The sequence below is a fragment of the Shinella sp. GW821-FHT11G07 genome (assembly GCF_058808115.1).
Genome location: NZ_JBXARJ010000010.1, coordinates 1 through 53,400, shown reverse-complemented (window position 1 = coordinate 53,400; position 53,400 = coordinate 1). Strand labels below are relative to the sequence as shown.

At 62.0% G+C, this 53,400-nt stretch carries 65 protein-coding genes (1 of these 65 only partly in view); 19 read left to right on the top strand and 46 right to left on the bottom strand.

Going from position 1 to position 53,400, the window contains the following annotated elements; all coding sequences use genetic code 11:
* Positions 1–521, bottom strand: the beginning of a protein-coding gene (gene recA, locus AC1RT2_RS19835) for a recombinase RecA (protein ID WP_069058983.1). Its footprint begins 562 nt before the window's first position; only the first 521 of its 1,083 coding nucleotides appear in the window; the start codon lies at positions 519–521; its stop codon lies beyond the left edge, outside the window.
* 230 nt (positions 522–751) lie between these two features.
* Between recA and AC1RT2_RS19830 the strand changes: the two genes are divergently transcribed.
* Both AC1RT2_RS19830 and AC1RT2_RS19825 read left to right on the top strand, forming a co-directional pair.
* Positions 752–1,699, top strand: coding sequence for a carbohydrate kinase family protein (locus AC1RT2_RS19830; protein WP_493104958.1), 948 nt, complete (start codon positions 752–754; stop codon positions 1,697–1,699).
* A gap of 46 nt (positions 1,700–1,745) precedes the next feature.
* Complete coding sequence (locus AC1RT2_RS19825) at positions 1,746–2,672, top strand: pseudouridine-5'-phosphate glycosidase (protein ID WP_069058984.1); 927 nt, start codon at positions 1,746–1,748, stop codon at positions 2,670–2,672.
* A gap of 45 nt (positions 2,673–2,717) precedes the next feature.
* On the opposite strand, the gene AC1RT2_RS19820 is transcribed toward AC1RT2_RS19825, so the two are convergent.
* From AC1RT2_RS19820 to AC1RT2_RS19795, 6 genes are all read right to left on the bottom strand, one after another.
* Positions 2,718–3,479, bottom strand: a complete 762-nt coding sequence (locus AC1RT2_RS19820) for an ABC transporter permease (RefSeq protein WP_069058985.1) — start codon at positions 3,477–3,479, stop codon at positions 2,718–2,720.
* Positions 3,476–4,402, bottom strand: a complete 927-nt coding sequence (locus AC1RT2_RS19815) for an ABC transporter ATP-binding protein (RefSeq protein WP_493104664.1) — start codon at positions 4,400–4,402, stop codon at positions 3,476–3,478. The genes AC1RT2_RS19820 and AC1RT2_RS19815 overlap by 4 nt, the downstream gene beginning before the upstream one ends.
* 93 nt (positions 4,403–4,495) lie before the next feature.
* Entirely contained in the window at positions 4,496–5,317 is an 822-nt protein-coding gene (locus AC1RT2_RS19810; RefSeq protein ID WP_493104662.1) for a sulfite exporter TauE/SafE family protein, read from the bottom strand.
* Positions 5,318–5,689: 372 nt separating this feature from the next.
* The gene (locus AC1RT2_RS19805) at positions 5,690–6,343 is read right to left on the bottom strand and encodes a glutathione S-transferase family protein (protein ID WP_493104660.1); all 654 of its coding nucleotides are present in this window, start codon (positions 6,341–6,343) and stop codon (positions 5,690–5,692) included.
* A gap of 114 nt (positions 6,344–6,457) precedes the next feature.
* Positions 6,458–7,696, bottom strand: a complete 1,239-nt coding sequence (locus tag AC1RT2_RS19800; RefSeq protein ID WP_493104658.1) for an extensin-like domain-containing protein — start codon at positions 7,694–7,696, stop codon at positions 6,458–6,460.
* Positions 7,697–7,966: 270 nt separating this feature from the next.
* Entirely contained in the window at positions 7,967–9,787 is a 1,821-nt protein-coding gene (locus tag AC1RT2_RS19795) for a methyl-accepting chemotaxis protein (protein WP_493104657.1), read from the bottom strand.
* 203 nt (positions 9,788–9,990) lie between these two features.
* Here AC1RT2_RS19795 and AC1RT2_RS19790 point away from each other — a divergent pair, with 203 nt between their 5' ends.
* Both AC1RT2_RS19790 and AC1RT2_RS19785 read left to right on the top strand, forming a co-directional pair.
* Positions 9,991–10,371 (top strand): acyl-CoA thioesterase, encoded by a 381-nt coding sequence (locus tag AC1RT2_RS19790; RefSeq protein ID WP_069058990.1) that lies wholly within the window; start codon positions 9,991–9,993, stop codon positions 10,369–10,371.
* An 18-nt stretch (positions 10,372–10,389) separates the two neighbouring features.
* A complete protein-coding gene (locus tag AC1RT2_RS19785; RefSeq protein ID WP_493104654.1) occupies positions 10,390–10,980 on the top strand; it encodes a hypothetical protein in 591 nt (196 codons plus the stop codon).
* A 1-nt stretch (position 10,981) separates the two neighbouring features.
* On the opposite strand, the gene AC1RT2_RS19780 is transcribed toward AC1RT2_RS19785, so the two are convergent.
* The 3 genes from AC1RT2_RS19780 to AC1RT2_RS19770 all read right to left on the bottom strand — a co-directional run bounded on the left by AC1RT2_RS19780 (position 10,982) and on the right by AC1RT2_RS19770 (position 14,052).
* Positions 10,982–12,154 (bottom strand): DUF1501 domain-containing protein, encoded by a 1,173-nt coding sequence (locus tag AC1RT2_RS19780; protein ID WP_493104652.1) that lies wholly within the window; start codon positions 12,152–12,154, stop codon positions 10,982–10,984.
* Between the two features lie 10 nt (positions 12,155–12,164).
* Positions 12,165–13,631 carry a DUF1800 domain-containing protein gene (locus AC1RT2_RS19775; protein ID WP_493104650.1) on the bottom strand — a complete coding sequence of 489 codons (1,467 nt, stop codon included), beginning with the start codon at positions 13,629–13,631 and terminating at the stop codon, positions 12,165–12,167.
* 67 nt (positions 13,632–13,698) lie between these two features.
* The gene (locus tag AC1RT2_RS19770) at positions 13,699–14,052 is read right to left on the bottom strand and encodes a DMT family protein (RefSeq protein ID WP_069058993.1); all 354 of its coding nucleotides are present in this window, start codon (positions 14,050–14,052) and stop codon (positions 13,699–13,701) included.
* Between the two features lie 171 nt (positions 14,053–14,223).
* On the opposite strand from AC1RT2_RS19770, the gene AC1RT2_RS19765 reads away from it, so the two are divergent.
* On the top strand, positions 14,224–16,221 hold the full coding sequence (locus tag AC1RT2_RS19765) for a putative bifunctional diguanylate cyclase/phosphodiesterase (protein ID WP_493104647.1): 1,998 nt from the start codon (positions 14,224–14,226) through the stop codon (positions 16,219–16,221).
* On the opposite strand, the gene AC1RT2_RS19760 is transcribed toward AC1RT2_RS19765, so the two are convergent.
* The gene (locus AC1RT2_RS19760; protein WP_493104645.1) at positions 16,222–16,641 is read right to left on the bottom strand and encodes a DUF6220 domain-containing protein; all 420 of its coding nucleotides are present in this window, start codon (positions 16,639–16,641) and stop codon (positions 16,222–16,224) included.
* Between the two features lie 3 nt (positions 16,642–16,644).
* Entirely contained in the window at positions 16,645–17,232 is a 588-nt protein-coding gene (locus AC1RT2_RS19755; RefSeq protein WP_493104643.1) for an NAD(P)H-dependent oxidoreductase, read from the bottom strand.
* Positions 17,233–17,320: 88 nt separating this feature from the next.
* Between AC1RT2_RS19755 and AC1RT2_RS19750 the strand changes: the two genes are divergently transcribed.
* The 4 genes from AC1RT2_RS19750 to AC1RT2_RS19735 all read left to right on the top strand — a co-directional run bounded on the left by AC1RT2_RS19750 (position 17,321) and on the right by AC1RT2_RS19735 (position 21,455).
* Positions 17,321–18,229, top strand: coding sequence for a LysR family transcriptional regulator (locus tag AC1RT2_RS19750; protein ID WP_493104641.1), 909 nt, complete (start codon positions 17,321–17,323; stop codon positions 18,227–18,229).
* A gap of 199 nt (positions 18,230–18,428) precedes the next feature.
* Complete coding sequence (locus AC1RT2_RS19745) at positions 18,429–18,725, top strand: hypothetical protein (protein WP_069058996.1); 297 nt, start codon at positions 18,429–18,431, stop codon at positions 18,723–18,725.
* Between the two features lie 14 nt (positions 18,726–18,739).
* The gene (locus AC1RT2_RS19740; protein WP_493104639.1) at positions 18,740–21,184 is read left to right on the top strand and encodes a hypothetical protein; all 2,445 of its coding nucleotides are present in this window, start codon (positions 18,740–18,742) and stop codon (positions 21,182–21,184) included.
* 22 nt (positions 21,185–21,206) lie between these two features.
* A complete protein-coding gene (locus AC1RT2_RS19735; RefSeq protein WP_493104637.1) occupies positions 21,207–21,455 on the top strand; it encodes a hypothetical protein in 249 nt (82 codons plus the stop codon).
* Between the two features lie 50 nt (positions 21,456–21,505).
* Here AC1RT2_RS19735 and AC1RT2_RS19730 read toward each other — a convergent pair whose 3' ends face one another.
* The gene (locus AC1RT2_RS19730) at positions 21,506–22,453 is read right to left on the bottom strand and encodes a DUF3137 domain-containing protein (protein WP_493104634.1); all 948 of its coding nucleotides are present in this window, start codon (positions 22,451–22,453) and stop codon (positions 21,506–21,508) included.
* Between the two features lie 113 nt (positions 22,454–22,566).
* Here AC1RT2_RS19730 and uvrB point away from each other — a divergent pair, with 113 nt between their 5' ends.
* Positions 22,567–25,638: an excinuclease ABC subunit UvrB gene (uvrB, locus tag AC1RT2_RS19725; RefSeq protein ID WP_493104632.1), complete on the top strand. Its 3,072-nt coding sequence runs from the start codon at positions 22,567–22,569 to the stop codon at positions 25,636–25,638.
* Positions 25,639–25,664: 26 nt separating this feature from the next.
* Here uvrB and AC1RT2_RS19720 read toward each other — a convergent pair whose 3' ends face one another.
* A complete protein-coding gene (locus AC1RT2_RS19720) occupies positions 25,665–26,795 on the bottom strand; it encodes a beta family protein (protein WP_493104629.1) in 1,131 nt (376 codons plus the stop codon).
* A 2-nt stretch (positions 26,796–26,797) separates the two neighbouring features.
* The gene (locus AC1RT2_RS19715) at positions 26,798–28,093 is read right to left on the bottom strand and encodes an ImmA/IrrE family metallo-endopeptidase (protein ID WP_493104627.1); all 1,296 of its coding nucleotides are present in this window, start codon (positions 28,091–28,093) and stop codon (positions 26,798–26,800) included.
* Between the two features lie 677 nt (positions 28,094–28,770).
* On the opposite strand from AC1RT2_RS19715, the gene AC1RT2_RS19710 reads away from it, so the two are divergent.
* The 5 genes from AC1RT2_RS19710 (at position 28,771) to AC1RT2_RS19690 (ending at position 31,451) form a co-directional block, all read left to right on the top strand.
* The gene (locus AC1RT2_RS19710) at positions 28,771–29,184 is read left to right on the top strand and encodes a hypothetical protein (protein WP_493104625.1); all 414 of its coding nucleotides are present in this window, start codon (positions 28,771–28,773) and stop codon (positions 29,182–29,184) included.
* Positions 29,185–29,291: 107 nt separating this feature from the next.
* Entirely contained in the window at positions 29,292–30,284 is a 993-nt protein-coding gene (locus AC1RT2_RS19705) for an endonuclease/exonuclease/phosphatase family protein (RefSeq protein WP_493104623.1), read from the top strand.
* A 64-nt stretch (positions 30,285–30,348) separates the two neighbouring features.
* A complete protein-coding gene (locus tag AC1RT2_RS19700) occupies positions 30,349–30,519 on the top strand; it encodes a hypothetical protein (RefSeq protein WP_171902393.1) in 171 nt (56 codons plus the stop codon).
* Positions 30,520–30,540: 21 nt separating this feature from the next.
* The gene (locus AC1RT2_RS19695; RefSeq protein ID WP_493104621.1) at positions 30,541–31,176 is read left to right on the top strand and encodes an alpha/beta hydrolase family protein; all 636 of its coding nucleotides are present in this window, start codon (positions 30,541–30,543) and stop codon (positions 31,174–31,176) included.
* 98 nt (positions 31,177–31,274) lie between these two features.
* The gene (locus tag AC1RT2_RS19690) at positions 31,275–31,451 is read left to right on the top strand and encodes a hypothetical protein (protein ID WP_160859753.1); all 177 of its coding nucleotides are present in this window, start codon (positions 31,275–31,277) and stop codon (positions 31,449–31,451) included.
* Between the two features lie 106 nt (positions 31,452–31,557).
* Here the strand turns inward: AC1RT2_RS19690 and AC1RT2_RS19685 are convergent, their stop codons facing one another.
* Entirely contained in the window at positions 31,558–32,499 is a 942-nt protein-coding gene (locus AC1RT2_RS19685; protein ID WP_493104618.1) for an alpha/beta fold hydrolase, read from the bottom strand.
* A 264-nt stretch (positions 32,500–32,763) separates the two neighbouring features.
* Here AC1RT2_RS19685 and AC1RT2_RS19680 point away from each other — a divergent pair, with 264 nt between their 5' ends.
* Entirely contained in the window at positions 32,764–33,078 is a 315-nt protein-coding gene (locus tag AC1RT2_RS19680; RefSeq protein ID WP_493104616.1) for a DUF1883 domain-containing protein, read from the top strand.
* A gap of 33 nt (positions 33,079–33,111) precedes the next feature.
* Positions 33,112–33,405: a hypothetical protein gene (locus AC1RT2_RS19675; RefSeq protein WP_493104614.1), complete on the top strand. Its 294-nt coding sequence runs from the start codon at positions 33,112–33,114 to the stop codon at positions 33,403–33,405.
* 40 nt (positions 33,406–33,445) lie between these two features.
* Here AC1RT2_RS19675 and AC1RT2_RS19670 read toward each other — a convergent pair whose 3' ends face one another.
* The gene (locus AC1RT2_RS19670) at positions 33,446–34,753 is read right to left on the bottom strand and encodes a replication-associated recombination protein A (protein WP_444801761.1); all 1,308 of its coding nucleotides are present in this window, start codon (positions 34,751–34,753) and stop codon (positions 33,446–33,448) included.
* Positions 34,750–36,153, bottom strand: coding sequence for a DegQ family serine endoprotease (locus tag AC1RT2_RS19665; protein WP_493104612.1), 1,404 nt, complete (start codon positions 36,151–36,153; stop codon positions 34,750–34,752). The genes AC1RT2_RS19670 and AC1RT2_RS19665 overlap by 4 nt, the downstream gene beginning before the upstream one ends.
* Before the next feature lie 201 nt (positions 36,154–36,354).
* Here AC1RT2_RS19665 and msrP point away from each other — a divergent pair, with 201 nt between their 5' ends.
* Positions 36,355–37,296 carry a protein-methionine-sulfoxide reductase catalytic subunit MsrP gene (gene msrP, locus AC1RT2_RS19660; protein WP_493104610.1) on the top strand — a complete coding sequence of 314 codons (942 nt, stop codon included), beginning with the start codon at positions 36,355–36,357 and terminating at the stop codon, positions 37,294–37,296.
* Entirely contained in the window at positions 37,296–37,940 is a 645-nt protein-coding gene (gene msrQ / locus AC1RT2_RS19655) for a protein-methionine-sulfoxide reductase heme-binding subunit MsrQ (RefSeq protein WP_069059011.1), read from the top strand. The genes msrP and msrQ overlap by 1 nt, the downstream gene beginning before the upstream one ends.
* Before the next feature lie 54 nt (positions 37,941–37,994).
* Here msrQ and rplQ read toward each other — a convergent pair whose 3' ends face one another.
* The 28 genes from rplQ to AC1RT2_RS19515 form a co-directional block, all read right to left on the bottom strand.
* Positions 37,995–38,417: a 50S ribosomal protein L17 gene (rplQ, locus tag AC1RT2_RS19650; RefSeq protein WP_069059012.1), complete on the bottom strand. Its 423-nt coding sequence runs from the start codon at positions 38,415–38,417 to the stop codon at positions 37,995–37,997.
* 140 nt (positions 38,418–38,557) lie between these two features.
* Complete coding sequence (locus AC1RT2_RS19645) at positions 38,558–39,568, bottom strand: DNA-directed RNA polymerase subunit alpha (protein ID WP_069059013.1); 1,011 nt, start codon at positions 39,566–39,568, stop codon at positions 38,558–38,560.
* 100 nt (positions 39,569–39,668) lie between these two features.
* Complete coding sequence (gene rpsK, locus AC1RT2_RS19640) at positions 39,669–40,058, bottom strand: 30S ribosomal protein S11 (RefSeq protein ID WP_069059014.1); 390 nt, start codon at positions 40,056–40,058, stop codon at positions 39,669–39,671.
* Between the two features lie 244 nt (positions 40,059–40,302).
* Complete coding sequence (gene rpsM / locus AC1RT2_RS19635) at positions 40,303–40,671, bottom strand: 30S ribosomal protein S13 (protein ID WP_069059015.1); 369 nt, start codon at positions 40,669–40,671, stop codon at positions 40,303–40,305.
* Positions 40,672–40,935: 264 nt separating this feature from the next.
* Positions 40,936–41,520, bottom strand: a complete 585-nt coding sequence (locus AC1RT2_RS19630) for an adenylate kinase (protein ID WP_444801767.1) — start codon at positions 41,518–41,520, stop codon at positions 40,936–40,938.
* The gene (gene secY, locus AC1RT2_RS19625) at positions 41,517–42,857 is read right to left on the bottom strand and encodes a preprotein translocase subunit SecY (RefSeq protein WP_069059017.1); all 1,341 of its coding nucleotides are present in this window, start codon (positions 42,855–42,857) and stop codon (positions 41,517–41,519) included. Before secY ends, AC1RT2_RS19630 begins: the two co-directional genes overlap by 4 nt.
* 413 nt (positions 42,858–43,270) lie before the next feature.
* Positions 43,271–43,750 (bottom strand): 50S ribosomal protein L15, encoded by a 480-nt coding sequence (gene rplO, locus AC1RT2_RS19620; protein WP_069059018.1) that lies wholly within the window; start codon positions 43,748–43,750, stop codon positions 43,271–43,273.
* Positions 43,751–43,761: 11 nt separating this feature from the next.
* Positions 43,762–43,965 (bottom strand): 50S ribosomal protein L30, encoded by a 204-nt coding sequence (gene rpmD / locus AC1RT2_RS19615; protein ID WP_069059019.1) that lies wholly within the window; start codon positions 43,963–43,965, stop codon positions 43,762–43,764.
* 13 nt (positions 43,966–43,978) lie between these two features.
* Positions 43,979–44,545, bottom strand: coding sequence for a 30S ribosomal protein S5 (gene rpsE / locus AC1RT2_RS19610; protein WP_069059020.1), 567 nt, complete (start codon positions 44,543–44,545; stop codon positions 43,979–43,981).
* A 124-nt stretch (positions 44,546–44,669) separates the two neighbouring features.
* Positions 44,670–45,032: a 50S ribosomal protein L18 gene (gene rplR / locus AC1RT2_RS19605; RefSeq protein ID WP_069059021.1), complete on the bottom strand. Its 363-nt coding sequence runs from the start codon at positions 45,030–45,032 to the stop codon at positions 44,670–44,672.
* A 12-nt stretch (positions 45,033–45,044) separates the two neighbouring features.
* Positions 45,045–45,578: a 50S ribosomal protein L6 gene (gene rplF / locus AC1RT2_RS19600; protein ID WP_069059022.1), complete on the bottom strand. Its 534-nt coding sequence runs from the start codon at positions 45,576–45,578 to the stop codon at positions 45,045–45,047.
* 42 nt (positions 45,579–45,620) lie between these two features.
* A complete protein-coding gene (gene rpsH / locus AC1RT2_RS19595; protein ID WP_069059023.1) occupies positions 45,621–46,019 on the bottom strand; it encodes a 30S ribosomal protein S8 in 399 nt (132 codons plus the stop codon).
* A gap of 12 nt (positions 46,020–46,031) precedes the next feature.
* A complete protein-coding gene (gene rpsN, locus AC1RT2_RS19590) occupies positions 46,032–46,337 on the bottom strand; it encodes a 30S ribosomal protein S14 (RefSeq protein WP_069059024.1) in 306 nt (101 codons plus the stop codon).
* 34 nt (positions 46,338–46,371) lie between these two features.
* Positions 46,372–46,929 carry a 50S ribosomal protein L5 gene (gene rplE, locus AC1RT2_RS19585; RefSeq protein ID WP_069059025.1) on the bottom strand — a complete coding sequence of 186 codons (558 nt, stop codon included), beginning with the start codon at positions 46,927–46,929 and terminating at the stop codon, positions 46,372–46,374.
* Positions 46,922–47,233, bottom strand: coding sequence for a 50S ribosomal protein L24 (rplX, locus tag AC1RT2_RS19580; RefSeq protein WP_069059026.1), 312 nt, complete (start codon positions 47,231–47,233; stop codon positions 46,922–46,924). Before rplX ends, rplE begins: the two co-directional genes overlap by 8 nt.
* 12 nt (positions 47,234–47,245) lie before the next feature.
* On the bottom strand, positions 47,246–47,614 hold the full coding sequence (gene rplN / locus AC1RT2_RS19575; protein WP_003495199.1) for a 50S ribosomal protein L14: 369 nt from the start codon (positions 47,612–47,614) through the stop codon (positions 47,246–47,248).
* 236 nt (positions 47,615–47,850) lie between these two features.
* Positions 47,851–48,087: a 30S ribosomal protein S17 gene (gene rpsQ / locus AC1RT2_RS19570; RefSeq protein ID WP_069059027.1), complete on the bottom strand. Its 237-nt coding sequence runs from the start codon at positions 48,085–48,087 to the stop codon at positions 47,851–47,853.
* Between the two features lie 13 nt (positions 48,088–48,100).
* Entirely contained in the window at positions 48,101–48,301 is a 201-nt protein-coding gene (rpmC, locus tag AC1RT2_RS19565; protein WP_069059028.1) for a 50S ribosomal protein L29, read from the bottom strand.
* Between the two features lie 12 nt (positions 48,302–48,313).
* Positions 48,314–48,727, bottom strand: a complete 414-nt coding sequence (rplP, locus tag AC1RT2_RS19560; RefSeq protein WP_069059029.1) for a 50S ribosomal protein L16 — start codon at positions 48,725–48,727, stop codon at positions 48,314–48,316.
* A gap of 38 nt (positions 48,728–48,765) precedes the next feature.
* Complete coding sequence (rpsC, locus tag AC1RT2_RS19555) at positions 48,766–49,500, bottom strand: 30S ribosomal protein S3 (RefSeq protein WP_069059030.1); 735 nt, start codon at positions 49,498–49,500, stop codon at positions 48,766–48,768.
* A complete protein-coding gene (rplV, locus tag AC1RT2_RS19550) occupies positions 49,500–49,889 on the bottom strand; it encodes a 50S ribosomal protein L22 (protein ID WP_069059031.1) in 390 nt (129 codons plus the stop codon). The genes rpsC and rplV overlap by 1 nt, the downstream gene beginning before the upstream one ends.
* 2 nt (positions 49,890–49,891) lie before the next feature.
* Positions 49,892–50,170 carry a 30S ribosomal protein S19 gene (gene rpsS / locus AC1RT2_RS19545; RefSeq protein WP_023517272.1) on the bottom strand — a complete coding sequence of 93 codons (279 nt, stop codon included), beginning with the start codon at positions 50,168–50,170 and terminating at the stop codon, positions 49,892–49,894.
* Between the two features lie 15 nt (positions 50,171–50,185).
* Positions 50,186–51,022 carry a 50S ribosomal protein L2 gene (gene rplB, locus AC1RT2_RS19540; RefSeq protein ID WP_493104600.1) on the bottom strand — a complete coding sequence of 279 codons (837 nt, stop codon included), beginning with the start codon at positions 51,020–51,022 and terminating at the stop codon, positions 50,186–50,188.
* Positions 51,023–51,051: 29 nt separating this feature from the next.
* Entirely contained in the window at positions 51,052–51,345 is a 294-nt protein-coding gene (locus AC1RT2_RS19535) for a 50S ribosomal protein L23 (RefSeq protein ID WP_069059033.1), read from the bottom strand.
* Positions 51,342–51,962 carry a 50S ribosomal protein L4 gene (gene rplD / locus AC1RT2_RS19530; RefSeq protein WP_069059034.1) on the bottom strand — a complete coding sequence of 207 codons (621 nt, stop codon included), beginning with the start codon at positions 51,960–51,962 and terminating at the stop codon, positions 51,342–51,344. Before rplD ends, AC1RT2_RS19535 begins: the two co-directional genes overlap by 4 nt.
* Positions 51,963–51,974: 12 nt before the next feature.
* The gene (rplC, locus tag AC1RT2_RS19525; RefSeq protein ID WP_069059035.1) at positions 51,975–52,658 is read right to left on the bottom strand and encodes a 50S ribosomal protein L3; all 684 of its coding nucleotides are present in this window, start codon (positions 52,656–52,658) and stop codon (positions 51,975–51,977) included.
* Between the two features lie 168 nt (positions 52,659–52,826).
* Entirely contained in the window at positions 52,827–53,135 is a 309-nt protein-coding gene (gene rpsJ / locus AC1RT2_RS19520; RefSeq protein ID WP_003507767.1) for a 30S ribosomal protein S10, read from the bottom strand.
* 188 nt (positions 53,136–53,323) lie between these two features.
* On the bottom strand, positions 53,324–53,400 hold a 77-nt coding region (locus AC1RT2_RS19515; protein ID WP_130520932.1), incomplete at its 5' end, for an EF-Tu C-terminal domain-related protein.

Sequence of the window (53,400 nt, the reverse complement as noted above, 5' to 3'; positions counted from 1 at the left end):
AGGCTCTCGCCCATCTCGCCCTCGATTTCGGCGCGCGGCGTCAGCGCTGCAACCGAGTCGATGACGAGCACGTCGATTGCGCCGGAGCGCACCAGCGTGTCGGTGATTTCCAGCGCCTGCTCGCCGGTGTCGGGCTGCGAGATCAGCAGGTTTTCGAGATCGACGCCCAGCTTGCGGGCATAGACCGGGTCGAGAGCATGTTCGGCATCAACGAAGGCGCAGATGCCGCCCTTCTTCTGGGATTCCGCAATGGTCTGCAGCGCGAGCGTCGTCTTACCCGAGCTTTCCGGGCCGTAGATTTCAATGATACGGCCCTTCGGCAGGCCGCCGATGCCGAGCGCAACGTCGAGCCCGAGCGATCCCGTCGAGACGGTTTCGGTCTCGATAATGCTGTCCTTGCCACCGAGCTTCATGATGGAGCCCTTGCCGAAGGAGCGCTCGATCTGGGAGAGTGCCGCTTCGAGTGCCTTGCTTTTATCCACTGATTTTTCCTCTACGAGCCGCAAAGTGTTCTGTGCCATTTGGTCCACCTTTAGGTTATTGAAGCAAGACAGGCAATGAAGCCGCCGATGAATGCTATGTACACATTTTGTTCTCGTTTTGCAAGCTACGTTCAACGATTTGAATATATTTGCAAATCTCCGGTGTGTTCTTTTTTTGTTTTCGGTGGATACGCGCCAAGCAGGACGATGGACGACCCCACCGGGACAAGCGGCCGCGAGTGCCGAATCGGCGGGCGAAAAGGAAGATGATGACAGGCAAGACGATACTGGTGATGGGCGGGGCCCATGTGGACAGACGCGGACGCATCGCCGGTGAAACGGCGCCGGGGGCGAGCAATCCGGGCGCCTGGTTCGTCGAGGCGGGCGGCGGCGCGTTCAACGCGGCGCGCAACCTGTCGCGGTTGGGCCACCGGGTGCGGCTGATTTCGCCACGCGGCGGCGATGCGGACGGCGATATCGTCGCGGCTGCGGCGGAAGCCGCGGGCGTCGAGGATACGCCCTTCATCTTTCTCGACCGGGCGACGCCGAGCTATACGGCGATCATCGAGCGGGACGGCAATCTCGTCATCGCGCTGGCGGACATGGAACTCTACCGGCTGTTTTCACCACGCCGCCTGCAGCAACGGGCGGTGCGCGAGGCGATGGCGGATACCGGGCTCATCCTCACCGATGCGAACCTGCCGGCCGAAACGCTGGCAGCCATGACGGGCACCGCGGCGGCAGCCGGCGTACCGATCGCCGGCATCGCGATTTCGCCGGCCAAGGTGGTGCGGTTCCGCGAGAGCCTTGCCGCCCTCGCCTTCCTGTTCATGAACGAGGCGGAAGCACGCACGCTGACGGGTGCAACACCCGAAAACCCCGCCGACTGGCCGAAGGCGTTGCGCGCGGTGGGCCTTTCCGCCGGCGTGGTGACGCGCGGCGGCAAAGGCGTCATCGCGTTTGACGACACACAGGCAGCCCTCGTCGTGCCGCCGGAAATACCGGCACTCGGCGACGTCACGGGTGCCGGCGATTCGCTCGCCTCCGGTTTTCTCAGCTCCTGGCTTGCCGGCTCGCCCATCGGCGAAGCGTTGCGCCGCGGGGTGGCAGCAGCGGCAATCACCGTGCGCTCGCCCCTCGCCGCCGCTGAAGAATTGTCGCAGGCAGCCCTTGCGGATGCACTTTCTCTTGTACCCGACGCCGAAGGAATGGCATGAGACTCTTTTGCCTGAATTCCCGCCCAAAGAACTGCAAGGACACAGCATGACCCGACCCGTATCCCCCCTCCTGCCGGTGCAGTTTTCGACCGAAGTCGCCGCCGCCAGGGACCGTGGTGCGCCGCTCGTCGCGCTCGAATCGACGATCATCACGCACGGCATGCCCTATCCGGGCAATCTCAATATGGCGCGCAGCGTCGAGCGCATCATCCGTGAGGAAGGCGCCGTGCCGGCGACCATCGCCGTCATCGACGGCGTGCTGCATATCGGCCTCGAGGATGCAGAACTGGAGACGCTCGCGCAGACCCAGGGCGCGATGAAGCTTTCGCGCGCCGACCTGGCCTTCGCGATCGCCGAGCGTCGCACCGGCGCCACGACGGTGGCCGCAACGATGATCGGCGCGGCACGCGCCGGCATCAAGGTCTTTGCGACGGGCGGCATCGGCGGCGTGCACCGCAAGGCGGAAGAGACGTTCGACATTTCCGCCGATCTCGACGAACTGTCGCGCACCGGCGTCATCGTCGTCTGCGCCGGCGCCAAGGCGATCCTTGACATTCCGAAGACGCTGGAAGTGCTGGAAACGCGCGGCGTGCCGGTGGTGACCTATGACAGCCCGATCTTTCCGGCCTTCTGGTCGCGCGATTCGGGCATCAAGAGCCCGCTGACGCTGAACAGCCCGGCGGCGATCGCCAATTTCCAGACGGTACGCGACCAGCTCGGCATCGACGGCGGCATGCTGATTGCCAACCCGGTGCCGGAGGCCGACGAGATCGAGCGCGAGGAGATGGAGATCTACATCGCTCGTGCGCTCGACAATGCCGAGCGCGACGAGATCGCCGGCAAGGCCGTCACGCCCTACCTGCTCGACAGCCTGTTCCACCTGACGGATGGCCGCAGCCTGAAGACGAACATCGCGCTCGTGGAAAACAACGCGCGTCTGGCGGCGGAAATCGCCGTCGCGCTCGTGAACTGAATTTGCGCAAGCGGCCGGTTTGCACCGGCCGCATCCTCTCCGTCTTCAGTTCTTCAGCTTGTACCCTGTCTTGAAGATCCACGCCGTGATCGACAGGCACACCACCAGGAAGCCCAGCACCGTTACCAGGCTGACGATGGGGTTCACGTCGGCGATCTCGTAGAAACTCCATCGGAAACCCGAGACCAGGTAGAGCACCGGGTTGAAGTGGCTGACGGTCTGCCAGAAGGGTGGCAGCATGTCGATCGAGTAGAAGCTGCCGCCGAGGAAGACCAAAGGCGGCACGATGAGCATGGGGAAGAGGTTCAGCTGCTCGAAATCTTTCGCCCAGATGCCGATCATGAAGCCGAACAGGCTGAAGGTCACCGCCGTCAGCACGAAGAACAGCACCATCATGAACGGATGCTTGATCGATATGTCGACGAAGAACGAGGCGGTGATGAGGATGATCGTGCCGACGATCAGTCCCTTCGTCGCCGCCGCCCCGACATAGCCGATGATGATCTCCGTCATCGAGATCGGCGATGACAGGATTTCGTAGATCGTGCCCATGAATTTCGGGAAATAGATGCCGAAGGAGCCGTTGCTGATACACTGGTTGAGCAGGGTCAGCATGATGAGGCCGGGCGCGATGAAGGCGCCGTAGGATACGCCCTCCACCTCCTGCATGCGCGAGCCGATCGCCGCGCCGAAGACGATGAAGTAGAGCGACGTGGTGATGACCGGCGAGACGACGCTCTGCAGCAGCGTGCGGCGCGTGCGCGCCATCTCGAACGCGTAAATGGACTTGATCGCCTCGACGTTCATTTGCCCTCTCCCACCAATTCCACGAAAATGTCTTCCAGCGAACTCTGCTCGGTGGAGATGTCCTTGACCCTGAGGCCCGCCTGCGACAGCGCGGCGAGCAGCGACGAAATGCCGGTGCGCTCGCCGGATGCATTGAATTCATAGACGAGGCGCGCGCCCTCCTCCGATAACGTCAGCCCGAAGGGCGACAGCGTGTCGGGGATCGCCGCCAGCGGCTCGGCAAGTTCCACGGTCATCTGCTTGCGGCCGAGCTTGGCCATCAGCGCCTTCTTCTCTTCCACCAGCAGGATTTGACCGTGGTTGATGACGCCGATGCGATCGGCGATCTCCTCCGCTTCCTCGATATAGTGGGTCGTCAGGATGATGGTGACGCCGTTGGCGCGCAGCCGCTCGACAAGTTGCCACATGTCCTTGCGCAGGTTGACGTCGACGCCCGCCGTCGGCTCGTCGAGGAACAGCACCTTCGGTTCGTAGGACAGCGCCTTGGCGATCAGCACGCGCCGGCGCATGCCGCCCGACAGGTGGCGCAGTATCGTGTCCTTCTTGTCGTAGAGCGAGAGCTCCCTGAGGACACGCTCGATCAGCGCCGGGTTGGGCTTGCAACCATGCAGGCCACGCGAAAAGGAGACCGTGTTCCACACCGTTTCGAAGGCGTCGAGCGTCAGTTCCTGTGGCACGAGGCCGATGATGGAGCGCGTCTGGCGGAAGTCGTGCAGGATGTCATGCCCGCCGACCGTCACCGTGCCGCTGGTCGGCGTGACAATACCGCAGATGATCGAGATCATCGTCGTCTTGCCGGCGCCGTTCGGCCCGAGCAGCGCGAGGATTTCGCCCTCCTCGATATCGAGATCGACGCCCTTCAGCGCCTTGAACCCGGTTGCGTAGCTCTTGGTGAGATTGCGAATGGAGACGATGGGCGCCATGGGATGGTCCGAAATGAGGAAATTTCATGCGGAAGGACACCCTATATGGCGTGTCCCTTGTCAATTTTCACCCGGGTGAGAGAAAAAATTCGCTCATCCGTAGATGCTGTAAAGAAAGCGCAGCGAAACGAGGATCAGGAAGACGCCGAAGCCCAGCTCGAGCTGTCGTTTGCTCATCGAATGGGCGAGCCGCACGCCCCAGGGGGTGACGACAAGCGCGATCGGCACGATGAGCGCGACGGCGATCCAGTTGATGAAACCGGTGGAGCCGAGCGGCAAACCCGGCTCGCCCCAACCGGCCCAGATATAGCCGAAGATGCCGGGAATGGAGATGAGGACGCCGACACCGGAGGAGGTTGCCACCGCCTGATGGATCGGACGGCCGAACGAGGTCATGTAGGTGTTGTTGAGCACGCCGCCGCCAATGCCCATCAGGCCGGAAAGCGTGCCGATGACGACGCCGGCGAGCTGGTTGCCGATGCCTTTCGGCAGTTCGGTGCCGATCCGCCAGGTATCGCGGTTGAACAGCATGCGCAACGCGACCAGCAGCGCGATGCCGACGAAGACGAGGCGCAGCCCGACGCTGGAAATGAAGGCCGCGATCACCGAGGCGAGGATCGCGCCGAGCGGCAGGGCGACGATCCAGCTTTTCAGCAGGTCCGTATCCACCGCGCTGCGCTGGCGGTGCGCGGTAAAGGAGCGGATCGACGTCGGCACGATGATGGCAATCGAGGTGCCGATGGACAGGTGCATGCGCACCGCCTCCGGCACATCGAGAGAACCGAACACCTGATAGAACACCGGCACGAGGATCGCCCCGCCGCCAATGCCGAAGATGCCGGCGAGCAGGCCCGACACCACGCCGGCGGCAACGAGCGCGAGCGCAAACAGAAACAGGTCGGTGATGGGCGGCATGGGGGCTTCCGGACAGGGCCATCAGGGGCGGCGGCGACTCGCGAAAATTTCGCGGCGGCGAGACGCCAGATGTCATCAAACCGTGACCCATTTCAACCAGTCTCTGCGCGAGGCCGACGGGAACGGTTTGCACCCCGCACCACCCATCGCTCCCCCTGCGCTCCGCAGCGGCCTTGCTCCCGAACCCTGAGGGAGCCACCGGCGGCCCCATCCGCCCGCTTCCCCCGCGGAAGCCCGCATGCATCTTCGCCGGTCCGCGCCGGCGCGGGTGACGGAATGTGACGTTCCAGGCAGCAACCACCCCTATGTGCGCTGCCACCCCTTTCGACCGGCTCCCCGCCGGTCTTTTTTTGCCTACCGTTCGGGATCGCATTATCCGCCAGCCGTTGCCGCGGTGAAAACCGCCAGCTGATCGGCGAAGGCGCGCTTGTAGGCAGGCCGCGCCTCGCCGCGGGCGATATAAGCGGCGAGCTTCGCGTAGTCCTCCAGCAGGCCCGACGATTCCAGCCGGCGCAGCACATGCACCATCATCAGGTCCCCGGCGCTGAAAGCGTCGTCGAGCCATTCTGCATCGCCAAGATGGTGGGAAAGCCGGTCCAGTTGCACGCGAACGCGGCCATCGAGCATCGGCAGCCGCTCGGCATACCAGGGCTTGTCGCGCTCCATCAGATACGCGGCCGAACGCTCGACGATCGGCGGCTCCACCGTGCCGATTGCGGCAAACATCCACATGATCGCCCGCGCCCTGGCATTCGTATCGTTTGGCAGCAGGCCGGCATGGTTTTCCGCGATATGGAGCACGATCGCCCCGGACTCGAACAGCGTGAGGTCGCTCTCTTCATAGGTCGGAATCTGCGCGAAAGGATGGAGTGCCCGATGCGCGGGCTGCCTCATCGCCTTGAAGGACAGAAGACGCACCGCGTAGGGCTGGCCGACCTCTTCGAGCGCCCAGCGAACACGCATGTCACGCGCCAGCCCCCTGCCGCGATCAGGCGATTGTGCAAATCCGGTAATCGTAGCCGTCATCGTCTTTCTCCCTGGCTTGCCTCTCTGGAAGACGGTTGGCCGGGCGAAGTTCCGACACGGTGCCGGAGATAATTCCCGCACGGACACCAGGCCGAAAAAGGCAATCCAACACGGTTACAGGCTGCAATGGCGGTAGCCGGAGTTGCGGGCACGCAGATCGAAGTGAAAATGGTCCTTGTGGTAGCGGTCGCTGCCGGGGCCAAGCACGGTGGAAAAATACTTGCAGCTGTCGCTGCGCACCGATTTCAGCAGGCCCTTTTCGCGGAAGGCGAAGAAACCCTTCTTCTCGATGGCGATCGCCTTGCCGCTCTTCAGCACGATCTTGCCGACATCGATGGCATTGCCCTTGGCATGTTCCGACATGGAGGCACCGCGCTGCGAATTCATGGTGCGGCAGGAATAGGACGACATCTGGTGGATGGCCGAGACGCCGGAGAGGTAGCGCGTGCGCGTCGAAGGCACGAGTTCCTGCTTCACCCAGCGGGCGAAGGCCTCGGTAATCTGGCAATTGACCTGTGCGGCCGGCTTGATCTGGATGCCGCCGGAAAGCCCGGACAGTTCGACCGGCCACGCGATGCCGCAGGAACGCCCCTTGGAGATGCGCGGCATATCGCGGAATTTCACACCCAGCTTCTGGAGCCGCTGCCGGCAGGCCTTTTCCGAGGCCGGCATGCCGCCCATAGTTTCCGGGATCTGCATCGGGTTGTTGAGCCGCGGCAGGAAGGCGACCTGTTCTTCCTCGACAACCTTGTGACGACGGGTCGTGGCCTTGTCCGGCACCCGCAGATAGTCGTCGCCGTCAGCCGCCGTGCCAAGTTCCGTGCCGGCCTCCGTCATCGGGATCGTCTCCGGCTGGCCGATCTGCTGCGGCGTATCGGTGCCGATGCCATCGACGACGACCTGCGTGGCATTGCCTTCGGCGATCTCGTTGGCCTGCGATTCCGCGAGCCCTTCGACCCGCTCGACGCCGAGCCCCTCATCCATGTTCACGCCGCCCTCCGGCACCGTGAGCACGCCGGAAGACGCTTGCACGGGCTGTGAAATGCCCATAGCCTCATCGCTGTCGATCATCGGCAGGCGTTTGTTTTCCGTGACGGGCGTCATCATGGCCGTGTCCGCCGTCGCCACCCGCCCGGCGGGTTCCTCGACGGGATAGGCGGTGAGATCGCCGCCCGTATCACCCATGTCGTCGGTCTGCCGTCGCGAAACATCTGCCGCCGGCCGGATGGCGCCGACGCCGGCACCGTCGATGTCGTCCGGCGGGGTCAGACCACCGGAACAGGCGGCGAGCAGCACCGGGATCAGAAACAGCCCCAACGGCCTGCGGAGACGAGAAACGAACGCAATACTCATTGCCACTTCCGCCTGGCATCCGCCTCGCACCATCGCGAAGTCCCGGTTGCACACACCTTTGTCCGGTGATGGTGCAGGCCGCTTTTGTCCGCATTCGGACGGCGAAAGCCTGAAACCGGACTTGCAGGGCGACGTGCCTGCATTTCCAGAAGATTTTCTCGCAACAGGGTAAAGGAAACGTTCCCGCCGACCCCACCAATTCAGAGGTCAACGAAAAACCCCGGCGCTTGTCGAGCGCCGGGGCAAGGAAGTCCGGAGATCGTCTTCTGGTTATGCGGCGCGGCGCCGGGGGGCGGCCGCTCCGGCTGGGTTCAGCCGGAAGTTCCCGAGCAGCGTCTTCAGCTGCTCGCTTTCCTGGGTCAGCGTCTGGCCGGCGGCGTTGGTTTCTTCCACCATCGCGGCATTCTGCTGGGTCATCTGGTCCATCTGGTTGACCGCCGTGTTGACCTCGGCAAGGCCGGTGGCCTGCTCGCGGGCGGAGGTGGCAATCGACGTCACCTGGTCATTCACCTTGTTGACCAGCAATTCGATCTCGGTCAGCGCATCGCCCGTCGAGCGCACCAGCGTCACGCCGGTGCCGACTTCGGTGGCCGAGTTGCTGATGAGGCCCTTGATCTCCTTCGCCGCATTGGCGGAGCGCTGGGCAAGTTCGCGCACTTCCTGCGCCACGACCGCAAAGCCGCGACCCGCCTCGCCTGCCCGCGCGGCCTCGACGCCGGCATTCAGCGCAAGAAGATTGGTCTGGAAGGCGATCTCGTCGATCACGCCGATGATCTGGCTGATGCGGCTGGAGGCGTCCTCGATGCGGCTCATCGCGGCGACGGCATCGCGCACGATCGCACCGGAGCGACCGGTCGACTGCTTGGTCTCGGCCACCATGCGGCCTGCCTCGGCGGCCCGTTCGGAGGCGTTGCGAACGGTCGCGGTGATCTCGTCGAGTGCGGCCGCGGTTTCCTCCAGCGAAGCCGCCTGCTGTTCGGTGCGATGCGAGAGATTGTTGGCGGCTTCCGCGATACCACCGGCGCTGCCGTGCACGATCTCGGTTGAGTGGGCGATGGCGTTGATGACGCTGGACAGCGCATCGACGGCCCGGTTGAAGTCGTCGCGCAATTTTGCATATTCCGGCGCGATCGAGCCGATGGAGACCGTGAGGTCGCCATTCGCAAGGCGTTCCAGCGCGCCGCCGACGACATGCATGGCATCCGTCTGGCTCTGGCTCACCTGCCGCTGCCGGCGTTCGCTTTCGCCGCGCTCCTCGTCGAGGCGAACCTGCTGCTCGCCCTCGCGGACACGCAGTTCAGAACGCTCGGCCACCGACTGGCGCAGGATCGACACGACCTTGGCCATCTCGCCGATCTCGTCCTTGCGGTCGGTTTCCGGCACATCGCTGGAAACATCCTCCTCGGCGATCGCCTGCATGGACGCCTTGAGGCGCAGGATCGGGCCGGTGACGCTCTTCACGATCGCGTAGGCGACGAGAATGATGGCGAGGCCGCCGATGGCGAGGATCATTGCCGTCTCGATGGCATTGCTGCGGAACATCGCGGCGAGGTCGTCGGCATAGACGCCGGTGCCGACGATCCAGCCCCAGGGCGCAAAACCGGCAACGTGCGAATATTTCAGCACCGGCTCCTCGAAGCCCGGCTTCGGCCAGTAGTAATCGACGAAATCCTGTCCCGTCGGGCTTGCCTTCACCGCCTTCACGAATTCGGCGAAGATGCGTTTGCCGGTGGGATCCGCCATGCCGGTCTGGTCGGTGCCGTCGAGCGCCGGCTTGATCGGATGCATGATGATCACGGCATTCATGTCGTTGATCCAGAAGTAGCCGCTGTCTTCGTAGCGCAGAGCCCGCACCGCGTCCTTCGCCCGTGTCTGTGCCTCTTCACGCGTCAGCGTGCCGGCCGTCTCAAGCTCGTGGTAGTGCTTGAACAACGTCAGCATGCTCTGGTCCATCGCGGCAAGTTTTGCCTTGCGCTCGACAACCATCGCGTCCTGATAATGGTATAGACTATAGACGAGTGCCGCTGCGAAGATGGTCAGGGCGAGACCGACAAGCAATGAAAGTCGCGTGGAAATTCTGAAATTCTTCACCGGGCTCTCCTCGACACCACTGGACGCAGTGCGCCTTGTCGGCGAAGGTCTCGGAAACCTTTTAAAATCATCTAAAATTGCAATTATCAATTTTAGAGTCTGAGCATGCTCGAAAATGGGCAGCCGGATCTGCGGCTGCGCACCCGCCCTCTTTCTCCGCTGGCCGCATTGAGCTAGACCGAAGGGAAACGGAGAGGACCCGCATGACCAGCACGCCCAACGGACAGCTCACCCTTCGCACGCTCGCCATGCCGGGCGATGCCAATGCCGCGGGCGATATTTTCGGCGGCTGGGTCATGGCGCAGATGGACCTTGCGTCCGGCATCCGCGCCGCGGAGCGCGCCCAGGGCCGCGTGGTCACCGCCGCCGTTAAGGAAATGGCCTTCGATCTGCCGGTGAAGATCGGCGACACGCTCAGCATCTACACGGATATTGCCCGCGTCGGCCGAACCTCGATCACGCTATCCGTCGAGGCCTGGGCGCAGCGCTATCTCACCACGACGCTCGAAAAGGTGACGGGCGCGACCTTCGTCATGGTAGCGCTCGACAAGGACGGCCATCCGACCCCTGTCCCCGTCGAATAAGGCGACAGGAGGCGCCCCATGGAGCACACGACCCCGGATCCCGCCATTTTCGGCCATGTGCGCATCGTCATCGGCATGGTGGTGAGCCTCACCGTCGCGCGTCTCCTGACCGGCGTCGCCCTGTTCATCCAGCATCCCGGCAAGGTGAAGGCCTATCCGGTGCACCTTGCCTGGGCCGCCTTCCTCCTGCTGTTTCTGCTGCATTTCTGGTGGTGGGAGTTTCGCCTGCAGGTGCTGACGACGATCGATTTCGGCGTCTACCTGTTCCTGATCAGCTATTGCTGCCTGTTCTTCCTGCTTGCCGTCTTCCTGTTTCCAACAACGCTCGATGACTATGCCGGCTACGAGGACTATTTCTATTCCCGCCGAAAATGGTTCTTTGGCGCCTTCGCCCTCGTCTTCACTGTCGATCTGGTGGACACAGCGCTGAAGGGAGAGGCCTATTTCGGCTCCTTCGGCTACGAATACCCGGTCCGAAACGTCGCGTTCATCGTGCTCTGCCTGACGGCGGCATGGACGGCCAGCCGACGCTTTCACACTGCCTTCGTCAGCTTCGGCATCCTCTACCAGCTGAGCTGGATTTTTCGCGCCTTCGACGTGCTGGAGTGATCTATCCGCGCAGGAAGGCCGGCCGCTTGTCGACGACGAGCCCCGGGAAAACCGATGCCTCGAGGTCGCTTGTGGAAATGCCGAACTGCTGGCGCAGCATGGCCGCCGCAATCTGGCGCAGGTCCATCGTCGGCCGCAGGTCGCGATCGTCAAGCAAATCACCGTCGGCAAGCGACGGCCAATCACGATAAACCTTGCCACCAGCAACGGCACCGCCCGCCAGAATAGCGACGCCACCCGTACCATGGTCCGTGCCCGCCGAACCGTTCGCGCGCGCCGTCCGTCCGAATTCGGTGATCGCCAGGACGGCGGTCTTGCGCCAGATCGCCGGAGAAAGGTTCGCCTTGAGCGTGGTGATGGCCGCGGTGAGGTCCATGGTCGGCCGCTGGAAGACCCGCGCCTGGTTGAAATGCGTGTCCCAGCCGTTGATGGAGAAACTCGCAATGCGATGATCGGCCGATAGCATGCCGGCAGTGAATTTTGCAACGGCAACGATCCCCCCTTTGGGTCTCCCCTGCATGTCACGGATTGTGTCCGACAACAGGTCCGTCTCGGTAGCCTCCTGCATGGCGGCGGCAAAAGCTGGGTCGTTCCGGTAGAGCCGGACGAAGAATGCCAGTTCGTCCTCCGCCAGCGTAAGATCCGTGCGCGCCGACCAGACATCAACCGGGCTTTCTCCCGACAAGATAAGCTCCGCGGTGCTGGCCACGTCGATCGCCCGGCGATCGGCGGGTCGCGGAATGACGGCGATGGCGCGGTTTAGCCAGCCACTGCGGTCCTCATTAACGGCCGCACCACCGCTTTCCAGTACGTCCTGCCCGTCGAAATGGCTTCGGCCATTCCGATAGGGCGTGGAGGTCGCGTGCACGAAAGCAAGCTCGTTCGAGCGCCAGAGCGGGATCAGGTCGGCGGCGGCTGGGTGCAAGCCGAAGAAGCCATCCAGATCGACCAGGCCGTCATCGGCGCCGAGCGCTAGTTTCGGCCGCAACACCCGCAAGGCCGGGTCGCCATAGGGCTGCACCAGAGCCAGCCCGTCCAACGCCCCCCGCAGCACGATCGTCACCAGCCGGTTGTCGCCGGGCATGGCCGCAAAGCTGACTGGCGTAACCAGCGGCGAGGCCGCTATGCAACAAGCACCGGCAAGGAAGGCGCGGCGTTTGATTTCTGTCGTCATCAACACGCTCCTAGCGTCGGTTGAATTCCGGTGATGCCAAAACCATCGTCATCCCAACCTCGCGACTGGGTGCCCGCGAAACGGTCTCAATCGTATCCGCCCGCGCCACATCCGAAAGCGTCGCCGCGAGAAAGTCCCGCGGGTCGGCATCGCCGCCAAAACGCGCGACCAGGCGCCGGGCCCAGGCGATGCGCTCGGTGATCTGGCTGGCGGTAACCCAGGCCGAAACATCCTCCGCCCAGCCCGCTGGGCTCGGTGGAGACCAGATCGGTTGGCCGAGCCGGTGGATTACAGCGACTGAAAAAGGATTGGCTCTCAAAGCCTGCAGCCCTTCCGCCGTTATCATCAACACGTCCTCCAACGCTGCGACATCCGACGCCAACTGCCACGTATGGTCATTCTCGCCGCTCGCCCGCAACGCGCTCATCGGCGCGCTTACCGCCCGAAGCGCGGCAACGACGAAGTCGAACGGCTGCCGCGCCTTCTGCCCCTCTTCCGCAAAACTCCGCGGATGCTCGAGCATCGCCCGATACACGTCAAGCAGCGCTCCGTCGCTGCGCATCCACGCCTCCACCATGGCCTCCACCACTGCCTGCGGCGGATCGTCGGCGACGAAATGCACGACGAGCTTGCGGCAAATGTGGCGCCGGGTTTCCTCCCGCCCGGCTAGGTCGTCAAGCAGGTCATGCACCCGCTGCATCTCGGCATCCGCACCGCCATAGGATCGGCCGAGCACTTCGTAGCCGCCGGGCTCGGCGAAGTGCGTTCGAAAGATAGTGCTGTAGTCGGGTGCCCGATACGACAGGCCGGTAAGAACATAGGCGGCCGCGCGGATATCGGTCTGCGTGTAGCTGCTTCCCGCCCCCATCGTGTGCAGTTCTATCAGTTCGCGGGCCAGGTTTTCGTTAAGCCCGCGGCCCGACTTGAGACCGAACGACGAATTCGGCCCAACAGACCGGACCTGGTCGAGATAGAGCAGCATGGCCGGATGCAGCACCGCGGCTTTCAAGAGGTCGTTGAAACGCGCGGCAATATTGGGCCGCACCGCCTCCGCCTCAAACAGCGCCGCCAGGAGACGCGAGCCCCTCCCCTTGCTCGCGTCGATCGAAAAATGATCACCCCAGAAGGCGGCAAGTCGCTCAAAGAAGCCGTTTGGCGACAGGACCGCTTGTTGAACTTTCCGGTGCCGGTCCAGTTGCAGCGAATTGTTGAGCGCTACGCTGTAGGGATTGACGCTGTGTTCGCCGATCATCTGCAGCGTGCCGGTATCACGCGCGGCCCTGGTGGAGGCTTCCACGACACTATAGTCGGCAAAACGCGCTCGGCGCTCGGCAAGGCCTTCGAAGGGAAAGAGACAGGCCTCGCCTGCTCCGCGCTCCACCTGCCGGATCAGCGTGTCCACATCCTCCGGCGGCGCTTCGCCCGGCCGTCTGCCATAACCGAAGCGTATCGCCGCCATGCTGGCGAAAGTTGGCATCAGAAGAGTTCCATCCAGTCCATGCGCAATGCTTGCGCCCGATTGCGACTATTTTGGGAGACGCGGCCTATCCCTTGAACACGAAGGCGGCACCGGCCGCGATCAGCATGAAGCCGACGGCGTGGTTCCAGGTGAGGCTTTCCTTCAGCCAGAACACGGAAAAACCGGCGAAGACAAGAAGGGTGATGACCTCCTGGATGGTCTTCAGCTGGGCGGCGGAATAGACCTCGTGGCCGAAGCGGTTTGCCGGCACCGCCAGGCAATATTCGAAGAAGGCAATGCCCCAGCTCGCCAGAATGGCGATGAACAGCGGCGCCGACTTGAACTTGAGGTGTCCGTACCAGGCGAAGGTCATGAAGACGTTGGAGAGGCAGAGCAGCACGATCGGCCAGACGGCCGCGGGGTTGAGGCTGAAGGGCATTGGCGAATCCTGATTCCTGAGGAGATGGGTGAAGGGCATAACCGACAGGCCGGCACCGTCAAGATCGGCAAGCCACTGATTCTCGCGATCCCCCGTTAAGACAATCTTATGCGCGCCGCCACACCATCCCCGCGAGCCGTCCAGACGGCAAGTCGACGGGGCCGGACCAGAATGACGGATGCGAGCCGGCTGATGCCGGCGGATGAACCGACAAGACGCCAGATCCTCTCAGCACAGGCGCTGTCCGTGCTGGACGGCATCGTATTGTCGCTTGCCGCCAACAGCTTCCTCGCCGCGACGACCGCCGCCATCCTCTGGCTCGACGGTCCCAATATCAGCATTTATCTCTGGCTGGCCGCCGTGCTTGCCGTCAATCTCTCGCGCTATGTCGGCGTGCGCGTCGTCCGGCGCCTGAACTGTGCAGTGGAACGGCCGCGGCGCGCGCTCGGCGTGTTGTCGCTCGGAGCGCTCGGCGGCGGTATTGCGTGGAGCCTCGTGCCCTTCATCGGCACCGCCCATGGTGCCAGCGGGCTCAATCCCTACCTCATCTTCATCATCGGCGGCATCTGCGCGGGCTCGCTGATGCAGAGCACAGCCTATGCCCGCACCGCCCTGCTCTTCGCCGGCCCGCCGCTGCTCACCGCCATCGTCTCGCTGCTGATATCCGGTACGACGGATGCGCTGGTCATCGCCGCCGACGCCCTGCTGCTCGCCATCATGATGGTGCGCGCCGGGCAACTCAGCGAGGCAGGCTTCATCCGCAGCCAAATCGACCGGTTGAAGGCCGTGGCGCTGGCCTCGTCGCTGTCGGATGCCAATGCGGAAATCCGCCAGTCCTATCACCAGCTCGCATCGCTGGCGAACCGCGACCCGCTGACCGGCCTCGGCAATCGTGCCCTGTTCAACCAGCGCCTGCGCGGCCTGCTTGCCAGCGATTTCCCCACGGGGACGCTCGCCCTGCTTGTCATCGACCTCGACCGCTTCAAGGCGATCAACGACACGATGGGGCACGGTGCGGGCGATACCGTACTGGTCGAAATTGCCGGGCGGCTCGTCAGCCTCACCGGCCCGACAGATACGGTCGTGCGTCTCGGGGGAGACGAATTCGCCGTCATCGTCGAGGGCGAGCAGGCAGAGGGGCGCGGCCGCGAGATCGGCGATGCCATCGTGCGGCTGGCCGGCGATCCCATCTTTATCGGCGAGCGCCCCGTGACGGTCGGCGCCAGTGCCGGGCTTGCGCTCCACCCGCAACACGGGGAAACGGCGGACGATCTTTTCGCCAGCGCCGACATCGCGCTCTATGCCGCCAAGGAGGGTGGCCGCCGCCGGCTCGGCCTGTTCAATCCCGTGCTGAAGGCCCGCATCGAGCGGCAACGCCTTATCGAGGCGACGCTCGCAGAGGCGATCGAAGACAATCAGCTGCTGGTGGTCTTCCAGCCGCAGGTCGAGCTGGCCACCGGCCGCGTCACGGGTTTCGAGGCCCTGCTGCGCTGGGCGCATCCCGATCTCGGCCCGGTCAATCCGCCGGATATCGTGCGCGCCGCCCAGGCCCTGCACATCGCCACGGAACTGACAGGCTATGTCGCCAATCGCGCCGCCGAGCTGCTGCGCACCCTGCCCCGCCTCGGCCTGCCGGAGGCCTGCGTGGCGGTCAACGTTTCGCCGCGCGAATTTTCCGGCGACACGCTTTCCCGCCTGTTGAGCGGCATTGCCGCCGCGCACGAGATTTCCCCGGCCTTGATGGAGATCGAGATCACCGAGGAGGCGACGCTCGACACGCAGGCCGCCGGCGCCGAACTGGCCCGGCTGGAAGCCGCGGGCTTCCGTCTCGCCGTCGACGATTTTGGCATGGGCCATTCCTCGCTCGCCTATCTCGTCAGCCTGCATATCGACCGATTGAAGATCGACCGCAGCTTCGTCACGGGCATCGCCAGAAGCCGCGAGAACCAGGCCCTCATCGCCGCCCTCGTCGGCATCGGCCATGCGCTTTCCATCGATATCGTCGTGGAAGGTGTCGAGGACGAGGAAGAGGCCGAAGTGCTCAGGATGCTCGGCTGCCGCCACGCCCAGGGCTATCACTTCGCTCGCCCCATGCCGGCCGCCGACATCCCGCGCTGGCTTGACCAGCATGCCTTGCGCATCAGCCGCAGCATGGCTGGCACGCCCTGATCACCGTGCCGTTCGTGCCCGGTTGCGCTCCACCTTGGCGACGATGACCAGCGCCGCCACGAGCATCAGCCCGCCATTGAACGGATGCAGCGCCTGCAACAGGCCGGATTCCAGGTTCTGCCCGCTCACGATCAACACGATCTGCGTAACGTAGAGCCCCGCGAGCAGGCCCGCCCACCAGCGCAGCGGTCTCGTCTGCGCAAGAAGCCAGGCCGCAAGGGCCATCGCGGAGATCGGCACGGAGAGCAGCATGCCAAGCCCGCCATGCCACGCCCAGAAAACCGCGTCCTGAAAGAGCGCAAGCCCTGCGAGCAGATATTGCGCAAGAATGCCGGCCGGCACCGAGCGTGCCGCCTGCAGATACCAGAACGGCACGGTGCGTCGCGGCTTTGCCGTGACTGCAAAATCGGTCGTCGTCATGGCTCACCCCCAGGCTTCCACGAGGAAACGTCGGAAATCTTCCTGCGGTTCGGTCGCCTTGCGCCAGTCCTCGAGAAGCCCCGCATAGGTCTTCGCCGCGCCATGCAATGCGATGTCGTCCAGCTTGTTAGCCCGGAAGAGCACGAAGGGCGGCTGCCATGGCAGGCCGCAACGATGCGCGGTCGCTTCCAGCGGGCGCAGCAGCTCGGTCATGGTGAACTTGTTGGCGCCGTCCGGTGCATAGGCTTCCGGCACATTGCCGGCCGTTGCGGCGACGAGCAGCGGCGTGCCCTCCAGCAACCGGCCTTCCGTTTCGTAGTTGATGTAATACATGCGCGTCAGCACCGCATCCTGCCAGGCCTTCAGCAGCGGCGGCGTCGAATACCACTGGATCGGGAACTGCAAAACGATGCGGTCGGCCGACAACAGCCGGGCCACTTCCTGGTCCGCATCGATCCTGCCGTCCGGATAGAGGGCATGGAGGTCGATGACCTCGACACCGGGCAGGCGGAGAGCGGTGCCGGCGAGCGCGACATTGGCGCGCGAGCCGCTGAGATCGGGATGGAAAAGAAGGATCAAGGTCTTGCTCATGGCGTCATCTCCTGTGTTGACGCCATCAGAATGCCGTGCCCAGCAAAATCATTCCAATGGATGGTTTGTATATGCTATTATCGATTTCATGAATTTAAGATCGGTCGACCTCAACCTTCTCGTCATCCTCGACGCCCTGCTCGACGAGGCCCATGTCTCACGCGCCGCCGCCAAGCTGAACCTGTCGCAGCCCGCCACCTCCAGTGCGCTGGACCGTTGCCGCCACCTCTTCGCCGATCCCCTGCTGAAACGCGGCAAGGGCGGCATGCGCCTGACGCCGAAGGCGGAAGCGCTACGCGATCCCTTGAAAAACCTGCTCGTCGGCATTGCCGCCGTCGTCGACGCCCCGGAAGAGCCGCTTGCCGACATCCGCCAGACCGTGCGCATCGTCACCGCCGACCATCCCGGCATCCTCGTCGCCGGCCCGCTGCACCACGCCCTCGCCCACTCCGCCCCCGGCATCGACCTTGTCATCCAACCCTGGCATGGCGCCGCCGCCGTCCTCGAATCCCTCGCCCGCGGCGCCAGCGACATTGCACTCTCCGTCTTCCCGGCCATCGACGAAACGGCCTTCCACTGCGAAACGCTGCTACAGGAGCATTATGTGATCGCCATGCGGAAGACCCACCCGGCCGGCGCCGATTTCACCCTCGATCGCTGGCTGGCCTATCCGCACATCCTCGTCTCCGGCCGGGGCGACACGCGCACGCCCCTGGACGACCAGCTTGCCGCCCTTGGCAAATCCCGCCGCGTCGGTATCGTCGTGCCGAGCTTCCTGATGGTGCCGTCGCTGCTGGAGGGCAGCGATCTCATCGCCATGATGCCGAGCCATTGCCTGCCGTCGGATGCGGCCGAGCGTTTCCACATCGTCCTGCCGCCCATCCCCGTTGCCGGCTTCCCGCTCCACCTCGCCTGGCACCGTCGGCGCGACAAGGATCGGGCGGTGCAGCACGTCGCGGATGAATTGCGGACGTTGCTTGCGGCGGCGCGTCGATAAAACAGCAAAACGGGATCGCCGGCCGGCCTCAACCCGGGTACCCGCCGAAGCCGCGAATTCCCACTTTTGCTTGCATTCGCAATCCCTTATTATATACTACCTTGCATTTCTCAATATGACACAGACTGCACTTACGCGCGAATGACGAAAACAACCGTCTGGCGTCGCGAGGCCCGATTTTCAGTGCGAGGAGGGATGAATGTCCCTGATGGCATCTTCACACTCTGTCGCGCGGCAGGCCGTCGCTGTCTCCGCGCTTCTGCTGCTGAGCCAAATGCCTGCCAGCGCCCAGGAATGCCGCGCCGGAACCAATGGAACAAAGGTCACCTTGCCCTATGCGGGCTGCCCGTCCGGCGTTGCGCGTTTTCTGTGCTCGAGTGGAAGAGCGGTCTTTCAGCGGTGTGAGCCGCCCGTCGCGAGCCAGAGGACGAATGGGGCGGTGCCGGCGACCACCGGCAGCGGAAAAGACAAGACCAAACAAGACAAGCGAAACTGAGGTGGATGGTGGTGGTGAACGAACCGGATCCTGCGCAACCCACACCCCGATATGCGTTCCGGCTTCCGACAGGGTGGCGTGCCGGCGTTTCTGCCGGCGCCACCGTGATCGCCCTCTTTCTGGCCTATATCGTCTATCTGTTCGGCCTGCCGGATCTCTACTTCTGGCGCTCACCAGGCCGCATCTATGTGGAAAGCCCGGAAATCTACACCCGCGAGCGGCTGGTCAACGATCGCTACCTGCAAGCGGCCTGGCTTAACAACAAGCTCGACACCGTGGAGAAATCCACCTTCAGCAGGACGCGCATATCTTCATCGTTGAAAATCGGTATCGGCGCAGCAGAGGCCGGAGACGGAAAAACTGAACCCGTCGCTGCGGAATCGTCTGATGCATCGAAAACGGAGACGGCCCCCGCCACGTCGGTGAGAACCGATCCGGTGGGCGAGTTTCCCTACGATGTCGACTACGACCTCAAGTCCGCCATGCGAGACAAGATCCGTCAGGACATCATCGAGAACATGCTCGACGACCGGCACGACCTGACCGGCAATTCTCTGGTGGCAATGAAATTCGATACGACGGTGCTCAAGCGGCGCGGCTCAAGCTACCACGCACGCGTCGCCTTTAAGATCACCGCGGAAAAGCTTTTCTCACCCCCGACGGCGGCTGACGGCAATCCGATGTCCGTCGAAGAGGCACTCGTAAACACCTTCTATTTTTCGAAGGAAGGCAACACCATCCTCACAAACGAGGCGCATCCGCTTTACCGGTCTTATCTTCAGTACAACGAGTGGCTCAAGAACCTCGAGCACAGGCTGAACCGCGAGCTTGATCGCTCCTGCAAGCGATTGCTTGGCCCGTCGAATGCGCAAATCCTCCAACTCAATCTGGCCGTGGTCAATTTTGAGAACGTGCGGGGCATGTTCCGCGAAACGCTTGCGAAAGTCCTGTCCATACAGAGCGACTTCGAGTTTCCGGAAACGGACCTCGCGGCGGTGCCGCTGCCGACACCATGGTCCGATGTGATTAGCCTACAATATTCCAGCAACATCATACAGGAAGCCAACTGCTCGGCGCTCAGAATGCGTGTGCTGCCGCTGACGACGACCATTTTCTCGCTTACGGCGAGCACCGACGATGAGTTTCAGGCGCTGATCAGCCGCTTGAACGACCTCCAGTCAAACTTCGCGACGATCATCGTCAACGATGAGGAGCGAAGGGTCTATTTCACGACCAAGATCAAGACCGCCTCCGCCACGGACCCGATACCACCCCTCGTCTACGGCCTCGCCGCCCAGATCTACGAGACCCTGGCGACGGAATCCAAACCCAGCATCTACCACCTGGCCGATGCCGGCAAACTGTGCCTGCCTTCGAGCACATCGCCCACCAAGGAACTAGAAAGGCGCGCGGACGCGGAAACGGCCATCGCCGGCATCGGCGACTATTGCGGCCAGACGGACATATTTCCGAAAACCGGTTCATTGTCGTCGATCTTCTTTCCGGCCGGCTATTTCGCCTTCATGAAGAAGGTCGAGCGTTCGGATTCCTATCTCTACTCGCTCATCCCCAATGGATCCTCCACAGCGCGGGTACTTTCGAAGTCGGCCAGTCTCCGCCTCGGCCTGAAGGGCGGAGAAGGACGGCTCGGCGGCATACTCGACCACGGCGAAGACATTTCCGCCTTCGATACGGAGCCGGAGGTGTTGACCTTCGGCATGGCCAGCCCGGCCGACGTGATCGAGTTCGGGTGGATCGCTATCGGCAATGACCGCACTTCCGGTCCCGAGACCTTTTCCCAGACCGCGCTCCTGTCCGTGCCGGCCTGGGCAAACCAGATCGAAGCCGAGGTTACGACCGGTTGGGTCAACGATTCGGGTTCCGTCGTCTTCGAGGATCCAACGCGCCGCTTTCCCATTCCCATGCCGTCGGACTACGAGATTTTCGACGCGTTCATTTCGGATGGCCTGACCTATCGACGGCCCAACATCGATGAGGACGCCTTCGGTAGCGGGCACCTGCTGCGCGTGGGGCAACCGGGCTCGATCATCATCCCCGGTGTCCGCCTCTGGCGCAGCACCGTTGTGACCCTCGGCAGCCAGAAAGCGGACGAGATTTTTGTCCTGCCGGACATGGAAGGCGTCATCGCGAGCTTCAAATCGGTCAGCGCCTTCTTCGACGACTTCATCGATTGCAAGACGATCGTCCAAACGACGATTGAGGACGCGCAGCCCCTTGCGGCCCTGACAGGCATGCCCTCGAACATCACAAACGAACCCACGGCGCGACGCTGCACCAAGACATTGCCGCTCCGGGTTTGGACGAGCGAAGGCATGGATGAGATCGATGGCAAGGTGACGGTGGTCGACATTCTCAGCAAGGTCCCGGCAGCCGCGGACGGCAACAAGCTGGATGCCGTCACCACCCAGGCCACCACTTCGGACGCCGCAGCGCAGTAGCTGGACAATGGAGAAGCGAGAGATGACGCGATTTTTTGGACACGGAACCAAAGCGGGGCGCCGGCAGCTGCCGGTTCTGGTGCTCGCCGTTGTGGCTGCCCTGCCTCTATCGGCGGCTGACAGCCGTCTTGTGGAGCGCACGGCCGCCTTGCAGACCGCGCAGGCCTTCGGATTCCGGTGCGCGACGCCGCAATTCGTCTGCCAGATCCCGCCCGCGATGCTCGGCTCGATCTGCTTCTGCGGCGCTTTCCAGGGCGTCGTCGTGCCCTGATCGAGAGTATTGTTTTATCGCATTATCCGACGCCGACGCGGTGCGATGCCCTAACCGATCCTGTTCACCAGCTGCGCTGTCGCCAGCAGCATGACGAGATCGCGGATCATGGGCCGGAGGTGCCGGTCGAAGTCGATCGGCGTGTCGACCGGCGGCAGCTCGAAAAAGTTCTTCTTCGCCGGCACCAGCAGGTAGCAGTCCCGGCCGTCCAGCGCGATGCGGACCACGTCGTCGCGCCATTCCGTCGCCAGATAGTCGAGCGCCTTGGCCAGCGTGCCCTGCACGATGGGCGTCGCGGCGTCCAGCCGGTTGGTGCGGAACTCGTGCGAGGAGTCCACCTCGGGATTGCCGCTGATGACGAGCGCCAGGCTGGAGCCGCCGAACAGGTCGCGCATGAAGCGGTGCACGGCATTGGGCCGGCGCGCCGCCAGAAGCTGGCCGGGAAACTCCTGCTCTCGCTCGAAATGGAAGATCACGCCCTTGAAGGTGGTCTGCCGGCTCTTGCCGCTGCCGGTGATCAGTTCGGTCTCCGACAGGGTGAAGGCCAGCCCCTCGTGCCTGCCGGCGATCATGTCGCCATGTTCGTTGCGGTCGCGCGGCACGAGGTCCTTACCGGGCATGGTGTGGATGAAGCGCGGCTCCGCCCCGTTCACATACTGCACGTTGTCGACGAAACCGAAGACCAGTGGCAGCATGCGGTCGCGCAGGCTCTGCTGGAACTGCTTGGCCGGCGCGAGGGCGAAACGCCAGACGAAGCCGCCGCCGACGAACAGCAGCCCGAGCGCGATACCGACGATATCGTTCGCGATTTCCACCCAGGCGATGTAGGCCACGAAAGCCGAAAACACCAGGTAACCGCCGAAGATCAGCGCCACGCGCACATACATGTCCCCGGTCACGCTGCCGCGCGATGCATTGTAGGCGGTCACCGCGGCGTGGAGGCTTTCCAGCGCCGCGTCCTTCGGCATCAATGCTGCTTCGTCAACGACTGCGCTCATGACCGCCCCCTCACCGTAGCTCTCGGATAACGGGTGGAACCGGCCGCAAATTCGTTTCCCTTTTGTACTCATGCCCTCTTTTCTTTCCCGGTGACTCTCTCCATATTCCCCGCATGGCCAGATCCCCGAAAAAACCCTCGCCCTCGAACCCCGGTTTCGAGGAAGCCCCGCAATCGCCCTTCGAAGGTGAACCGCTCAGCGGCAGCGTCTCCGACTGGGTGAAGCAGCTGGAGGCGGAAGCGGAGGCAGCGGGCATCGAAAGCCGCCGCGAGGTCGCGTCGAAGGCCGGCAAACACCGCAAGACGGTGGAGAACGCCGCCCGCCGCCACACGGAAAACGTCACCGTCTCTAAAACCTCGCGCGGCGTGTCGATCGGCGGCTCGTCCGACCCGAAGACCCGCGCCGCCGCCGGCCTCAACCCGGTCTCCGGCATGGACACCTCGCTGGAGGACGCCGTCTCGCAGAATGCGGGCGCCGCCGTCACCGCGACGGTTGAGGCGCTGTCGGCGCTCATCGAGAGCGGCAACCCGCTGTTCAAGGACGGCAAGCTGTGGACGCCGCACCGCCCGGCCCGGCCGGAAAAGTCGGAGGGCGGCATCCCCATCCGCATGATCTCCGAATACCAGCCGGCCGGCGACCAGCCGACCGCCATCAAGGACCTCGTCGAGGGGCTTGGCTCCGGCGAGCGCAACCAGGTGCTGCTCGGCGTCACCGGCTCCGGAAAAACCTTCACCATGGCCAAGGTGATCGAGGCGACACAGCGCCCGGCGGTCATCCTCGCGCCGAACAAGACGCTGGCCGCCCAGCTCTATTCCGAGTTCAAGAACTTCTTCCCGGAAAACGCGGTCGAATATTTCGTCTCCTACTACGATTATTACCAGCCGGAAGCCTATGTGCCGCGCTCCGACACGTTCATCGAGAAGGAATCCTCGATCAACGAGCAGATCGACCGCATGCGCCACTCGGCCACCCGCTCGCTGATCGAGCGCGACGACTGCATCATCGTCGCCTCGGTCTCCTGCATCTACGGTATCGGCTCGGTCGAGACCTACACCGCCATGACCTTCCAGATGCAGGTCGGCGAACGGCTCGACCAGCGCCAGCTGCTCGCCGATCTCGTCGCCCAGCAATACAAGCGCCGCGAGATGGATTTTCAGCGCGGCTCGTTCCGCGTCCGCGGCGACACGATCGAAATCTTCCCCGCCCACCTTGAAGATGCCGCCTGGCGCATCTCGATGTTCGGCGACGAGATCGACTCGATTGCGGAGTTCGACCCGCTGACCGGCCAGAAGACCGGCGACCTGAAATCGGTGAAGATCTACGCCAACAGCCACTATGTCACGCCGCGCCCCACGCTGAACGGCGCCATCAAGGCGATCAAGGAGGAGCTGAAGCACCGCCTCGTCGAGCTGGAAAAGGCCGGCCGCCTGTTGGAAGCGCAGCGTCTGGAGCAGCGCACGCGTTACGACGTCGAGATGCTGGAGGCCACCGGCTCCTGCGCCGGCATCGAGAACTATTCGCGCTACCTCACCGGCCGCAAGCCCGGCGAGCCGCCGCCGACGCTGTTCGAATACATCCCCGACAACGCGCTGATCTTCATCGACGAGAGCCACGTCACGATCCCGCAGATCGGCGGCATGTACCGCGGCGACTTCCGCCGCAAGGCGACGCTGGCGGAATACGGTTTCCGCCTGCCCTCCTGCATGGACAACCGCCCGCTGCGCTTCGAGGAATGGGATGCCATGCGGCCGGACACGATCGCCGTGTCGGCGACGCCCGGCAACTGGGAGATGGAAGCGGCCGGCGGCGTCTTCGCCGAGCAGGTCATCCGCCCGACCGGGCTTATCGATCCGCCCGTGGAGGTGCGCCCGGCGAAAAGCCAGGTGGACGACGTGCTGGGCGAAATCCGCGAGACCGCCGCCGCCGGCTACCGCACGCTCGTCACCGTGCTTACCAAGCGCATGGCCGAAGACCTCACCGAATACCTGCACGAGCAGGGCGTGCGCGTGCGCTACATGCACTCGGACATCGACACGCTGGAGCGCATCGAGATCATCCGCGACCTGCGTCTCGGCGCCTTCGACGTGCTCGTCGGCATCAACCTGCTGCGCGAAGGCCTCGACATTCCGGAATGCGGCTTCGTCGCCATCCTCGATGCCGACAAGGAAGGCTTTTTGCGCTCCGAAACCTCGCTGGTCCAGACCATCGGCCGCGCGGCGCGAAACGTCGACGGCAAGGTCATCCTCTATGCCGACAACATCACCGGCTCCATGCAGCGCGCCATGGACGAGACGACCCGCCGTCGCGAAAAGCAGGTGGCCTACAACACGGCGCACGGCATCACCCCGGAATCGGTAAAGGCCAGGATTTCCGACATCCTCGATTCGGTCTACGAGCGCGACCACGTCCGCGCCGACATTTCCGGCGTCTCCGGCAAGGGTTTTGCCGATGGCGGCAACCTCGTCGGCAACAACCTGCAGACCCATCTCAACGCGCTGGAAAAAGCCATGCGCGACGCCGCCGCCGACCTCGACTTCGAAAAGGCCGCCCGCCTGCGCGACGAAATCAAACGCCTCAAGGCCGCCGAACTCGCCGTCATGGACGACCCGATGGCGCGGCAAGAGGCGGCGAGTGCCGAAGGCGCGAGCGGGAAAGCAAAAGGCGCCGCGAAGGCGCAGGATGCCGGAAAGAAGACGGCCAAGCCGGCCACCCACCTCCCCCTTGAGGGGGGAGGTCGCCGCACAGCGGCGGGTGGGGGTGACCCCGCCACAACCGCCGACACCGGAGAGGATCACCCCGCCCCGGACCTCCGGTCCGACCCTCCCCCTCAAGGGGAGGGTCGGACCGGCACCAGCTATTTCCAGAAACCCGCCCTAGACGACATGGACCGCGACGTCGCCACCCCGGCCGGAAAATCCCTGTTCCGCAAGAACAGCCTGGACGAAATGACCGTCGGCCGCACCGAAAAACCGGTCACCGGCACCCTCCCCGCCCGCCCGGACGAAACCCTCGCCAGCAAGAAACGTTTCTCGCCTTTGCTGGAAGGGGAGCCGGAACGCGCAAGCGGGGCGGATGACGTCAAGCCGGTCGTACGCGGGAAGGTCGGCGTCGGGAGTTATGAGGACCCGGCGGAGGCAAAGCGCAAGGGGCGCACGAAGGGGAAAACGGGGCGGCCGGGGCAATAAAACCCGCCCGCCTCTTTACGAGTCAGCTAAAAAAGCCTCTCTTGGACCCCGCGATCTTGGTAGGTATATGGGCGAAACTCTCGATCAATGAGGCCACTTACGTCTGATAGTACGCGTGAAAAATGATGAGTTAGATTCACCATCCGCCAGATTGTTGATCCACTTGTCTTGCCGCTAGCGAAGACGCAATCGTCAATCCACTGATCCCCCCAAGAAAAATTTCTTCCTGCATAGTAGGGGTTAGAGCGGATAGTTTCACAAATACTCTTCATACCCTGTCTATCGCTGAGCGCGTCGCCAGCTCGAATTATTTCCCACGTATCAGTGGTGCTGTACCGAAGATGGCAAATTGCACGAGCCCGAGCTGGGCCGAACCGGAAAATCGCGGTATCGGACGCGTAGTCTGAGAATAACGTGTTGGATAGGAATGTTTTGTCAGTTGTAGCCTCTCGCCAAGAAAGCCAATCATTTCTTGGGCGCGACAAGGTATGCCCTGGCTTCGAAATGTTTTTATCAGGATAAGATGTTCCCTGAAAAACTACCTTCGACCACAACCCGATTTCATAAACTTCTTCGAAATATATGCGGTATTGTTCTTGCATTATGTCTACAGATGAGAAATCGGCATCCGCAAAATCCAAAAGTAAAATGCATTCGTGCGGCTTTAGAGCCAGCGCGAGAAGACAATTATGAATGCGGGTCTTAAGACCGTCATCGCCCAGATCTGAAAGCGTTAAGCGAAGCGCCATACCCTCTTTATTGGCCGTAATCGCGTTGACAAAATCTGACTTCAACGGACCTTCGATGTCACGAAGCGTCGCAACAGGAACAGGTATTCCACCATTCGAACGAATAGTTGTGAGAAACGATTTAAGCCAGCCCACACCTTGATTGGAATGCGCCCAGCTCGCGATAAAACGAACATCGACAAGAGAACGCCTACCCAACCAAAACCGCCCCACTCTCGTCGCCGCAAATTGGATAGTTTCTTGACCCGAAAACAATCGACGAGTTTCCTGGTCTTTTTTCGAAGGAGGCGGAATGATGAAATGTGGTAAGATTGCGGCCTTAGCACTTTCATTGAGTTGCGATAGAGATTCATATTCCGCTTGTTTGAGCCTCAACACAGTTACATACGCAGCATAACCTAATTCCATAATCATGCTCCAGTTTGTGAAATCTCAAATAACCGCCGAACCTCCCCCTGACCGACCTTAGATGAGAATAGTGAGTAGTTATTTCGTTCCTTGCGAGCGCGCCCAAACAACAGCGCGGAATTTATACCCAATTTTTCTGCTAAATCCAAAAACGGCTGTTCTGTCTTCGAAATACGAGCCGGTGACCTTCTCCAAACATCTCCCTTTACCACAAATTCTGAGGCAAACATATTCGCCTCATTTTCAAATTCATCAATACTCGTATCCTCAAAATCGTCAAAAAACCCGGCTACCATCCCCAAGTCTATATGAAGAAATACGTGCGCAAGCTCGTGCAGAAGTGTAAACCAGAAGTAGTCCACTCGATCAAAGCGAAGAGTCATTGCTATAATAGGTGCTCCATCAACAAGGAGAGCAGCACCATCCAGCCTTAGACCGGGCACCTGAGGCTCGTAGACGAACCCGATTCCATGTGACCTAAGCATTGAAACTGCTTCAAGAGGGCCAGTTGGTAGGCGACTTAGCCTTACAAGTTCAGGTACCCAAGATAGGTCAAGTGGATCAAATTCCGCAGCAGTGCTACCGCGATCTCGCGAAAACACGTCCGTTATCCGCGCTCGCCAACTAAGGAGTGCAAATTCGTTTTCTGCATCTTCTCGGTCAGCAGAAGATCTCAGTAATGCAGGGCTTCCATAATTTCGGTGCGCATCACTCAAGTACAATGCGAGCCTTTGCTCAGCACCTTCGTCTGCTTCCAGAGCGGAAAACCATCCCGCTGCGCGACCGTGCCGCAATATTTTTCTTATTGTGTCTGAAGAAAATTCAGCGAGGATTTCCTCTCCTATCCACTCATTCGTCCGCTTTGACATAGAGGGCTTTAAGGATACGCCCAAAGATCGGGCCAATCGACCATAGTTTGCTAGACTTATTGATCGATACTTATCCGCCTCGTATCGCTGTATCTGCTGCTCTTTCAAGCCTACACGGCGGGCAAATTCTTTTTGGGACATGCCCCGCGCAATTCTTGCTACAACAAGAGCAAGTCCCGGATCCCCGTCTACCGCACTGAACAAGTCGGCGGAATCCGCCGCCTTAGTTTTTTCGTAGAGCTCCACAGCACGGAGCACAACTTCTCTCCGTCGCTTCAAGGAGTTTCTATATGCGGCCCAAACTTCTTCAGCAAAGCCTTGTTTTGCCACTTCAATCGCGGCACGTCCGGATAGTTTCATATCAAGGCGCTCTAGAAGACGCCTTGCGTTTTTCAGATCACGATCATTCAGAACCAGTGAAGCAACCATAATAAAAATCTAACACAACATTTTCGTTGTGTCGAGCGCGGCGGTGCTTTCAATTTTCCCCACCCTCTCCACCCATGCCATAATCCCCTCATCCCGCCGCGGATACACCGCAAGGCGTTGCGGCGAGGCGGGGGCGGCGCTTTTGGGGTGGGCGGGACGTAATCCTGCTCCGGAAGGGCCTGCGGAAAATGGTCTCCCTCCGGCGACACGGGGGAAGCGGCGGGGTGTCGGACCGACCCTGTCGCTTCACGCCCCGAACGGCGCGCCGGATGTGCCTGTGCGGCACACAAGGAGGCTGGCCCGGAGGATGCGTCGGCATCGTCCGCCGGGGTGATGTCTTTCCGGGACGGGTGCGGATCGCGCCTGTCCGGGCGGCAGGGCTCATGGAGAGCGCTGCCGTTCCGTCAACCGGATAGGACCCGCCCCGGAAACCGACGGCAACCGCCCGCCGGCGCCAGCCTTTGCAGAGAGACCGGAGTCGCAGGCAAAAACCGCTGAACGGGGTGCCGCGAGGTGCCAGTTACTTACTTTAGATGCGGCAGCTCCGGGCCCCGTCCGACGTTCGTTTGTCCAGAGCCCGGCGTGGTTTCACGCGCGGGACCGATGCCGCGCATCCGCAGTCCGGCGCCCCCGGCTGAAGCGCACGCGTACCCGACCTCTCACAGACAGGAGCCCCCATGTTCGACCGCAGCCGGCTTCCCCCGCTCGACGAGGCGCTGCTTTGCCACACCGCCGATATGCTCGCCGTGCCGTCGCACGCCTGCTCTGTGCGCGAATGCCGGCGCGCGCGCCGCTGCTCGTTCTTCTATCGGGACGACCGGCAGCCCTGCTGCGTCGACAATCTCGACGACGAGCAGCGCCGTCTGTTCGACGCTTTTGCCGAACTGGTGCGCGATGTCAGGGACTACAGCACGCCCGCCAGCAAGCTGCTTTTCGCCTCGCGCTGGCGCGGTGAACGGGAGATGCAGGATGCGGCAGTGGCGGTGGCGCGCTCGCTGCTCGCCGGGCGGCGGCTACGGTCGTTCCGGGCGTTCGAGGCATTGCGGGCCAGGGAGCCGCCGCCGTGGCTGGACGGTTTTCCGCCCGACTGAGCGCGTCTTCGCGGCCGTGTGCATTGCGGCATCCGGCATCGCGGGGTAAAGGCTGGACATCCCGTTACGGGACTCTGGCGAATCCCCTGATGCGGAAGGAACAGCCGATGCCGATAGCGCCGCGCCGGGGACCGATCGCCCTCGCCTACCGCGTCCTCGTCCTGCCGGGCGTCATCGCCTATCTGTTCGCCGTCAGCATCGTCGTGCTCGCCGCCGACCGCTTCTGGCTGGTCGACCTCGCCACCTTCGCCTGGCCCTATATCGTCGTCGTGGGCGCGCTGCTCGTCGTCGCGGCCTGCGTGACCCGGCGGGTGAAGGCGATCGTCATGGCGGTCGCCGGCCTTGCCGTCGCGCTCATCCCCGCCGCCGACGTGCCAACCGCCCGCCTCTCCACCGCTTCCACGGGCCTGAAGGTGCTCACCGCCAATCTCTACGTGCTGAACGCGCAGACCCCGGAAACCTTCGTCGATCTGCTGCGCCGGGAAAAACCTGACATCGTCGTGATGCAGGAAACCACGCGGCGCTTCGTGACCGCCATTACGGCCTCACGCCTCTTCCCCTATGAAAGCCAGTTCGATCCCTCCGCGCGCGACGGCATAAAGGTCTATTCGCAGCTGCCGATCCGCGCCCAGACCGCCCTGCAACGCGCCTTCACCGAGGAGGACGCCTACAAGCAGCCGCTGCGCCTCGAGCTCGATGCGCGCGGCAAGCCGCTCTTCCTTTACGCCTTCCACCCCGAGACGCCCCGCCGCCTCTGGCAATGGCGCGACCGCAACGCCTATCTCTCCGCCGCCGCCGACGCCGTGAAGGGCGATCTCGAAAAGGCGCCGGTCATCGTCGCCGGCGACTGGAACACGCCGACCTGGTCGCCGTTCTTCCGCAATTTTCTGAAGCAGGCGGGCCTTGCCTCCACCGCCGGCGGCTGGCTGCAGCCGGTCACGCGCTTCAGCCTGAAGCTCGCGCCGCTCGCCTATATCGGCGCCTCGATCGACCACATCGCCGTCTCGCCCGACATCTCGCTGCACGCCCGTCGCATCGGCCCGGATTTCGGCTCCAACCACCTGCCCGTCATCGCCGAACTCTCGCTGCCGGAAAGCTGACCGGGGCCTCGTCACGGCGGAAAAACACCCTATCTTGGATGCAGGACTTTTACGGGAGATGACGATGCCGACAGAGAAGGACAGCCCGAAAACCTCGATCGAACAGGAGCGCGCGCGCCAGAAGCAGAAGAGCGAGAAGGCCGAGCAGGACGACTATCTGGAAGAGGCGCTGGAAGAGACCTTCCCCGCCAGCGACCCGATCGCCCCCGGCGATGCGAAGGACCACGCCAAGTGAGACGGGGCCGTTGACGCAGCGATGAGCACCCCCTTCCTCTTCACCGGCCCGGAAGACGCCACCACCACGATCCTGCTTGCCCATGGCAGCGGCGCGCCGATGGATTCGGCCTCGATGAACGCGGCCGCAGCGGCGCTCGCCGGAGAAGGCCTGCGCATCGCCCGTTTCGAATTCCCCTACATGGCCGCCCGCCGCACCGACGGCAGCCGCCGGCCACCACCGAAGGCCGAGACGCTGAACCCGGAGTTCCGCGCCGCCGTCGAGGCGCTCGCGGCGAAGGGCAGGCTCGTCATCGGCGGCAAGTCGATGGGCGGGCGCGTTGCCAGCATGGTGGCTGACGCACTTTTTGCCGAAGGCCGCATCGCCGGCCTCCTCTGCCTCGGCTACCCGTTCCACCCACCGGAAAAGCCGACACAGTTGCGCACCGCCCACCTGATGGCGCTGAAAACGCCGACGCTGATCTGCCAGGGCACGCGCGATCCCTTCGGCACGAAGGACGAGGTGCCGACCTATGGCCTGCCGGCCAGCATCCGCGTCCTCTGGCTGGAAGACGGCGACCACGATCTCAAGCCGCGCAAGAGCATTTCCGGCTTCTCCGCCGCCGATCACCTCACCACCATGGCGAGGACCGTGAAGGCCTGGACGGAGACTTTGTAGCCGTGTTCCGCGCGGAACAGCGCGGAACAGCGTCCCATGCGAAAGTTCGGTCACTGGATGGAACGAACCATCCCAACCGAACCAGAAGGGACACCACCATGCGCAACCTCATCCTCGCCGCCGCTGTCGCTCTCACCGCCGTTGCCTCCTTCGCCGCCCCCTCGCAGGCCGGCTATTACAGCTACGACTACCAGCCCTATTGCTTCATCAAGAAGATCAAGAGCTACGACTACTACGGCAACCTCATCATCAAACGCGTCCGCGTCTGCCGCTAAGCGGAGCCCTTCGACCGGGGTCGCTGGAAGCGCGGCTCCAGCGGCCAGACGGCCTCACGGACGTGTGAAGCCCGGATGCGATACCGCATCCGGGCTTCAGACTTTTTCAATTGCCGTCAACCTGCCCGGCCCAGCTCTGCGTGGTAGACTGGCCATCGAGGAAAGGCAGTGCGGTATTGACAAGGGCGGGTGCCGCAAAGGTTTCGTAGTGGGTCAGGCCCGGCAGGATGGCCAGACGGTTCTTTGACATGTTCTCCCGCATCCAGCCGGCATCCTTCAGCCCGCCGCCGAGCTTCTGGTAGAACTCGACCATATGCTCCGGCCGGATCATGTCGCTGTCGCCGAAGATCAGCATGACCGGCATGGAGAGTTTTGCGACGGCGGCGGAGGCGTCGTAATCCTGGCGCATCGCCTCACCCATGGCATCGAGCAGTTTCGGAAACTCGGAAACATCGGGTGCTACGGCCGCATAGGATTTGTACATCGGCGTCTCCTTCATCATGTCGGCCATCGCGCCCGAAACCGCCTCCTGCTGCGGAATCATCTCGGGAAAGAAACCGTTCCGGGCAAAGGGCGCGGAGGCGATGACGAGACGGCGCACCTTGTCCGGCGCCTGCGCGGCCATCTGGAGAGCCACGCCGCCGCCAAAGGAGTAACCCAGCACATCGACCTGGTCGTAACCGAGTGTCGTGACGAGGCCGGCCATGTCCTTGCCGATGGCCGCAATGTCGATCGGCCGGCTGCCGAGCGGCGTGCGACCATGCCCCTGGAGATCAACGCCGATCACCTGGCGCTGATCCTGCAACGTCTTGAGATTGGCGCCGAACATCTCGATCTGGCCAAGGCCGCCGTGAAGCAGCAGCAGAGGCTCGCCCTTGCCGCGGATCTCGTAGTAGTAGTTGATACCGTTGACCTCAAGATGGCCCGCCTTGTCCGGCTTGCCGGCCTCGCCCTGCAACGGGTTGTCCCTGGCCTCCTCGGCGGCTGCGATGGGTGCGAAAGCGGCAAGTGCTGCGGTCAGAAGGGTGATGATGGTCATTCTGGGCATGTCGTTCTCCTCGGTTCCAACCGGCGCCCGCCGGTTTCATGCACCAAGGACGTCGCCCGGACCGACGAGCCGACACGGCCCTCGAAATTTTTCTGCAGCGCTTGAAAAGTTGAATCAACGGGTTGCCGGACTGAATCCGGTTTCTCCAGCAACATGCTGTAATAATTATACTATTCAATTCGCGGATGGCCTTCTGCGGGGAAGAAAACATTAACCGGCACGTGGCAATATTAGCGCAAAACCAGATACGTTCCCGGGCAGACCATGGCACACAGCTTTTCCTATACGCACTACGATCTCGACATGCAGCGCGGCGGAACGGTGATCGAGATCACGCTTTCGGCGGTGGCCAATGTGCGCCTGATGAGCCACGCCAACTTCGACCTGTTCAAGAACGCCCGCCAGCACAAGTTTCTCGGCGGCGTCGCCAAACAATCGCCGATCCGCTTGAAGATTCCGAAGAGCGGCCATTGGCACGTGGTGGTCGACATGGAAGGGCATCCGGGCAAGGCCGACTCGTCGATCAAGATCGTGCCGCTCGCCCCGCCGAAACCGGCACCCCGCTTCAGCGCTGCGTAGCCTTGAGGCGAGAAACCGACACGAGAAGTAAATATGTATAATTTCAACTATTTTGAGCGTCGAGCAAAAGAGCTGATCGCGGACGGGAACGCTGCGGATGCGATCAAGATCTATCTGTTCATGGCAGATGGCGACCAGTCGCTGGACGGCGGATATCTCGGGGAGCGGCTGGGTCTATGCTACGAAAAAATTGGCGACCTGCATGCCGCAAAGTACCGGTACGGGCGGGCGATTGAAGAAAACCCCGGGCTGAGGCTGATCGCCATCAACGCCAGGGAAAGGCTCAGCCAAATCAGCGTAGATTCCATCCTGGTAAGCGCAGAATAGTCATCTCAACGACGGCGCCACGCCAAGCGTGCAGCGCGGCCTAACCGCGCTCCCGCCGCAGCTTCGCCCACCATTCGAGCCGCTTGCGCAGCTCGCGTTCAAAGCCGCGCTCCGGCGGGTCGTAGAATTGCCGGCGGCCCATCTTTTCCGGAAAATAGTCCTGGCCGGAAAAGGCATCTGGCTGGTCGTGGTCGTAGCGATAGCCGTCGCCGTAGCCCTCGCCTTTCATCAGCTTGGTCGGCGCGTTCAAAATGTGCTTCGGCGGCAGCAGCGAGCCGTTTTCCTTGGCTGCGCGCATGGCCGATTTGTAGGCGGTGTAGACGGCGTTCGATTTCGGTGCGGTGGCAAGATAGAGGCAGGCCTGCGCCAGTGCAAGGTCGCCCTCCGGTGAGCCGAGGAAGTCGTAGGCATCCTTCACAGCATTGCAGACGACCAGCGCCTGCGGATCGGCAAGGCCGATATCCTCGACGGCCATACGCACCATACGGCGGCAAAGGAACAGCGGATCCTCCCCGGCATCCAGCATGCGGGTAAGATAGTAGAGCGACGCATCGGGGTCCGATCCGCGCACGGCCTTGTGCAGAGCGGAGATGAGATTGTAATGGCCGTCCTGCGATTTGTCATAGACCGGTGCGCGGCGCTGCACGATGCGAAAGAGATCGTCCTGCCCGAAGGTTTCGCCGGCGCGCGCCGCGCGCCAGACTTCCTCCGCCAGCGTCAGCACCGCCCTGCCATCGCCGTCGGCCATGCGCAGCAGCGATGCCCGCGCCTCCGCGTCCAGCGGCAGCGGTTTTTCCTGGACCGCCTCGGCGCGCTTCAGCAGTTCTTCCAGGCTCTCTTCGTCATGCGGCTTGAAGGTGAGCACGCGGGCACGGGAGAGAAGAGCGGCGTTGAGCTCGAAGGACGGATTTTCCGTCGTGGCGCCAACGAGCACGATGGTGCCATCCTCCATGACCGGCAGGAAACTGTCCTGCTGGGCGCGGTTGAAGCGATGGATTTCGTCGACGAAGAGCAGCGTCTGGCGCCCGCCCATGCGGCGCTGGCGAGCGGCGTCGAACATCTTCTTGAGATCGGCGACACCGGAGAAGATCGCCGAAATCTGCTCGAAGGCAAGGCCGGTTTCGCCCGACAGCAGCCGTGCCACCGTCGTCTTGCCGGTGCCGGGCGGTCCCCAGAAGATCATCGAGCCGAGCGAGCCGGCCTCGATCATGCGCGACAGCACGCCGTCCGGCCCGGTCAGGTGCTCCTGGCCGGAAACCTCGCCCAGCGTGCGGGGGCGCAGGCGATCGGCAAGCGGGCGCTTAGCTGCCATGTCCTCCGGTTCACGCGGGGCGAAAAGATCACTCATCGGAAGAACTGGCGGATGCGCTGGCCGTCGCGTTCGATCTCGACGCGCCAAATGGACGGGTCCTCGTTGACGAGCTTGGCGAGGATTTCGCTCGACGTGACCGCAGTGCCGTTGAGTTCGACGATGATGTCGCGTGGCTGGAGACCGATGCGGGCTGCCGGCGAACCACGATTGATCTCGGTGACGACCACGCCGGTTGCCGCCTGGTTGACCGGCATGCGCAGCTCTTCAGCGATACGCGGCGACAGATTGGCGACGACAGCACCGGAGAAGGGATTGCGGCCTTCGATCAGCCGCTCGTCGCGCGGCGTCGTTTCGGGCGCGCGGTCGAGCGACAGCGTCAGGTCCTCTTCCTTGCCGTTGTTGACGATGGTGATGCGCGCCGTGCCGCCGATGCCGACCGTGGTCAGACGATAGCCGAGGGCATCAGGATGTTCGACCGGAATGCCATTCACCGCCGTAATGACCTGCCCCGGCTTCATGCCCGCCTTTTCCGCCGGGCTGCCGGCCTGCACCTGCGAGATCAGCGCGCCGCGCGCCCTTTGCAGGCCGAGCGCTTCGGCCACTTCCGAGGTGACCGCCTCGAAGGTGGCGCCGACGAAGGGACGGTCGAAGCTGGCGCTGCCGTTCTCCGCGCTGGCGATGAAGGTTTTCACGAGGTTGGCCGGTATGGCGAAACCGACACCATTCGAGCCGCCGCCGCGCGAAAAGATCGCCGTGTTGATGCCGATCAGCTCACCGTTCATGTTGATCAGGCCGCCGCCGGAATTGCCGGGATTGATCGAGGCGTCGGTCTGGATGAAGAAGCCGAAGTCGCCGGACCGCACCTGGTTACGCGCCAGCGCCGAAACGATGCCGCTGGTCACGGTCTGGCCGACGCCGAAGGGATTGCCGATGGCAAGGACGAGATCGCCCACCGCGACCGCGTCGCTGTCGCCCAGCGGCAGTGCCGTGAATTCGAAGTCGCCCTTGACCTTGAGCACGGCGAGATCGACGCGCTCGTCCTTCAGCACGACGGTGCTTTCGTACTCACGACCATCGGCGAGCGCGATCTTGATGTCGCTGGCGCCCTCGATCACATGGTTGTTGGTGACCACTATGCCCTTCGTGCCGACGATGACGCCGGAGCCGAGCGACGATTGCTTTTCGCTGCGATTCGGCATGCGCTGGCCAAAAAATTCCTCGAAGAAGGGATCGCCCTCGAAGATCGATCGACGCTCGACGACGCGCTCGGCATAAACGTTGACGACGGCATTCTCGACCTGCTTGACGAGCGGTGCGAAGGAGAGCTGCATCTCCGTGCGCGATTGCGGCACGGTGCGCTCCTGGGCCGTGGCGGGCGTAACGAGCGCCAGCGCGAGAACGACCGGGACGGCAAGCAAGGTGCGGACTTTCAGCATGGACGAGTCTCCTTCGTTTCTGCGCTACGATCAGATAGGATTTCGCAGGAAAAAAGGCAAACCGCCCGCTTGTCGATCGCGACGACGTCACGAGCAATGCACGAAAAAGTGGTCACCACAAATCTTTTGCTGCCGTTGAAACAACATGGGCCTCGTCTACGTAGGTACCAGGGAAAGCAACCGAACAAATCGAGCCTCACCATGTCTTTCTACCGCCCGCCCCGCATCGCCACTTCGGATATTACGCCGGAACACTGTTTCCTTAATCGCCGCACCTTTCTCGCTGCTGCGGCGGGTAGCGCGATGGCTGCGGCCGGCACGCCGGCTTTTGCGGAGGCCCTGAAGGCGGCGCCGAGCCAGTACAAGGTCGATGAGAAGCTGACGCCGGAGAAGGACGTCACGACCTACAACAATTTCTATGAGTTCGGCCTCGGCAAGGGCGATCCGGCGGCGAATTCGGAGAAATTCAAGCCGACGCCCTGGACCATCAAGGTCGACGGCCTTGTCGGCAAGCCGAAAGAATTCGGGCTGGAAGAGCTAATGGCCATGCCGCTCGAGGATCGGGTCTATCGCATGCGTTGCGTCGAGGCCTGGTCCATGGTCATTCCGTGGATCGGCTTTCCGCTCGCTGCCCTGCTCGACCAGGTGGAGCCGCTCAGCGACGCGAAATACGTCGCTTTCGAGACTGTGGTGCGGCCGGAGGAAATGCCAGGCCAAGGGGGCTACTTCCAGTCGCTGCCCTGGCCCTATGTCGAAGGCCTCAGGTTGGACGAAGCCCGCCACCCGCTGACGATCCTCTCCGTCGGCGTCTACGGCAAGACCCTGCCGAACCAGAACGGCGCGCCGATCCGTCTCGTCGTGCCTTGGAAATACGGCTTCAAGGGCATCAAGTCGATCGTCAAGATCACGCTCACCGACAAGCAGCCGCCCTCGACCTGGAACCTTGCCGCCGCCAACGAATACGGCTTCTACGCCAACGTCAATCCGGAAGTGGACCACCCGCGCTGGAGCCAGGCGAGCGAGAACCGCATCGGCGAAGGCGGCTTCTTCGGTGCCAACCGCCGGCCGACTTTGCCCTTCAACGGCTATGCCGAGGAGGTCGCAGGCCTCTATGCCGGCATGGATCTGAGGGCGAATTTCTGATGGTCAGCCTGCCCGCCCTGCCCCGCAAATATCATGCGGCGTCGATCTGGCTGCTCTATGCCGTCGGGCTCGCGCCGGCGGCCTATGGCTTCTATCTCGGCGCGACGGGACTGTTGCCTGGCAATCCGGTAAAAGAGTTCGAGCACCTGCTTGGCCTCTGGGCCCTGCGCTTCCTCGTGGCGACGCTTGCGATCACGCCCCTGCGGGATCTCTTCGGTATCAACTGGATCCGCTACCGTCGCGCGCTCGGACTGCTGGCCTTCTGGTATGTGCTGATGCACTTCCTGACCTATATGGTGCTCGATCAGTACCTGAATTTCGCGGCTATCCTGACCGACATCGCCAAGCGTCCCTTCATCACCATCGGCATGGCCGCCTTCGTGATGCTCATCCCGCTCGCGCTGACATCGAACAATTGGTCGATCCGCAGGCTGGGACCGCGCTGGGTGAAACTGCACCGGCTCGTCTATGTGATTGCGGCGGCAGGCGCGCTGCACTTTGCCATGGCGGTCAAGGTCGTCGCGCTGGAGCAGATGATCTATCTGGGGCTCGTGGTCCTGCTCGTCGCCTGGCGCCCCATACGGCCGCGCTTCAATCGCTGGAAACGCGGAAGCGACGGGCGAACGCAGTTCAACAGGGCATAGAAAAGGCCGGGAGATCGCTCTCCCGGCCTTTTTCAACTGTGTATCCCGAAAAGATCAGGCGGCTTCAGCTTCGGCTTCAGCAGCAACGCGCGCCTTGTCGGCTGCGCCCTTGGCGTCGACGTCGCGTTCAACGAACTCGATGACGGCGAGCGGGGCGTTGTCGCCGTGACGGTAGCCGGCCTTCATGATGCGAAGGTAGCCGCCGTTGCGGGTGGCGTAACGGGTCGCGATGGCGTCGAACAGCTTGGCGACGACGGTAACGTCACGGATCTGCGAGATCGCCTGACGACGAGCGTGCAGGTCGCCGCGCTTGCCGAGGGTGACGAGCTTCTCGACGATCGGGCGAATTTCCTTCGCCTTCGGCAGCGTCGTTACGATCTGCTCATGCAGGATGAGCGAAGCAGCCATGTTGGCGAACATCGCCTTGCGGTGGCTGGGGGTACGGTTGAGTTTGCGACCGGAATTCTGGTGGCGCATCTCTATTCTCCTTCACATGCAGGCAGTTGCCTGCCGTTTGATGGTTCCGCATGTCCGTCCCGCTCCGCGGAACACAGGTACATGCGCGTTTGTACATGCTAAGGCCAGCTTTACGCGCCCCCGTGGGGGCGCGCGCGGCCTTAGTACTGGTCTTCGTAGCGCTTGGCGAGATCTTCGATGTTCTCGGGCGGCCATGCCGGCACTTCCATGCCGAGGTGCAGGCCCATGGAAGCGAGAACTTCCTTGATTTCGTTCAGCGACTTGCGACCAAAATTCGGAGTGCGAAGCATTTCGGCTTCGGTCTTCTGAATGAGATCGCCAATGTAGACGATGTTGTCGTTCTTCAGGCAGTTCGCCGAACGGACCGAAAGTTCCAGTTCGTCGACCTTCTTGAGGAGCGCCGGGTTGAAGGCGAGCTCGGTAACCGACTCTTCTTCGGCTTCCTTCTGCGGTTCGTCGAAGTTGACGAAGACCGAGAGCTGGTCCTGAAGAATACGGGCCGCGAACGCGATCGCATCTTCGCCGGTGACGGAGCCGTCAGTCTCGATGGACATGGTCAGCTTGTCATAGTCGAGAACCTGGCCTTCACGGGTGTTTTCCACCTTGTAGGACACTTTCTTGACCGGCGAGTAGAGGCTGTCGACCGGGATAAGGCCGATCGGCGCGTCTTCGGAACGGTTGCGGTCGGCCGGGACGTAGCCCTTGCCGTTGTTGACCGTGAACTCCATGCGGATTTCCGCGCCCTCGTCAAGGGTGCAGATGACATGGTTGGGGTTCAGGATCTCGATGTCGCCGACCGTCTGGATGTCACCAGCCGTAACAACGCCCGGACCCTGCTTGCGCACGACCATACGCTTGGAATCGTCGCCATCCATCTTGATGGCGATTTCCTTGATGTTGAGCACGATATCGGTCACGTCTTCGCGGACACCCGGGATCGACGAGAATTCGTGCAGGACGCCATCGATCTGCACGGCGGTAACAGCCGCGCCACGCAGCGACGACAGGAGAACGCGACGCAGCGCGTTGCCGAGCGTCAGGCCGAAGCCACGCTCCAGCGGCTCTGCAACAAGGCTCGCCTTGGTGCGGCCGGAGGAGGCGAATTCCACCTTGTTCGGCTTGATCAGTTCCTGCCAGTTTTTCTGGATCATATGTTTTGCCTTCCGTTCGCCGCCACCATTCAATCGTGACGGCCGAGCCCTGAAGATCCATGGAAGCCGACCGGCTTCCATGGTTGTTTAAATGCGATGATCAGACGCGACGCTTCTTGCGCGGACGGCAACCGTTGTGCGGGATCGGGGTCACGTCGCGGATCGACGTGATCATGAAACCGGCAGCCTGGAGGGCGCGCAGAGCCGATTCACGGCCGGAACCCGGACCGCAGACTTCGACTTCCAGCGACTTCATGCCGTGTTCCTGCGCCTTCTTGGCAGCATCTTCAGCAGCGATCTGGGCTGCGAACGGGGTCGACTTACGCGAACCCTTGAAGCCCTTGGCACCGGCCGACGACCAGGCAATTGCGTTGCCCTGTGCATCGGTGATGGTGATCATCGTGTTGTTGAACGAAGAATTGACGTGAGCAACACCCGAGGTGATGTTCTTGCGTTCGCGACGGCGGACGCGTGCGGCTTCTTTGGCCATGGGTAGTCCTTTCGTTGATCTCGACACCGCCGTAGTACCAGCGGCTCCACCGGGAGAGACTGAAGTCCCTGCCCTGAATAACAAATGCACGCTGCCCCCGTAGGGCGATGCGTGCGGCGATATCGTCACTGCCGTAATGCCAGCAGCTCCACCGACCGGGACCCATGCATGACGCAAGGCCCCGCTCGAAACTCAAAAGAGGCCGGCGCGAAGCGCCAGCCTCTTGTTCCCCGTTGCCGGGAAATTACTTCTTCTTGCCTGCGATGGCCTTTGCCGGACCCTTGCGGGTGCGGGCATTGGTGTGCGTGCGCTGACCGCGGACCGGAAGGCCACGACGGTGACGCAGACCACGGTAGCAACCGAGGTCCATGAGACGCTTGATGTTCATCGAGGTTTCGCGACGCAGGTCACCTTCGACCTGGTAGTCGCGGTCGATGGCTTCGCGGATCTGCAGAACTTCTGCGTCCGTGAGCTGGTGCACACGACGTTCAGCCGGGATACCGACCTTCTCGATGATTTCCTGTGCGAATTTCGGGCCGATCCCGTGGATGTAGGTCAGCGCGATGACTACGCGCTTCGCGGTCGGGATGTTGACGCCAGCGATACGTGCCACGCCTGTTCTCCTTGCTTCCAGTTGCCATCCGGCAAGTGGTTTTCTTCATATGAAACGGCCCAGGAGCCGTGTCGCTCAATCGATGTTCGGGTCATGTCGAAAACGACCGAACCCGGACTTCGTTTTTTGGAAGTCCGCGCCGATCGCAATGGAATGTCGCGAGTTGGCGCTGTCTTAAGGGGGAATCGGCCAAAAAGTCAACTCCCCGGCCGGTCCTTTTTAGGCTTTGAGCCCCTAAAGCAGTTCCTGATGGAACATTGCTTCTCAGGCCTTCTCCAGAATCCCGTCGATTTCGGCGGTTACGACATCGACATTGGCCATGCCGTCGATCGTCTGGAGCTTGCCGGTCGAAGCGTAGTAGTTCGACAACGGCGCAGTCTTTTCGCGGTATTCCGTCAAACGGCGCTTGAAGGCCTCCGGATTGTCGTCGGAGCGAACGGTGCCGCCGGCGGCAAGCGTTTCCGCCACGCGAGTCTCCATGCGCTTCACCAGCGCATCCTCGTCGACCTTCAACTCGATGACGGCATCAAGGGCGATGCCCTTGCCGGCGAGAATTTTGTCGAGGGCCTCGGCCTGCGGAACCGTGCGCGGGTAACCGTCAAGGATGAAGCCTTTGGCACAGTCTGCCGAATCAACGCGATCGGAAACGATCTCGTTGACAATCGCATCGGAAACGAGCTGGCCGGCATCCATGACGGCCTTCGCGCGCTTGCCGACATCCGTGCCGGCGGCAACAGCCGCCCGCAGCATGTCACCCGTGGAAAGCTGCGGAATACCGTGCTTTTCCGTCAGGAGCTTGGCTTGTGTACCCTTGCCAGCGCCCGGCGGCCCCAGAAAAATCAGTCTCATCGTCCCCTCTTTCCTCCACGCAGCTTCGACTTCTTGATCAGCCCTTCATACTGCTGAGCAATCAGGTGACCCTGTATCTGTGCTACAGTATCCAGGGTCACGCTGACAACAATCAAAAGCGACGTACCACCAAGGTAGAACGGCACACCGGTCTGCGCGATAAGGATTTCGGGAAGGATACAGACGAACATCAGGTAGGCCGCGCCGATGACCGTGATGCGGGTCAGCACGTAGTCGATATATTCGGCGGTGCGCTCGCCCGGGCGAATGCCCGGAATGAAGCCGCCGTGCTTCTTCAGATTGTCGGCCGTGTCCTTCGGATTGAAGACGATGGCCGTGTAGAAGAAGGCGAAGAACGCGATCATGCCGGCATACATCATCATGTAGAGCGGCTGGCCGTGGCCAAGCGCTGCGATGATGGTGGTCGCCCAGGACGGCAGTTCCGCGGTGTTCGAGAAACCGGCCAGCGTTGCCGGCAGCAGAAGCAGCGACGACGCGAAGATCGCCGGGATGACGCCCGCGGTGTTGAGCTTCAGCGGCAGGTGCGAGGTATCGCCCTGGAACATGCGGTTGCCCACCTGTCGCTTCGGATACTGGATCAGAAGCCGGCGCTGGGCGCGTTCGACGAAGACGATGAGCGCGATGACGCCGACAGCCATGACCACGACGGCAATGACCACGCCGATCGACAGCGCGCCTGTGCGGCTGAGTTCGAGCGTACCGGCCAGCGCGCCCGGCAGGGCGGCGACGATGCCGGCGAAGATGATCAGCGAAATGCCGTTGCCGATGCCGCGCGAGGTGATCTGTTCACCCAGCCACATCAGGAACATGGTGCCGCCGAGCAGCGAAATGACGGTGGAGATACGGAAGAACCAGCCCGGATCGTTGACCAGCCCTGCCCCGCTCTCGAGGCCGACCGCGATGCCATATGCCTGCAGCGTGCCGAGCAGCACCGTGCCGTAGCGAGTGTACTGGTTGATGATCTTGCGACCCTGCTCGCCTTCCTTCTTCAGCTGCTCCAGCGAAGGAACGACCGAGGTCATCAGCTGCACGATGATCGACGCGGAAATATATGGCATGATGCCGAGTGCGAAGATCGCCATGCGCTCGACGGCGCCGCCGGAGAACATGTTGAAGAGGCCGAGGATACCGCTCGACTGGCCACGGAAGGCCTGCGCAAAGGCTTCGGGGTTGAGGCCCGGCAACGGGATATAGGTGCCGAGACGATAGACGAGCAGCGCGCCCAGCGTGAACCAGAGGCGCTTCTTCAGATCTTCCGCCTTGGCGAAAGTCGAGAAGTTGAGATTAGAGGCAAGTTGTTCCGCTGCCGAAGCCATGCATTTCTCCGCGAAGCCGATCCGGCGGCGGGGAGCCCGGCCAGGTCCGGAATGGCTGATCCGTTGGCACATGCGCCCGGCCTCCTCGGACCGATTGCACATGCTAAAATTCGTCGTGCCTATTTTGCCGTTGCGGCAAACCTGGCGGATGGAGCCTAAACCGGTTGAAACGCGGATTGTCAAGCAATCCCGGCCTCACCGCACTGCATAATTCCTTAAATCGCAATCGATGTAAGGAATTATGCAGCAGATTCAAAATTCTACAGCGACTTTGGTGCATCACGTGTGACGCGCGGCGTTGTAGTTTCTCTTCCGGATAACAACGGCCCAGAGAATCCGGGCGTCGTCGTGAGGCTCACATATGGGAGCAAAATCGCCCGGTGTGAAGCACACCGGGCGAAGTTTTCGTCGAATTATTCGGCTGCTTCTGCTGCTGCCGAGAGAAGCTTGATCGAGCCACCGGCCTTTTCGATCTTCTCAACAGCCGGCTTGGAGGCGCCGGCGACTTCGAACGTCACCTTTGCCGTCAGTTCGCCATCAGCGAGGATGCGAACGCCGTCCTTGACGCGGCGGATAACACCAGCGGCCTTGAGAGCGGCTGCGTCAACAGTTGCCTTGCCGTCGAGCTTGCCAGCGTCGATTGCGACCTGAATGCGGCCCAGCGACACGATGACGAAGTCAGACGAGAAGATGTTGTTGAAGCCGCGCTTCGGCAGGCGACGGTAGATGGGCATCTGACCGCCTTCGAAGCCGTTGATGGCTACACCCGAACGTGCCTTCTGACCCTTTACACCGCGACCGCCGGTCTTGCCGGAGCCAGAACCGATACCGCGACCTACGCGCTTACGGTTCTTGGTGGAGCCTTCGTTGTCTTTGATTTCATTGAGCTTCATGATCTATCCCCTCACTTCTCGTCGACGACGCGAACGAGGTGCTGGACGGCACGGATCATGCCGCGGACAGACGGAGTGTCTTCCAGCGTGCGAACCCGATGCATCTTGTTGAGGCCCAGGCCGACCAGCGTTGCGCGCTGTACGGCCGGACGGCGGATGGGGCTGCCGATCTGCTCGACAGTCACCGTCTTCGATACGGTTTCTTTCTTAGCCATGGATCAAACTCCCTTATTCTTCGGAAGCGACGCCGGCGGACGTACGACGAGCCTGCAGCGTTGCATATTTCATGCCGCGCTGAGCTGCGATGTCCTTCGGGTGCATCTGGCTCTTGAGAGCGTCGAACGTCGCACGGATCATGTTGTACGGGTTCGAGGAGCCGGTCGACTTGGCGACGACGTCATGAACGCCGAGCGTTTCGAAGACGGCGCGCATCGGACCACCAGCGATGATACCGGTACCGGCCTTGGCCGAGCGAAGCAGAACCTTGCCGGCGCCGTGACGACCGTGCACGTCGTGGTGCAGCGTGCGGCCCGAGCGCAGCGGTACGAAGATGAGGTCGCGCTTGGCGGCTTCAGTGGCCTTCCGGATGGCTTCCGGAACTTCACGAGCCTTGCCGTGGCCGAAGCCGACGCGGCCCTTCTGGTCGCCGACGACGACGAGAGCTGCAAAGCCGAAACGACGGCCGCCCTTGACGACCTTCGCGACGCGGTTGATCGCGACGAGCTTGTCGACAAACTCGCTGTCACGCTCTTCGCGGTTCTGGCGGTCATCGCGACCGCGCTTTTCCTGTGCCATTGTCCTTTTCCTTTTTATTTTCCGGGTGCAATCGGCAGATTGACGAAAATCGCCTCCATTCAGGAATGGAAGCGACTGATACCCAACTGAGGTCGGCGGGCGCTCGAGGCGCCCGACCGGATGATCAGAAGGTCAGACCACCTTCACGAGCAGCTTCGGCGAGTGCCTTGATGCGGCCGTGATAGATGAAGGCGCCACGGTCGAAAACGACCTCGTTGACGCCAGCCTTGACAGCACGCTCAGCAATGAGCTTGCCGACGGCAGCGGCTGCTGCCGTGTCGGCGCCCGTCTTCAAGGACGAGCGCAGATCGGTGTCGAGCGTGGAGGCAGCCGCAAGCGTCTTGCCGGCCACGTCATCGATAACCTGTACGTAGATGTTCTTCGACGAGCGATGAACCGACAGGCGTGGACGGCCATTGGCGACCGCCTTGATGGAACGGCGCACGCGGTTGGCGCGGCGCACGAGAGCTTCTTTCCTGCTAGCCATTTCGCGTGATCCTTACTTCTTCTTGCCTTCTTTGCGGACAATCCGCTCTTCGGCATACTTGACGCCCTTGCCCTTGTAGGGCTCGGGGCCACGGTATTCGCGGATTTCCGCTGCGACCTGGCCGACCTTCTGCTTGTCGATGCCGGAGATGACGATTTCCGTCGGCTTCGGAACAACAATCGAGATGCCTTCCGGCGTCTGGTAGACCACGTCGTGGCTGAAGCCGAGTGCCAGCTGCAGGTTCTTGCCCTGCAGCGACGCGCGGTAGCCGACGCCGTTAATTTCGAGCTTGCGCTCGTAGCCGTCCTTCACACCCTTGAAGATGTTCTCGACCATCGTGCGGGACATACCCCACTTGGAACGAGCATCCTTGGATGCGTTGATCGGCTGTACGACAACAGCGTTGTCTTCGAGCTTCACCGAAACTTCGTCGTTTGCGACGAAGAACAGTTCGCCCTTCGGGCCCTTTGCGGTGACCTTTTGACCATCTACGGTCGCGGTGACACCAGCGGGAACCTGAACGGGCTTCTTACCGATACGAGACATTGTTTTATCCTGTCTGTTCGTTATGGAGATCCTTACTCAGTCTTAGAAGACCGAGCAAAGAATCTCGCCACCAACGTTCTGTTCGCGTGCCTGGTGATCGGCCATCACGCCCTTCGGGGTCGAAAGGATGGTGATGCCGAGGCCGTTCGCGACCTGCGGAATGGACTTGACCGAGACATAGACCCGGCGGCCCGGCTTGGAGACGCGAGCGATCTTGCGGATCACGGACGCACCTTCGTAGTACTTGAGTTCGATGTTCAGCTCAGCCTTGCCGTTGCCGAATTCGACTTCCGAATATCCGCGGATGTAGCCTTCGGACTGAAGGACGTCCAGAACGCGGGCGCGCAGCTTGGAAGCCGGCGTGGAAACGCTCGACTTGCGGCGTGCGGCGCCGTTGCGGATGCGGGTGAGCATATCGCCCAGAGGATCAGTCATTGACATGTGCCCGTCTCCTTACCAGCTCGACTTGACAATGCCCGGCACCTTGCCGGAATTGCCCAGTTCACGAAGCGCAATACGCGACATCTTGAGTTTGCGATAAAAGGCGCGCGGACGGCCAGTAACTTCGCAGCGGTTGCGGATGCGGGTCTTCGAACCATTGCGCGGCAGCGCAGCGAGCTTCAAGGTAGCCTGGAAGCGCTCTTCGATCGGAAGAGCCTGGTTCTGAGTGATCGCCTTCAGGGCCGCACGCTTTGCGGCATGATTGGCAACCAGTTTGCGGCGGCGCTTGTTCTTTTCAACTGCGCTCGTTTTCGCCATAACAGTTATCCTTCTTTACGCTTGTCGTTACGGATCAGGCGCGGAACGGGAAGCTGAACTCTTTCAGAAGAGCCCGTGCTTCGTCGTCCGTCGGTGCCGTCGTGCAAACGATGATGTCCATGCCCCACATCTGATCAACCTTGTCGTAGTTGATCTCAGGGAACACAATGTGCTCCTTGATACCCATGGCGAAGTTGCCACGGCCATCGAAGGACTTCGGGTTCAGACCACGGAAGTCGCGTACGCGGGGCAGCGCGATGTTCACGAGGCGATCCAGAAATTCGAACATGCGGGCGCCGCGAAGGGTAACCTTTGCGCCGATCGGCATGCCTTCGCGGAGCTTGAAGCCCGCGATGGAGTTACGAGCGCGCGTGATGACCGGCTTCTGGCCGGCGATCGCTGCGAGGTCGGCAGCCGCAACAGTCGGCTTCTTCGAGTCGCCCGTCGATTCGCCAACACCCATGTTGATGACGATCTTGTCGAGGCGCGGGATCTGCATCTCGTTGGCGTAGGAGAACTGCTCCCTCAGCGCCGGGCGAATACGCTCGACATAATCCTTCTTGAGCCGGGGCTCATACTTGGTGTCAGCCATCGATCGACACTCCCGAACGCTTTGCAACACGAACCTTCTTGTCACCCTCGACCTTGAAACCGACGCGGGTCGGCTTGCCGTCCTTGGGGTCGGCGATCGCGATGTTCGACAGATGGATCGAAGCTTCCTTGGTGATGATGCCGGCTTCCTGGGTCTGGGACTGACGCTGGTGACGCTTCACCAGGTTGATACCCTTGACGACCGCACGGTCTTCCTTCGGCATGACCTGAACAACTTCACCGGTACGGCCCTTGTCCTTGCCGGTGAGTACGACGACCTTGTCGCCCTTACGAATCTTTTGCATAGCCATCGCTCCTTAGAGTACTTCCGGAGCCAGCGAGATGATCTTCATGTGGTTCTTTGCGCGAAGTTCGCGCGGAACCGGTCCGAAGATACGGGTGCCGATGGGCTCTTTCTTGTTGTCGATCAGGACGGCTGCGTTGTTGTCGAAACGGATCACGCTGCCGTCTGCGCGACGGATGTCCTTGGCGGTGCGAACAACAACCGCCTTCATCACGTCACCCTTCTTCACGCGGCCGCGCGGGATGGCTTCCTTGATCGAGACGACAATAATGTCGCCGACCGAAGCGTACTTGCGCTTGGAGCCGCCCAGAACCTTGATGCACATGACACGACGTGCGCCGGAATTATCCGCGACGTCGAGGTTAGTCTGCATCTGAATCATGTCAGGTCGCCTTCTTGTTTTACCGGACCGGTTGGGTGTTAGCCCCCTGTTCCAGCTTATGGAAATTCATGTCTTCGCGCGGGATGGTGTGTTGCCAAGGTGGTTTCCACGTCGGCGAACCGATGGACCTTCCGTGCGCTCAAAGCAAAAGAACGCTCGCGATTCCGAGCGTCCTTACGCTGCTTCATACAGAGATTCGCGCCAGAAGCAAGAGCCTGGCGGTTAATCTGATGTTTTTAAGCCTGGGCCGATACGACGGTCCAGCACTTGTCCTTGGAGATCGGCGCACATTCCTCGATGGAAACGACGTCGCCAACCTTGAACTGGTTGGTTTCGTCATGCGCCTTGTACTTCTTCGACCGGCGAACGGTCTTCTGAAGCAGCGGGTGGGCAAAGCGGCGCTCGACGCGAACGACAACGGTCTTGTCGTTCTTGTCACTGACTACAGTGCCCTGCAGAATGCGTTTCGGCATCTTTTTCTGGTCCTTAGGCCTTGGCTTCTGCCGCCTTCTGGCGGGCAATGGTCTTGACGCGCGCGATGTCCTTGCGGACTTCGTTGATACGCGAGGTCTTCTCGAGCTGGCCTGTCGCCTTCTGGAAGCGCAGGTTGAACTGCTCTTTCTTCAGCTTGGCAAGCTCGTCGTTGAGCTGATCGGCGCTGAGCGCCCGAACGTCTACGGCTTTCATAGCTTCTGCCCCTTACTCTGCAATGCGCTGTACGAAGCGCGTCTTGACCGAGAGCTTGGCCGAGCCGAGACGAAGCGCCTCACGGGCGATCTCCTCGGTAACACCGTCGATCTCGAACATCATACGGCCAGGCTTGACCTTGGCCGCCCAGTATTCGACCGAACCCTTACCCTTACCCATGCGGACTTCGGTGGGCTTTGCGGTGACCGGAACGTCCGGGAACACGCGGATCCACACACGACCGGCACGCTTCATGTAACGGGTGATCGCGCGGCGAGCCGCTTCGATCTCGCGAGCGTTCACGCGGTTAGGTTCCTGAGCCTTCAAGCCGAACTCGCCGAAAGCGAGGTCGGAGCCGCCCTTGGCGACACCCTTGATGCGGCCCTTGAACTGCTTGCGGTACTTGGTACGCTTTGGCTGCAACATTTTTTTACTTCTCCGATATTGGCTGCCAAACGCGACTGTTACGCGTTTTCACGACGACGGTCGCCACGATCACCGCGCTGTTCGCGGCTGGCGGGGCCCTGGCTGTCACTTTCGCTTGCGCGACGCTCAGAGGCCATCGGGTCATGCTCAAGGATTTCGCCCTTGAAGATCCAGACCTTGATGCCGCAGATGCCGAATGCGGTCTTGGCTTCAGCCGTACCGTAGTCGATGTCTGCACGCAGCGTGTGAAGCGGAACGCGACCTTCGCGGTACCATTCCGTACGGGCAATTTCTGCGCCGCCGAGACGACCACCGCAGGTGATCTTGATGCCTTCGGCGCCAAGACGCATTGCGGACTGAACAGCGCGCTTCATCGCACGGCGGAAAGCCACGCGGCGTTCGAGCTGCTGGGCGATCGACTGCGCGACGAGCGTCGCGTCGACTTCCGGCTTGCGCACTTCAACGATGTTGAGGTGCGTTTCAGAGTTCGTCATCGCGGCAAGCTTCTTGCGAAGCTTTTCGATGTCTGCACCCTTCTTGCCGATGATCAGACCCGGGCGAGCCGAGTGGATCGTGATGCGGCACTTCTTGTGCGGACGCTCGATGACGACCTTGGCGATACCGGCCTGCTTCAGCTCTTCCATGACGAAAGCGCGGATCTTCAGGTCTTCATGGAGCAGCTGGCCGTATTCGGCGTTGTCGGCGAACCAACGGCTGTCCCAGGTACGGTTGATGCCGAGGCGGAAACCGATTGGATTAATCTTCTGACCCATTATGCGGCCTCCCCTTTGGCTTCGACTTCACGGACGACGATCGTGAGATGCGAGAAAGGCTTCTCGATCCGCGATGCGCGACCGCGGCCACGGGCGTGGAAACGCTTCATGACAATCGACTTGCCGACATACGCTTCCGCGACGATCAGCGAGTCCACGTCGAGGTCGTGGTTGTTTTCTGCGTTGGCGATAGCAGATTCAAGCGTCTTCTTGACGGTCTCAGCGCTACGCTTGCGCGAGAATTCAAGCTCAGCGAGAGCCTTGTCCACCTTCTTGCCGCGGATGAGCGCAGCAAGCAGGTTGAGCTTCTGGGGGCTGACGCGGATCGTGCGCGCGATGGCCTGCGCCTCGTTATCCTTCAGCCGACGTTCGGCTTTAGCCTTACCCATCGTTACTTCCTCTTCGCCTTCTTGTCCGCACCGTGACCGTAATAGGTCCGGGTCGGAGCGAATTCACCAAACTTGTGGCCAACCATGTCTTCGTTGACGGCCACCGGGATGTGCTTGCTGCCGTTGTAGACGCCGAAGGTCAGTCCAACGAACTGCGGCAGGATCGTGGAGCGGCGGCTCCAAATCTTGATCACTTCGCTACGACCGCCTTCACGAACCTTCTCAGCCTTCTTGAGAAGATAGCCGTCAACAAACGGGCCTTTCCATACTGAACGAGCCATTCCTGACTACCTCTCTTACTTCTTCTTCAAGTGGCGCGAGCGCATGATGAACTTGTCGGTCGACTTGTTCGAGCGGGTACGCTTGCCCTTGGTGGGCTTGCCCCACGGGGATACCGGGTGACGACCACCGGAGGTGCGGCCTTCACCACCACCGTGCGGGTGGTCGACCGGGTTCATGACGACGCCGCGGTTATGCGGGGTCTTGCCGCGCCAGCGCGTGCGACCGGCCTTGCCGTCGTTGATGTTGCCGTGATCCGGGTTGGATACGGCGCCAATCGTCGCGAGGCAGGACGAGTGAACCAGGCGCTGTTCGCCCGAGTTCAGGCGAAGGATCGCCATGCCCTGATCGCGGCCGACCAGCTGAACGAAGGTGCCGGCGGAACGGGCGATCTGGCCACCCTTGCCCGGCTTCATTTCAACATTGTGAATGATCGAGCCGACCGGGATGTACTGCAGCGGCATGGTGTTGCCGGGCTTGACGTCAACCGCCGCGCCGGACGCGATGACCTTGTCGCCAACGGCCAGGCGCTGCGGCGCCAGGATGTAGGCCTGCTCGGCATCGGCATAGTTCACCAGTGCGATGAACGCGGTGCGGTTCGGGTCGTATTCCAGACGCTCGACCGTGCCCTCGACGTCGAACTTGCGACGCTTGAAGTCGATGAGACGATAGGTGCGCTTGTGGCCACCGCCGATAAAGCGGGCGGTAATGCGACCGAGGTTGTTACGGCCACCACTCTTGGAGAGACCTTCGGTCAGAGCCTTGACGGGCTTGCCCTTGTAAAGGCTCGACCGGTCGACGATGACCAGCTGGCGCTGGCTCGGGGTGGTCGGGTTGTAGTGTTTCAATGCCATTTTTCTGTTTCCTTTCAGCCGACTGCCCGTTAGAGCCCGGTGGAGACGTCGATGGACTGACCGTCAGCAAGCGTGACGATAGCCTTCTTGACATCTCCCTGCCGGCCGGCGAAGCCGCGGAAACGCTTGATCTTGCCCTTGCGGACGAGCGTGTTCACAGCCGTGACCTTGACGCCGAAGAGTGCTTCCACTGCAGCCTTGATTTCAGGCTTGGAGGCGCGCTTGGCAACGTTGAAGACGACCTGGTTGTGTTCGGAGACCAGCGTCGACTTTTCGGTGATCGAAGGAGATACGATCACATCGTAGTGGCGAAGATCCGTCATTTGAACCGCTCCTCGAGGGCTTCTACAGCAGCCTTGGACAGAACGAGCGTGCCGCGGCGCAGGATATCATAAACGTTGATGCCCTGGATCGGCAGAACGTCCACGTTCGGGATGTTCCGTGCTGCGAGCTTGAAGTTGCCGTCAAGTTCTGCGCCGCCGATGATGAGGGCGTTGGTGAGGCCGAGCGACGCGAAAACGCCAGCCAGAGCCTTCGTCTTTGCTTCGGAAGCAACCAGATCGTCGATGATGATCAGGTTTTCAGCCTTCAGCTTGGCCGAGAGCGCATGACGCAGGCCAAGAGCGCGAACCTGCTTGGGCAGGTCGTGGGCGTGGCTGCGAACAACCGGGCCGTGGGCCTTGCCGCCGCCGCGGAACTGCGGAGCACGTGCCGAATGGTGACGAGCGCGACCCGTACCCTTCTGCTTGTACATCTTGGCGCCGGTGCGGGAAACTTCCGCGCGGCCCTTCGACTTGTGGGTGCCCTGCTGCTTCTTGGCGAGCTGCCAGCGAACGACGCGGGCAATGATGTCCTCACGCGGCTCAAGGCCGAAAATCGTGTCGGAAAGGGAGACCTTGCCGGCGTCCTTCCCCTCGAGGGTCGTGACTTTGAGATCCATGATCAGGCTCCCTTACTTAGCTGCGGCGCGCACGGCGGCCGGACGCGGAGCGTCGGACGGGGTGCCGGACTTGACGGCGTCACGAACGACGATCCAGGCGCCCTTGGAGCCCGGGACTGCGCCCTTGACGAGGATGAGACCACGCTCTTCGTCGGTCGAAACGACCTCGAGGTTCTGGGTGGTGACGCGCGTCTGGCCCATATGACCAGCCATGCGCTTGCCCTTCCAGACCTTGCCCGGATCCTGGTTGTTACCCGTCGAACCGTGCGAACGGTGCGAGACGGAAACGCCGTGCGTTGCACGAAGACCACCGAAGTTGTGGCGCTTCATGGCACCGGCAAAACCCTTACCGATCGTGGTGCCGGTAACGTCGACGAGCTGACCTGCCACGAAGTGGCTGGCGGTCAGTTCTGCGCCGATGTCGATGAGGTTGTCTTCCGAGACGCGGAACTCGACGAGCTTCGCCTTCGGCTCAACGCTTGCAGCGGCGAACTGGCCACGAAGTGCCTTGACCGTGTTCTTCACCTTGGAGGTGCCGGCGCCGAGCTGGACGGCCGTGTAGCCGTTCTTCTCCTGCGTACGCTGGGCAACGACCTGGACGTTATCCAGTCGCAATACTGTAACAGGGATATGCTCACCTGCGTCATTATAGACGCGAGTCATCCCTACTTTCTGTGCAATCACACCTGAACGCATGGTTCAATCCTCTTAGAAGTCCTGTCGGGGTATTCCCGTGAGCGGGAGCCCCTTCATGCCTCTTGGTTTAAGGATTCCACTCGGGCTTTCTAGCCGTCGGGTTTCCCGTTTTCAGAAGACGTCGGCTTACGCCACGTACCTTCCTTGTTATTTCGGCTTACGCCGGACTTAGAGCTTGATCTCTACGTCTACACCGGCCGCAAGGTCGAGCTTCATAAGAGCATCGACGGTCTGCGGAGTCGGATCTACGATGTCGAGCAGGCGCTTGTGCGTGCGCATCTCGAACTGTTCACGGCTCTTCTTGTCCACGTGGGGCGAGCGGTTGACAGTGAACTTTTCAATACGGGTCGGGAGCGGAACGGGGCCGCGGACGCTTGCGCCGGTGCGCTTTGCCGTCGACACGATTTCACGCGTGGAGGCATCAAGGATCCGGTGGTCAAACGCCTTGAGGCGGATGCGGATGTTCTGGCCGTTCATACGACTTTTTCCTTAGTTCGTTATCCGCGCGATTCTCTTGAGAATACGCGTTTTTTGATTCTGCGGTTGCCTTAAAGGAACACGCACGAAAACACAATGCCGAAAGGCCAGTCCGCTAAATTATCAAAGACCGGAGGGGCAGGATAACACCCTGCCCTTCCTATTTCAGCGGCCTTAAGCCTTATGTCTTACTCGACGATCGAAGCGACGATGCCGGCGCCGACGGTGCGGCCGCCTTCACGGATTGCGAAGCGCAGCTTTTCTT

What these genes read in the sequence shown, in the direction of transcription:
- msrQ (WP_069059011.1), top strand. Translation starts at nt 37,296, where the DNA reads ATGGTCAGCCTGCCCGCCCTGCCCCGCAAATATCATGCGGCGTCGATC.
- AC1RT2_RS19830 (WP_493104958.1), top strand. Translation starts at nt 752, where the DNA reads ATGACAGGCAAGACGATACTGGTGATGGGCGGGGCCCATGTGGACAGA.
- AC1RT2_RS19535 (WP_069059033.1), bottom strand. Translation starts at nt 51,345, where the DNA reads ATGACGGATCTTCGCCACTACGATGTGATCGTATCTCCTTCGATCACC.
- rplO (WP_069059018.1), bottom strand. Translation starts at nt 43,750, where the DNA reads ATGAAGCTCAATGAAATCAAAGACAACGAAGGCTCCACCAAGAACCGT.
- rplE (WP_069059025.1), bottom strand. Translation starts at nt 46,929, where the DNA reads ATGGCTGACACCAAGTATGAGCCCCGGCTCAAGAAGGATTATGTCGAG.
- AC1RT2_RS19785 (WP_493104654.1), top strand. Translation starts at nt 10,390, where the DNA reads ATGGAGCACACGACCCCGGATCCCGCCATTTTCGGCCATGTGCGCATC.
- AC1RT2_RS19720 (WP_493104629.1), bottom strand. Translation starts at nt 26,795, where the DNA reads ATGGAATTAGGTTATGCTGCGTATGTAACTGTGTTGAGGCTCAAACAA.
- rplF (WP_069059022.1), bottom strand. Translation starts at nt 45,578, where the DNA reads ATGTCTCGTATCGGTAAGAAGCCCGTTCAGGTTCCCGCTGGTGTCACC.
- AC1RT2_RS19715 (WP_493104627.1), bottom strand. Translation starts at nt 28,093, where the DNA reads ATGGTTGCTTCACTGGTTCTGAATGATCGTGATCTGAAAAACGCAAGG.
- rplV (WP_069059031.1), bottom strand. Translation starts at nt 49,889, where the DNA reads ATGGGTAAGGCTAAAGCCGAACGTCGGCTGAAGGATAACGAGGCGCAG.
- rpsN (WP_069059024.1), bottom strand. Translation starts at nt 46,337, where the DNA reads ATGGCGAAAACGAGCGCAGTTGAAAAGAACAAGCGCCGCCGCAAACTG.
- AC1RT2_RS19710 (WP_493104625.1), top strand. Translation starts at nt 28,771, where the DNA reads ATGTTCGACCGCAGCCGGCTTCCCCCGCTCGACGAGGCGCTGCTTTGC.
- AC1RT2_RS19810 (WP_493104662.1), bottom strand. Translation starts at nt 5,317, where the DNA reads ATGCCGCCCATCACCGACCTGTTTCTGTTTGCGCTCGCGCTCGTTGCC.
- rpsE (WP_069059020.1), bottom strand. Translation starts at nt 44,545, where the DNA reads ATGGCACAGGAAAAGCGCGGTCGCGATGACCGCCAGAACCGCGAAGAG.
- rpsS (WP_023517272.1), bottom strand. Translation starts at nt 50,170, where the DNA reads ATGGCTCGTTCAGTATGGAAAGGCCCGTTTGTTGACGGCTATCTTCTC.
- AC1RT2_RS19700 (WP_171902393.1), top strand. Translation starts at nt 30,349, where the DNA reads ATGCCGACAGAGAAGGACAGCCCGAAAACCTCGATCGAACAGGAGCGC.
- rpsH (WP_069059023.1), bottom strand. Translation starts at nt 46,019, where the DNA reads ATGTCAATGACTGATCCTCTGGGCGATATGCTCACCCGCATCCGCAAC.
- rplC (WP_069059035.1), bottom strand. Translation starts at nt 52,658, where the DNA reads ATGCGTTCAGGTGTGATTGCACAGAAAGTAGGGATGACTCGCGTCTAT.
- AC1RT2_RS19805 (WP_493104660.1), bottom strand. Translation starts at nt 6,343, where the DNA reads ATGACGGCTACGATTACCGGATTTGCACAATCGCCTGATCGCGGCAGG.
- rplX (WP_069059026.1), bottom strand. Translation starts at nt 47,233, where the DNA reads ATGCAAAAGATTCGTAAGGGCGACAAGGTCGTCGTACTCACCGGCAAG.
- rplQ (WP_069059012.1), bottom strand. Translation starts at nt 38,417, where the DNA reads ATGCGCCACCAGAATTCCGGTCGCAAACTCAACCGTACCCCCAGCCAC.
- AC1RT2_RS19680 (WP_493104616.1), top strand. Translation starts at nt 32,764, where the DNA reads ATGGCACACAGCTTTTCCTATACGCACTACGATCTCGACATGCAGCGC.
- AC1RT2_RS19690 (WP_160859753.1), top strand. Translation starts at nt 31,275, where the DNA reads ATGCGCAACCTCATCCTCGCCGCCGCTGTCGCTCTCACCGCCGTTGCC.
- AC1RT2_RS19770 (WP_069058993.1), bottom strand. Translation starts at nt 14,052, where the DNA reads ATGCCCTTCAGCCTCAACCCCGCGGCCGTCTGGCCGATCGTGCTGCTC.
- AC1RT2_RS19775 (WP_493104650.1), bottom strand. Translation starts at nt 13,631, where the DNA reads ATGCCAACTTTCGCCAGCATGGCGGCGATACGCTTCGGTTATGGCAGA.
- AC1RT2_RS19670 (WP_444801761.1), bottom strand. Translation starts at nt 34,753, where the DNA reads ATGAGTGATCTTTTCGCCCCGCGTGAACCGGAGGACATGGCAGCTAAG.
- AC1RT2_RS19730 (WP_493104634.1), bottom strand. Translation starts at nt 22,453, where the DNA reads ATGAGCGCAGTCGTTGACGAAGCAGCATTGATGCCGAAGGACGCGGCG.
- rpsQ (WP_069059027.1), bottom strand. Translation starts at nt 48,087, where the DNA reads ATGCCGAAACGCATTCTGCAGGGCACTGTAGTCAGTGACAAGAACGAC.
- AC1RT2_RS19630 (WP_444801767.1), bottom strand. Translation starts at nt 41,520, where the DNA reads ATGAGACTGATTTTTCTGGGGCCGCCGGGCGCTGGCAAGGGTACACAA.
- AC1RT2_RS19790 (WP_069058990.1), top strand. Translation starts at nt 9,991, where the DNA reads ATGACCAGCACGCCCAACGGACAGCTCACCCTTCGCACGCTCGCCATG.
- AC1RT2_RS19765 (WP_493104647.1), top strand. Translation starts at nt 14,224, where the DNA reads ATGACGGATGCGAGCCGGCTGATGCCGGCGGATGAACCGACAAGACGC.
- rplD (WP_069059034.1), bottom strand. Translation starts at nt 51,962, where the DNA reads ATGGATCTCAAAGTCACGACCCTCGAGGGGAAGGACGCCGGCAAGGTC.
- AC1RT2_RS19665 (WP_493104612.1), bottom strand. Translation starts at nt 36,153, where the DNA reads ATGCTGAAAGTCCGCACCTTGCTTGCCGTCCCGGTCGTTCTCGCGCTG.
- AC1RT2_RS19705 (WP_493104623.1), top strand. Translation starts at nt 29,292, where the DNA reads ATGCCGATAGCGCCGCGCCGGGGACCGATCGCCCTCGCCTACCGCGTC.
- AC1RT2_RS19760 (WP_493104645.1), bottom strand. Translation starts at nt 16,641, where the DNA reads ATGACGACGACCGATTTTGCAGTCACGGCAAAGCCGCGACGCACCGTG.
- AC1RT2_RS19825 (WP_069058984.1), top strand. Translation starts at nt 1,746, where the DNA reads ATGACCCGACCCGTATCCCCCCTCCTGCCGGTGCAGTTTTCGACCGAA.
- AC1RT2_RS19645 (WP_069059013.1), bottom strand. Translation starts at nt 39,568, where the DNA reads ATGATCCAGAAAAACTGGCAGGAACTGATCAAGCCGAACAAGGTGGAA.
- rpsK (WP_069059014.1), bottom strand. Translation starts at nt 40,058, where the DNA reads ATGGCCAAAGAAGCCGCACGCGTCCGCCGTCGCGAACGCAAGAACATC.
- uvrB (WP_493104632.1), top strand. Translation starts at nt 22,567, where the DNA reads ATGGCCAGATCCCCGAAAAAACCCTCGCCCTCGAACCCCGGTTTCGAG.
- AC1RT2_RS19820 (WP_069058985.1), bottom strand. Translation starts at nt 3,479, where the DNA reads ATGAACGTCGAGGCGATCAAGTCCATTTACGCGTTCGAGATGGCGCGC.
- AC1RT2_RS19800 (WP_493104658.1), bottom strand. Translation starts at nt 7,696, where the DNA reads ATGAGTATTGCGTTCGTTTCTCGTCTCCGCAGGCCGTTGGGGCTGTTT.
- AC1RT2_RS19675 (WP_493104614.1), top strand. Translation starts at nt 33,112, where the DNA reads ATGTATAATTTCAACTATTTTGAGCGTCGAGCAAAAGAGCTGATCGCG.
- msrP (WP_493104610.1), top strand. Translation starts at nt 36,355, where the DNA reads ATGTCTTTCTACCGCCCGCCCCGCATCGCCACTTCGGATATTACGCCG.
- AC1RT2_RS19815 (WP_493104664.1), bottom strand. Translation starts at nt 4,402, where the DNA reads ATGGCGCCCATCGTCTCCATTCGCAATCTCACCAAGAGCTACGCAACC.
- rplN (WP_003495199.1), bottom strand. Translation starts at nt 47,614, where the DNA reads ATGATTCAGATGCAGACTAACCTCGACGTCGCGGATAATTCCGGCGCA.
- secY (WP_069059017.1), bottom strand. Translation starts at nt 42,857, where the DNA reads ATGGCTTCGGCAGCGGAACAACTTGCCTCTAATCTCAACTTCTCGACT.
- AC1RT2_RS19695 (WP_493104621.1), top strand. Translation starts at nt 30,541, where the DNA reads ATGAGCACCCCCTTCCTCTTCACCGGCCCGGAAGACGCCACCACCACG.
- AC1RT2_RS19750 (WP_493104641.1), top strand. Translation starts at nt 17,321, where the DNA reads ATGAATTTAAGATCGGTCGACCTCAACCTTCTCGTCATCCTCGACGCC.
- rplP (WP_069059029.1), bottom strand. Translation starts at nt 48,727, where the DNA reads ATGTTGCAGCCAAAGCGTACCAAGTACCGCAAGCAGTTCAAGGGCCGC.
- AC1RT2_RS19745 (WP_069058996.1), top strand. Translation starts at nt 18,429, where the DNA reads ATGTCCCTGATGGCATCTTCACACTCTGTCGCGCGGCAGGCCGTCGCT.
- rpmD (WP_069059019.1), bottom strand. Translation starts at nt 43,965, where the DNA reads ATGGCTAAGAAAGAAACCGTATCGAAGACGGTGACTGTCGAGCAGATC.
- AC1RT2_RS19685 (WP_493104618.1), bottom strand. Translation starts at nt 32,499, where the DNA reads ATGCCCAGAATGACCATCATCACCCTTCTGACCGCAGCACTTGCCGCT.
- rpsC (WP_069059030.1), bottom strand. Translation starts at nt 49,500, where the DNA reads ATGGGTCAGAAGATTAATCCAATCGGTTTCCGCCTCGGCATCAACCGT.
- rpsJ (WP_003507767.1), bottom strand. Translation starts at nt 53,135, where the DNA reads ATGAACGGCCAGAACATCCGCATCCGCCTCAAGGCGTTTGACCACCGG.
- AC1RT2_RS19780 (WP_493104652.1), bottom strand. Translation starts at nt 12,154, where the DNA reads ATGACGACAGAAATCAAACGCCGCGCCTTCCTTGCCGGTGCTTGTTGC.
- AC1RT2_RS19735 (WP_493104637.1), top strand. Translation starts at nt 21,207, where the DNA reads ATGACGCGATTTTTTGGACACGGAACCAAAGCGGGGCGCCGGCAGCTG.
- rplR (WP_069059021.1), bottom strand. Translation starts at nt 45,032, where the DNA reads ATGGCTAGCAGGAAAGAAGCTCTCGTGCGCCGCGCCAACCGCGTGCGC.
- rplB (WP_493104600.1), bottom strand. Translation starts at nt 51,022, where the DNA reads ATGGCATTGAAACACTACAACCCGACCACCCCGAGCCAGCGCCAGCTG.
- AC1RT2_RS19755 (WP_493104643.1), bottom strand. Translation starts at nt 17,232, where the DNA reads ATGAGCAAGACCTTGATCCTTCTTTTCCATCCCGATCTCAGCGGCTCG.
- rpmC (WP_069059028.1), bottom strand. Translation starts at nt 48,301, where the DNA reads ATGAAAGCCGTAGACGTTCGGGCGCTCAGCGCCGATCAGCTCAACGAC.